This is a genomic window from Microcoleus sp. BR0-C5, assembly GCF_036705045.1.
GTDB lineage: Bacteria > Cyanobacteriota > Cyanobacteriia > Cyanobacteriales > Microcoleaceae > Microcoleus.
Window position 1 is genome coordinate 1 of the sequence record NZ_JAUBTR010000012.1, and the last position, 57,671, is coordinate 57,671.

Annotated in this window: 56 protein-coding genes and 2 pseudogenes; 26 read left to right on the plus strand and 32 right to left on the minus strand. The window is 44.0% G+C overall.

The features are described 5' to 3' along the window. Positions 1-251: 251 nt before the first annotated feature. Entirely contained in the window at positions 252-4,136 is a 3,885-nt protein-coding gene (locus QUB08_RS08025) for a hypothetical protein (RefSeq protein ID WP_333224246.1), read from the minus strand. A 145-nt stretch (positions 4,137-4,281) separates the two neighbouring features. Between QUB08_RS08025 and QUB08_RS08030 the strand changes: the two genes are divergently transcribed. The 4 genes from QUB08_RS08030 to QUB08_RS08045 all read left to right on the plus strand — a co-directional run bounded on the left by QUB08_RS08030 (position 4,282) and on the right by QUB08_RS08045 (position 8,530). Next, the gene (locus QUB08_RS08030; RefSeq protein WP_015211745.1) at positions 4,282-4,512 is read left to right on the plus strand and encodes a hypothetical protein; all 231 of its coding nucleotides are present in this window, start codon (positions 4,282-4,284) and stop codon (positions 4,510-4,512) included. A gap of 438 nt (positions 4,513-4,950) precedes the next feature. Then, positions 4,951-5,331 carry a Pepco domain-containing protein gene (locus tag QUB08_RS08035; RefSeq protein ID WP_015211747.1) on the plus strand — a complete coding sequence of 127 codons (381 nt, stop codon included), beginning with the start codon at positions 4,951-4,953 and terminating at the stop codon, positions 5,329-5,331. A 1-nt stretch (position 5,332) separates the two neighbouring features. Then, on the plus strand, positions 5,333-7,111 hold the full coding sequence (locus QUB08_RS08040) for an SAVED domain-containing protein (protein WP_015211748.1): 1,779 nt from the start codon (positions 5,333-5,335) through the stop codon (positions 7,109-7,111). A gap of 12 nt (positions 7,112-7,123) precedes the next feature. Continuing rightward, positions 7,124-8,530 (plus strand): nucleotide-binding domain-containing protein, encoded by a 1,407-nt coding sequence (locus QUB08_RS08045; RefSeq protein ID WP_015211749.1) that lies wholly within the window; start codon positions 7,124-7,126, stop codon positions 8,528-8,530. Between the two features lie 102 nt (positions 8,531-8,632). Here QUB08_RS08045 and QUB08_RS08050 read toward each other — a convergent pair whose 3' ends face one another. The 11 genes from QUB08_RS08050 to QUB08_RS08100 all read right to left on the minus strand — a co-directional run bounded on the left by QUB08_RS08050 (position 8,633) and on the right by QUB08_RS08100 (position 14,806). Continuing rightward, on the minus strand, positions 8,633-9,463 hold the full coding sequence (locus QUB08_RS08050) for a ThiF family adenylyltransferase (protein WP_333224247.1): 831 nt from the start codon (positions 9,461-9,463) through the stop codon (positions 8,633-8,635). A 22-nt stretch (positions 9,464-9,485) separates the two neighbouring features. Then, positions 9,486-10,217, minus strand: coding sequence for a hypothetical protein (locus tag QUB08_RS08055; protein ID WP_333224248.1), 732 nt, complete (start codon positions 10,215-10,217; stop codon positions 9,486-9,488). Then, on the minus strand, positions 10,210-10,917 hold the full coding sequence (locus QUB08_RS08060) for a hypothetical protein (RefSeq protein ID WP_333224249.1): 708 nt from the start codon (positions 10,915-10,917) through the stop codon (positions 10,210-10,212). The genes QUB08_RS08055 and QUB08_RS08060 overlap by 8 nt, the downstream gene beginning before the upstream one ends. Beyond that, complete coding sequence (locus tag QUB08_RS08065; RefSeq protein ID WP_333224250.1) at positions 10,890-11,702, minus strand: hypothetical protein; 813 nt, start codon at positions 11,700-11,702, stop codon at positions 10,890-10,892. The genes QUB08_RS08060 and QUB08_RS08065 overlap by 28 nt, the downstream gene beginning before the upstream one ends. Position 11,703: 1 nt before the next feature. Then, a complete protein-coding gene (locus tag QUB08_RS08070; protein WP_015211754.1) occupies positions 11,704-11,952 on the minus strand; it encodes a hypothetical protein in 249 nt (82 codons plus the stop codon). A gap of 2 nt (positions 11,953-11,954) precedes the next feature. Further along, entirely contained in the window at positions 11,955-12,152 is a 198-nt protein-coding gene (locus QUB08_RS08075) for a hypothetical protein (protein ID WP_015211755.1), read from the minus strand. A gap of 28 nt (positions 12,153-12,180) precedes the next feature. Beyond that, positions 12,181-12,882 carry a hypothetical protein gene (locus tag QUB08_RS08080; protein WP_333224251.1) on the minus strand — a complete coding sequence of 234 codons (702 nt, stop codon included), beginning with the start codon at positions 12,880-12,882 and terminating at the stop codon, positions 12,181-12,183. 61 nt (positions 12,883-12,943) lie between these two features. Further along, the gene (locus tag QUB08_RS08085; RefSeq protein WP_333224252.1) at positions 12,944-13,210 is read right to left on the minus strand and encodes a hypothetical protein; all 267 of its coding nucleotides are present in this window, start codon (positions 13,208-13,210) and stop codon (positions 12,944-12,946) included. 108 nt (positions 13,211-13,318) lie between these two features. Beyond that, entirely contained in the window at positions 13,319-14,014 is a 696-nt protein-coding gene (locus QUB08_RS08090) for a siphovirus Gp157 family protein (RefSeq protein WP_333224253.1), read from the minus strand. A 3-nt stretch (positions 14,015-14,017) separates the two neighbouring features. Further along, entirely contained in the window at positions 14,018-14,269 is a 252-nt protein-coding gene (locus QUB08_RS08095) for a hypothetical protein (RefSeq protein ID WP_333176502.1), read from the minus strand. Positions 14,270-14,311: 42 nt separating this feature from the next. After that, on the minus strand, positions 14,312-14,806 hold the full coding sequence (locus QUB08_RS08100) for a hypothetical protein (RefSeq protein ID WP_333176504.1): 495 nt from the start codon (positions 14,804-14,806) through the stop codon (positions 14,312-14,314). A gap of 196 nt (positions 14,807-15,002) precedes the next feature. On the opposite strand from QUB08_RS08100, the gene QUB08_RS08105 reads away from it, so the two are divergent. Further along, the gene (locus QUB08_RS08105; RefSeq protein WP_333176506.1) at positions 15,003-16,007 is read left to right on the plus strand and encodes a hypothetical protein; all 1,005 of its coding nucleotides are present in this window, start codon (positions 15,003-15,005) and stop codon (positions 16,005-16,007) included. 31 nt (positions 16,008-16,038) lie between these two features. Here QUB08_RS08105 and QUB08_RS08110 read toward each other — a convergent pair whose 3' ends face one another. The 5 genes from QUB08_RS08110 to QUB08_RS08130 all read right to left on the minus strand — a co-directional run bounded on the left by QUB08_RS08110 (position 16,039) and on the right by QUB08_RS08130 (position 22,098). Then, on the minus strand, positions 16,039-16,530 hold the full coding sequence (locus QUB08_RS08110; RefSeq protein WP_223300929.1) for a hypothetical protein: 492 nt from the start codon (positions 16,528-16,530) through the stop codon (positions 16,039-16,041). A 415-nt stretch (positions 16,531-16,945) separates the two neighbouring features. After that, positions 16,946-19,030, minus strand: a complete 2,085-nt coding sequence (gene recG, locus QUB08_RS08115) for an ATP-dependent DNA helicase RecG (RefSeq protein WP_333224254.1) — start codon at positions 19,028-19,030, stop codon at positions 16,946-16,948. A gap of 472 nt (positions 19,031-19,502) precedes the next feature. Continuing rightward, positions 19,503-21,104, minus strand: coding sequence for a relaxase/mobilization nuclease domain-containing protein (locus tag QUB08_RS08120; RefSeq protein ID WP_445300902.1), 1,602 nt, complete (start codon positions 21,102-21,104; stop codon positions 19,503-19,505). 147 nt (positions 21,105-21,251) lie between these two features. After that, positions 21,252-21,629 (minus strand): hypothetical protein, encoded by a 378-nt coding sequence (locus QUB08_RS08125; protein ID WP_333224256.1) that lies wholly within the window; start codon positions 21,627-21,629, stop codon positions 21,252-21,254. 190 nt (positions 21,630-21,819) lie between these two features. Beyond that, complete coding sequence (locus QUB08_RS08130; RefSeq protein WP_150111731.1) at positions 21,820-22,098, minus strand: hypothetical protein; 279 nt, start codon at positions 22,096-22,098, stop codon at positions 21,820-21,822. A 350-nt stretch (positions 22,099-22,448) separates the two neighbouring features. Here QUB08_RS08130 and QUB08_RS08135 point away from each other — a divergent pair, with 350 nt between their 5' ends. The 5 genes and pseudogenes from QUB08_RS08135 to QUB08_RS08155 all read left to right on the plus strand — a co-directional run bounded on the left by QUB08_RS08135 (position 22,449) and on the right by QUB08_RS08155 (position 26,787). Continuing rightward, positions 22,449-23,630 (plus strand): ParM/StbA family protein, encoded by a 1,182-nt coding sequence (locus tag QUB08_RS08135; protein WP_333224257.1) that lies wholly within the window; start codon positions 22,449-22,451, stop codon positions 23,628-23,630. Further along, a complete protein-coding gene (locus QUB08_RS08140; RefSeq protein WP_333224258.1) occupies positions 23,623-24,102 on the plus strand; it encodes a hypothetical protein in 480 nt (159 codons plus the stop codon). The genes QUB08_RS08135 and QUB08_RS08140 overlap by 8 nt, the downstream gene beginning before the upstream one ends. A 162-nt stretch (positions 24,103-24,264) precedes the next feature. Next, the gene (locus QUB08_RS08145) at positions 24,265-25,146 is read left to right on the plus strand and encodes a mobilization protein (RefSeq protein ID WP_333224259.1); all 882 of its coding nucleotides are present in this window, start codon (positions 24,265-24,267) and stop codon (positions 25,144-25,146) included. Beyond that, positions 25,143-25,826 carry a DUF6753 family protein gene (locus QUB08_RS08150; protein WP_333224260.1) on the plus strand — a complete coding sequence of 228 codons (684 nt, stop codon included), beginning with the start codon at positions 25,143-25,145 and terminating at the stop codon, positions 25,824-25,826. Before QUB08_RS08145 ends, QUB08_RS08150 begins: the two co-directional genes overlap by 4 nt. A 234-nt stretch (positions 25,827-26,060) precedes the next feature. Continuing rightward, a pseudogene (locus QUB08_RS08155) lies at positions 26,061-26,787 on the plus strand (IS1 family transposase). 144 nt (positions 26,788-26,931) lie between these two features. On the opposite strand, the gene QUB08_RS08160 reads toward QUB08_RS08155, so the two are convergent. The 12 genes from QUB08_RS08160 to QUB08_RS08210 form a co-directional block, all read right to left on the minus strand. After that, positions 26,932-27,906: a hypothetical protein gene (locus QUB08_RS08160; protein ID WP_333224261.1), complete on the minus strand. Its 975-nt coding sequence runs from the start codon at positions 27,904-27,906 to the stop codon at positions 26,932-26,934. 198 nt (positions 27,907-28,104) lie between these two features. Then, positions 28,105-28,299, minus strand: coding sequence for a heavy-metal-associated domain-containing protein (locus QUB08_RS08165; protein WP_015211780.1), 195 nt, complete (start codon positions 28,297-28,299; stop codon positions 28,105-28,107). 549 nt (positions 28,300-28,848) lie between these two features. Then, on the minus strand, positions 28,849-29,262 hold the full coding sequence (locus QUB08_RS08170) for a heavy metal-responsive transcriptional regulator (RefSeq protein ID WP_333176524.1): 414 nt from the start codon (positions 29,260-29,262) through the stop codon (positions 28,849-28,851). A gap of 178 nt (positions 29,263-29,440) precedes the next feature. Continuing rightward, positions 29,441-30,418 carry a cupredoxin domain-containing protein gene (locus QUB08_RS08175; protein ID WP_333224262.1) on the minus strand — a complete coding sequence of 326 codons (978 nt, stop codon included), beginning with the start codon at positions 30,416-30,418 and terminating at the stop codon, positions 29,441-29,443. Between the two features lie 259 nt (positions 30,419-30,677). Continuing rightward, complete coding sequence (locus tag QUB08_RS08180) at positions 30,678-32,936, minus strand: heavy metal translocating P-type ATPase (protein WP_333224263.1); 2,259 nt, start codon at positions 32,934-32,936, stop codon at positions 30,678-30,680. Between the two features lie 45 nt (positions 32,937-32,981). Then, the gene (locus QUB08_RS08185) at positions 32,982-33,182 is read right to left on the minus strand and encodes a heavy-metal-associated domain-containing protein (protein WP_333176530.1); all 201 of its coding nucleotides are present in this window, start codon (positions 33,180-33,182) and stop codon (positions 32,982-32,984) included. A 649-nt stretch (positions 33,183-33,831) separates the two neighbouring features. Next, complete coding sequence (locus tag QUB08_RS08190; protein WP_333176533.1) at positions 33,832-34,752, minus strand: vitamin K epoxide reductase family protein; 921 nt, start codon at positions 34,750-34,752, stop codon at positions 33,832-33,834. Positions 34,753-34,822: 70 nt separating this feature from the next. After that, on the minus strand, positions 34,823-36,805 hold the full coding sequence (locus tag QUB08_RS08195; RefSeq protein ID WP_333176535.1) for a heavy metal translocating P-type ATPase: 1,983 nt from the start codon (positions 36,803-36,805) through the stop codon (positions 34,823-34,825). A gap of 360 nt (positions 36,806-37,165) precedes the next feature. After that, entirely contained in the window at positions 37,166-37,267 is a 102-nt protein-coding gene (locus tag QUB08_RS32130) for a transposase (RefSeq protein ID WP_445242792.1), read from the minus strand. Between the two features lie 213 nt (positions 37,268-37,480). Further along, positions 37,481-38,071, minus strand: a complete 591-nt coding sequence (locus QUB08_RS08200) for a cation transporter (protein WP_333224264.1) — start codon at positions 38,069-38,071, stop codon at positions 37,481-37,483. A gap of 44 nt (positions 38,072-38,115) precedes the next feature. Further along, complete coding sequence (locus QUB08_RS08205; protein WP_333176542.1) at positions 38,116-38,460, minus strand: metalloregulator ArsR/SmtB family transcription factor; 345 nt, start codon at positions 38,458-38,460, stop codon at positions 38,116-38,118. 265 nt (positions 38,461-38,725) lie between these two features. Next, positions 38,726-38,848 (minus strand): hypothetical protein, encoded by a 123-nt coding sequence (locus QUB08_RS08210; RefSeq protein ID WP_333176545.1) that lies wholly within the window; start codon positions 38,846-38,848, stop codon positions 38,726-38,728. A gap of 345 nt (positions 38,849-39,193) precedes the next feature. Here QUB08_RS08210 and QUB08_RS08215 point away from each other — a divergent pair, with 345 nt between their 5' ends. The 8 genes and pseudogenes from QUB08_RS08215 to QUB08_RS08250 all read left to right on the plus strand — a co-directional run. Beyond that, positions 39,194-39,910, plus strand: coding sequence for a DUF305 domain-containing protein (locus QUB08_RS08215; RefSeq protein WP_333224265.1), 717 nt, complete (start codon positions 39,194-39,196; stop codon positions 39,908-39,910). Positions 39,911-40,052: 142 nt separating this feature from the next. After that, positions 40,053-41,933, plus strand: coding sequence for an efflux RND transporter periplasmic adaptor subunit (locus QUB08_RS08220; protein WP_333224266.1), 1,881 nt, complete (start codon positions 40,053-40,055; stop codon positions 41,931-41,933). A 65-nt stretch (positions 41,934-41,998) separates the two neighbouring features. Beyond that, entirely contained in the window at positions 41,999-45,124 is a 3,126-nt protein-coding gene (locus QUB08_RS08225; protein ID WP_333176553.1) for an efflux RND transporter permease subunit, read from the plus strand. Between the two features lie 55 nt (positions 45,125-45,179). Next, complete coding sequence (locus tag QUB08_RS08230; protein ID WP_333176556.1) at positions 45,180-45,656, plus strand: DUF2808 domain-containing protein; 477 nt, start codon at positions 45,180-45,182, stop codon at positions 45,654-45,656. A gap of 101 nt (positions 45,657-45,757) precedes the next feature. Continuing rightward, entirely contained in the window at positions 45,758-46,252 is a 495-nt protein-coding gene (locus QUB08_RS08235) for a hypothetical protein (RefSeq protein ID WP_333176559.1), read from the plus strand. A gap of 50 nt (positions 46,253-46,302) precedes the next feature. Continuing rightward, positions 46,303-47,229, plus strand: a complete 927-nt coding sequence (locus tag QUB08_RS08240; protein ID WP_333176562.1) for a cation diffusion facilitator family transporter — start codon at positions 46,303-46,305, stop codon at positions 47,227-47,229. Between the two features lie 246 nt (positions 47,230-47,475). Continuing rightward, the gene (locus QUB08_RS08245; RefSeq protein ID WP_333176565.1) at positions 47,476-47,940 is read left to right on the plus strand and encodes a hypothetical protein; all 465 of its coding nucleotides are present in this window, start codon (positions 47,476-47,478) and stop codon (positions 47,938-47,940) included. Continuing rightward, positions 47,941-48,126 (plus strand): annotated as a pseudogene (locus QUB08_RS08250) (efflux RND transporter permease subunit); the annotation flags it as partial. On the opposite strand, the gene QUB08_RS08255 reads toward QUB08_RS08250, so the two are convergent. Further along, positions 48,127-48,573 carry a heavy metal-responsive transcriptional regulator gene (locus tag QUB08_RS08255; protein WP_333176567.1) on the minus strand — a complete coding sequence of 149 codons (447 nt, stop codon included), beginning with the start codon at positions 48,571-48,573 and terminating at the stop codon, positions 48,127-48,129. A 559-nt stretch (positions 48,574-49,132) separates the two neighbouring features. Between QUB08_RS08255 and QUB08_RS08260 the strand changes: the two genes are divergently transcribed. Then, positions 49,133-50,209, plus strand: coding sequence for a cysteine synthase family protein (locus tag QUB08_RS08260; RefSeq protein ID WP_333176569.1), 1,077 nt, complete (start codon positions 49,133-49,135; stop codon positions 50,207-50,209). 3 nt (positions 50,210-50,212) lie between these two features. Further along, positions 50,213-51,520, plus strand: a complete 1,308-nt coding sequence (locus tag QUB08_RS08265) for a hypothetical protein (RefSeq protein ID WP_333176572.1) — start codon at positions 50,213-50,215, stop codon at positions 51,518-51,520. A 599-nt stretch (positions 51,521-52,119) separates the two neighbouring features. Here the strand turns inward: QUB08_RS08265 and QUB08_RS08270 are convergent. Next, entirely contained in the window at positions 52,120-52,266 is a 147-nt protein-coding gene (locus tag QUB08_RS08270) for a hypothetical protein (protein WP_015211800.1), read from the minus strand. A gap of 225 nt (positions 52,267-52,491) precedes the next feature. On the opposite strand from QUB08_RS08270, the gene QUB08_RS08275 reads away from it, so the two are divergent. Next, positions 52,492-52,995, plus strand: a complete 504-nt coding sequence (locus QUB08_RS08275) for a hypothetical protein (protein WP_333176574.1) — start codon at positions 52,492-52,494, stop codon at positions 52,993-52,995. Between the two features lie 223 nt (positions 52,996-53,218). Then, the gene (locus QUB08_RS08280) at positions 53,219-53,686 is read left to right on the plus strand and encodes a hypothetical protein (protein ID WP_333176575.1); all 468 of its coding nucleotides are present in this window, start codon (positions 53,219-53,221) and stop codon (positions 53,684-53,686) included. Here the strand turns inward: QUB08_RS08280 and QUB08_RS08285 are convergent. After that, entirely contained in the window at positions 53,676-53,897 is a 222-nt protein-coding gene (locus QUB08_RS08285) for a hypothetical protein (RefSeq protein ID WP_333176577.1), read from the minus strand. The genes QUB08_RS08280 and QUB08_RS08285 overlap by 11 nt on opposite strands. 310 nt (positions 53,898-54,207) lie before the next feature. Here QUB08_RS08285 and QUB08_RS08290 point away from each other — a divergent pair, with 310 nt between their 5' ends. The 4 genes from QUB08_RS08290 (at position 54,208) to QUB08_RS08305 (ending at position 57,595) form a co-directional block, all read left to right on the plus strand. After that, positions 54,208-55,263: an acyltransferase gene (locus QUB08_RS08290; protein ID WP_333176580.1), complete on the plus strand. Its 1,056-nt coding sequence runs from the start codon at positions 54,208-54,210 to the stop codon at positions 55,261-55,263. 89 nt (positions 55,264-55,352) lie between these two features. Next, entirely contained in the window at positions 55,353-56,387 is a 1,035-nt protein-coding gene (locus QUB08_RS08295) for a C39 family peptidase (protein ID WP_333224267.1), read from the plus strand. Between the two features lie 165 nt (positions 56,388-56,552). After that, complete coding sequence (locus tag QUB08_RS08300; RefSeq protein ID WP_333224268.1) at positions 56,553-57,029, plus strand: DUF2808 domain-containing protein; 477 nt, start codon at positions 56,553-56,555, stop codon at positions 57,027-57,029. A gap of 92 nt (positions 57,030-57,121) precedes the next feature. Further along, on the plus strand, positions 57,122-57,595 hold the full coding sequence (locus QUB08_RS08305; protein ID WP_333224269.1) for a hypothetical protein: 474 nt from the start codon (positions 57,122-57,124) through the stop codon (positions 57,593-57,595). Positions 57,596-57,671 lie beyond the last annotated feature (76 nt).

Here is a 57,671-nt window from a genome sequence, read left to right on the forward strand (position 1 = left end):
CGGATGATGCGACAAGTGTCAAGTCCGGTTCTTAGGGGAGGGAGATACGGCGACGTATGCTCTCTTACCCAACAGTCGCAAGCACGGTTTTGTAGGAGAGATGGTAGGGGACACTCTGCCATCGACTCTCTAACTACACCGGAATGATGATCCGTGGTCCGTGGTCGGTGGGGGAATGTGGAATTATTGACCTTGACTTTATCATTCCCATCCAACCGGAAACGATATAAAACCCAGCCACCCCCACTCGACTAAACCATTTCCAACTCCCTCGGTTTCGATTCAGTCGCAGGCATGAGAGTAGTTCGGGACTGGGCCAAATCTTTTTCCCGTTCTACAATCATCTCTTGAAAACGAGCCGCTGCTTGCTCTGTCAGGGGAATTTGAACCTCCCCGGTGTGAACGTTGGCTTTAAACACGGTGCGCTTGGACTCGTTTCTGACAAAGCAATCCCCGTTCGGCTGCACGTAAGCCGTCCATTGGTTGTCGCCAAACTTGAAGTGTTGGGTACTATCGGAAGGAAGGTGCAACTGCGATCGCCGTTGCTTGTATGTTTCCGACACGACGCTAAAGAGCGTGTCTTGCAGAGAAAGCCGCCAGTTTTCAGCTTTAGCGTTAGTGGTGTCGCCCTTTCCGTTATTAACTGCCGTTTCTGGTTTTGAAGCAGGTTCTTGTTGGAATTTTGGCGGTTGGTACGTGCTACTGTTTTGAGCGATTCCGTTTGGGCGGATCGCTGAGCGAATCGCGTTTCCCGCAGGCTTCGCCAAATCAGAAGTCTGAGATACTTCAGGTGAATCGATCGATGGCAATTGAATTTCAGGCAACCGAATCGATTCGCGATCGACTTTCAGCATAACTGACCTGCCGCTTTTGTCGGGGGAAAGCGTCGCCTCAAAAGTGGTTCCAGGGGGAAATTTAGGACTTTCAGGGGAAAATGTACCCAAGTTTTTCGCGTCTAACTGGATAATGGGAGTGCCTTGAAATCGGTAATATTTCTCGTGAGTGGGAGGTAAGTTTATCGTTCCCACTTGCAGAGTTACTTTCCGATCCTTCCATTTTGACTTGGAGAAATCTTCCTCTGAGTAATCGTTATCGGGATGTTTGACATTGACTACTTCTATTTGATTTACCCGATAATTTGACAAAGCATCGGAGATTTCATCCATGAATAATTTGTAGACAAGTGCGCCTCTACCTGCTTTATCTTGAGACTCAATCCACCGACAATCGACGGGAGGGACGATGAGGAGTCTGGTTTCATTACCGGAGTAGTTTGTTACCTTCAAAGAGTCGGTGTCGATATGGTCGTTGGAATTATCTCCATATTTGCCATCTAGTTTCGCCACCATGCTCTGGGGTAAGTTTTTGAAGGCGAATTCAACTAACGGCAATTCGGGATGAGCAGTAGCTTCATATTCAATCCCTTTGCTATCGAGTGCGTCTTTCCATTGGTTAGGAAGGTCAATGGTTCTGCCGTCTTTAGTTTTCACTTTCTGGAAAGGAACTTGCAGGACGTAGACATCTCGCGGTAAGGCTTCGTGGACCAATTCGTAGTCTTCTTGTAGGGAAAAGGTAATTTCCAAATCCTCTGCTACCTTCTGGCAAATTGTCCGGTGTTTGCTCAGGTTATCGGAAGTGTGGGTAGCTTGGAATAAGGCATGAGCAGCCCTGGTTTTTCTTTCAGGAGTATCCCAAATTTCGTCAATCTCCGCTCGATAACTGTCATAAAGTTTGCCCATTTCCTCTTTTCGAGCTTTGATATCGCTGCCAGTGCGATCGTAGATAATGCTTTTGTCCTCTTGAAAGCGCTGCACCAGGTCTTTCGCCCATTGTAATTCGTTTTCTTCCCAATGCAGGTCATTTTCTTTGCTGTGTCGGTACTGGATTCCTCTCTCTACTAAGGCATTTTTGTACTCATAGGAAACGTGCAATTCCTTCCCTTCTTTTTCATACTCAATGCCTGCTGCATCCAGTTGCTGGCGATTGTCTTTCGGCACGATTAAATGAGCCGGAATAGGGGGAAGAATGTGCTGAAATTCATCTCGGTTGCGGTGGATGAGCCGCGTCTGTTCCCAATAAGGGTTAACGGCTTCTTTGGCTAGGATGTAAATAGGATTGGGAAAGTCGGCGGGCATGGGAAATTGTTTGTACAGTCGATCGTCTCCTTTGTACTGGAAAAAGTAAGTGCAGCTTTTGTGTTTCTCGCACCATTCATCTACTTTTTCTAGTAAAGTGTCGGGATTTAGATTTGTTTTCTCTTTCACTTCTTTGGCATCTTTACCCCGCAGCGAGTTTTTCTGGTAGTCAACTTCGTACTGTTCCATGATGCTGAGAGCAGCGATAAATCGCTTTTGCTGCTTGAGAAATAGCTTTTCATCTTCGCCGGGGTTGGGGAGTGCTGCTGCTACTTTGCCAATGGCTAAGGCGACGATTCCGACTTCATTTTGAGAGCTGGCAACTCCAATTTGTTCTAGGGTGGTAAATTTGCGTTGACCTGCTTTAACTTTACCTTCTCTGACTTCGGGGTCGTCTTCTCGATACCGAGCTTTAGTATAGGGAACTTTCTCCGCTTGTACCACTTCTCCGAAGTCAAATAATCCGTCTTGTGCTGGTAAGATTTGTTTGGCAATTTGAGGGATTTTTTGAGATTCGATGCCAAACGGTTCGTCACCGTCAAAGTCTCCTTGATGGAACTTTTCTAAGTCTTTGGGATTGAACCAAATTACCCCTTTGATTTTCGACATGACAGCACGGGTTTCCTCTGGAATATTTTCCAGGTTTTTTGCGTGTACATTTTGATATATCCTCAGACCATCTTTGTTGAGAATTGGGAATCGACCTTGAACGCATTCTCCTTCTTCTAAATGGTTAGCGCAAACCGTGCCTTTGGGTAAATCTTCGCAGGGTAGAGCCATTGCAGAAGTCATTGATAAAGCTCCCCTGGTTGCCAGATTTCGCCATTTGGATGCCAGCCACCTTTCTGCCATATTGGTGAATTCGGGACTGCCTATCATCAGTCCGAATTTGTCGGCTTTGAGCATCTGGATGTCCTGTCTTTCCCGCTTTTTATCCTCGGTATTTTCCTCGCTGTCACCGTTAATTTCGTCGTTACTTGTAGTTGATAGTTTTTCCTGCTGTTCTTTAAGTTTTCTTTCGTTCAAACGCGCTAAAAATGCTTCGCGCTTGTCATGATCTTCAATCATCGCTTGGCGCAATTTCATGGGGTCGCGTTGCAGTGCTGCCAGTCTTTGGGCTTCGGCTTTAGTTGTTGGTACTAAGTCTTGCCTTTGGGCTTCTTCGTCGAACCAAACTCCAGTAGACTGCCAGCTTGTTTGGGTGATGCCGATTTGACTGTTTTTGCGGTTTCCAAGGATGGCTTTTGGTAATTCGTAATCGCCACAAGGAATGAGTTCTTTGAGTTGTTTTTTATTGATGCCTTTGATGCTGGAACGGTCTAAAATAAGTTGAGGTTTGTTACCTTCAGAGTCGGCTACTGAGCCGAGTAAATTGTCATCGGGACGGAGGGTTCCTTTAGCCAAAAAGCTGACTTGGGGTGAGGATTCTGTATTTTCTGAATTCCAACTGCGTAGCCAAGCGAAACGGAATTGGCTGGCTCGATTTTTCTCGCCGCCGATGCTTTTGAGTAATTCGGAACTGATTGCACCGTGACAGTCTCCGGTTCGATATTTAGCATATTGCGGGTCGGTGAAATCAACAATTTTTACTCGCAGGTTGTCGCATTCTGATACGCCGGACATACAAGTGCTGACTAGGAGGGAACCGTAGCGACAGGCGGTGTCTTTTTCGGTTACGAATAAGTCTCCTATCTTTTTGGCTAGGGTTTCGTCGCCAAAATAATAGCTGTTTCCAGATTGAAATATCATGCGTCGCTTGATGCCGTCTTCTGGGTCGTGGATGCTGGCGCGTAATTGGCTAGGATCTGGATTGGATTTGTCAAGTTTGACAATCATTAATGTCTTCAGTTCGTCTGGTTGAAACATTGCTTGCAGAATCGAGTGGCGCAGGATTTCTGGGTTGTTGAATAATTTGCCTGCATTTCGACCTTTGGCATCAGTGTAAGCGGCATCAAAAACGGGTATTTTGAGTCCTTGTTCGGTACAAACTGTGGCGACCATGAGTTGATTTCTCCCTAGAATCGAGGTGTTATAATAGGAATTGTTGAAACAGTTGGTAAGGCAGGTAAGAAAAGTCTATCTAAGCCTTAACAGGTTGAAACTCGGTCAAGTGTTGACCGTTGGAAGTGTTTTTGAGGTGATTGAAATGGAACTAAAGGTTGATACAATTGTTAATCCGGCTCTGTTTGAAGATGAAGATACTGAGCTGGTGGAATTGACGATCGCTCCTGAAGATGAGGATAAATACCCATTCGTGCGTCCCAGCAGTGCTCCTGCGGATTTGATGGACAGACCGGGGAGGGTTATTGAAGAATGGGAGAATATGGACTTCGACGAGCGAATTCAGGCTGACCCTACATATATCGATAGGGTCTAGGCGTAGGGGGACACATAGCAGAGGCATGGGGTGTTTGGTCCGATGGGGCGGCGGTAGCCGCCCTGATATGGCCTCTTGGTTTGGCTATGCCCAATGGAAAATTTTCCATTGGGCGAGCGGTTGGGGTGGGAATGTTGACGACTGTTACCCGTCCTTGCACCCTCCTAGCGATCCACCAGATTTGATGGATAGGCCGGGGAAGGTTATTGTAGAATGGGAGAATATGAACTTTGATGAGCGAATTCAGGCTGACCCTAGTTACATAGAAAGGGTTTATTTATGGGTTTGATTTAAGCAATCTGTCTTCAATTGCTCAATTGTTTGCTACTGGTGTATTAGTGCCAATCACATAAGGCCTTACTTTTATTTCTTAGTTTAAAGTACAGTGTCTTAATTTCAGCGAAGATAGAATAGAAGAAAAATTTTGGAATTAAAAGCATGTCAGACGATTCATCTCAAATTTGGATTGTGACTGAAGTAGAGACCACTGAAAGTGTTGAAATTCTCCAAGGACAGCGGAGTAGCGATGATACTGGGGGTGGTTTTGGTCAGCGAGTGAAAGAACAAATAAAGACGACCGTCCAGCAGCGAGTTCCATTGGATGCAGCGGCTCTAAAAGTTCAAATGAATGGACTGCTGAAGGTCTTAGGTGATATTTCAACTGAGGCTAACCAACAAAATGGACTACAACTAGATGAAGTCGAACTATCCGTTGAAATCAATGGTGAAGGGCAGGTAAGCATCCTAGGCAATAGCGGAAAATTGGGGAACAAAGGGGCAATTAAGCTTAAGTTCAAGCGAACTACTACAAACAGTTGAAATGGGACAAAACTGGGCAATTACGATCGGTATCAATGGTTATCGCAACTTGCAATCACTCAACTACGCCAAATTTGATGCCGAGGCAATGCAAGTATTTTTCCGGCAAGAACTCAATATCCAGACTGTTTATCACTTTGCTGATGATTCCTTGCCTATAAAGCAAGACTACGGTTCCGATCTGGACTCTCATCCTACTTACACAACTTTAAATCGTTTCTTTCGAGTGCGGTTTGAAGAGTCATTTTTGAAGTCAGGCGATAACTTGTGGTTCTTCTTTGCAGGGCATGGAAAACGTCATAAAGATCGGGACTATCTGATGCCGATAGATGTTGATCCTGGTGATGTTGAGAGTAGTGGCATTTCATTGCAGTACGTTAGTGAACGCCTGCGACGCAGTGGTGCCGATAACGTTGTTATGCTAATTGATGCTTGTCGAAGCGGAAACGGGCAAAGAGATGGTGTGGGCTTTGGGCAAGAAAAGCAGCAAGGTGTCATTAGCTTGTTCTCCTGTAGCCCAGGGGAATCTTCCTATGAGATTAATGAACTACAACATGGATCATTCACCTATGCCCTGTTGGAGGGACTAAAAATTGAAGGAGAAAGCAACTGTGCGACCGTTGAACGGCTCTATCAACGTCTAAGGCAAAGGGTTCCTAGCCTGACCCAACAATACAGAAAGGTTCAGCAAACTCCTTATGGTGTAGTCGAACCACCAACTAAGTACCACCTCATTTTGTTGCCTCGCAAAGCTAATCTTACTGACATCGTGACACTGGAAAACGATGCTCTTCTGGCTGAAGTTCAGCAAAACTTCCAACTTGCAAAACAACTATGGATTCGCGTACTAGCTGTTTCACCAACTAATTCAAAAGCAATTGAAGGGATTGAACGCTTAGCCCGTGTTGTACCTGCCGGATATGGCTCTGGTAAGACTGATGTTCAGCATCCAGTAGGAACTTTCTTTGCAATCCGTCATCAGTCATTTGAACTATTAACAGTTCGTATTTCGGAGGAGTCCTTACCTGCTCATTTTCGGCATTACAAAATTCAACATATCGAGTTTTACCTATCATCTTTCTTCACAAACGGCGTTTGCGACCCCATTAGTGCTGTACAACAGAATAACAATCTCATAAACGATTTTTTAGTGGTATTTCAAGCCAATCCAGAAGCAGTAATTGGTTACTATGGCATTGTTCACATTCCACTTCAGTTCTGTGCTGGTTATGCTGTCTCAACCTGGCCTAGGATTGCGTTATTTGAATTGGATCGCGATGTAAATTGTTGGTATGAGTTGGCTGGTGATGATAGTCCAAAACTTGACCTAAGCGTTAGCAATATCTCACGTCCAGCAAATGCTGTTGCCGTTGCCATTAGAATCGCCATTTCGTTTGACATTACCAAAAATGATGTGGACGATGTAGTGCCTCAGCCCTATGAAGATATACAGATTAAGATAGGTAAGCGACGTATTGACGCGATCACCCATTACAGTCAGGTAAAGGAAGTCTGTAACGCTTTCCGGCAAGTCCTTGATGATTTGCATACCCGCGTTGACAAGTCACTTATTGTGCATATCTTTTATTCTGGACCAGTTAGCCTTGGCTTCAGTCTCGGACGCCGAATCAGCCGAACGATCCATCACCAGGTTATCGTCTACAACTACACATCTCATACAAGTCCACGGTATGCCTGGGGTGTTAAGATTAATAGTGCTGATTCACCTGAATCTAGGGTCATTTCGACTAAGTTGCTCATCCATGATACCTCAGAGTAATTTCACATATTCATGTACGACATCTCTGACGACTTACAAATTTTTTATGACACCCATGTTCGTCTTGGAACAATACGACGACAGCAACTTGCAACTTATCGAGACTTAAATATCACCCGACTAAAAAATGGTTTAAACGATCTTGCTAAAGAAACTGGTCGTCCGCACTCACATCCTTATGACTGGAAGAACCAAGGTGGGTATGCAATGCATACTCTCAACCAAGATCCGAAGGGTGACAATGACTACGATATTGACGTTTCACTAATTTTCCATAAAGATGAGATACCTGAAGACCCGCTTAAAGCACGGCAGCGTGTACGTGATGCGTTATGCAAACGCTGCACTAATTTCACAAAGGAACCAGAATCACGTACTAATGCAGTTACGATTTGGTATGCAGAAGGCTACCATATCGACTTTGCAATCTACCGCACCTATATAGACAACCTCGGTATAAAGCGTATTGAGCATGCCAGCACCGAGTGGAAACGGCGAGATCCAATGGAGGTTAACGACTGGTTTAGTAAATGTGTTGCGACACTAAGCCCGAAGGCCAGTCAAACTCTCGGTTACTATCCTAAAGTTGAAGATGGGCAAATGCGCCGCATTGTGCGATTTCTAAAACGGTTCTGTCGCTCACGAACTTCTTGGAGTCTACCCGGTGGCATGATCGTGTCAGCACTAGTAGCCGAGTCTGGTATTTACACAGCGAACAGCGAGCGCGATGACCTTGCCTTGTACAACACTATGGTGGCATTACGTAATCGACTAAAAGCCTCTTGCCACGTATACAATCCAGTCGATACTTCACAGGAACTGACAGGCAAAACTGAAGTATTAAACCAAGTCACTCGACTTCGGGATCGACTCGATACTGCAATCAGTAAACTTAGCGTGTTATTTGACGAGTCAAAGTGTACGAGAGAGAAGGCGCGTTTTGCTTGGGACTGGATTTTTAATCATGAATTCTGGGCGAAAAAAGAAAGCACTAAAGGTACAATCAAGGCTGAGTTAAGTGCTGTAACAGGATACAGTGTTACAGTTCGCTGCGATCTTGCCAAGCGTGAGAATGGCCCAATTTATGAACAGTACTTGAGTGGAAGCTCTGTTTTACCTAAAGGCGTTGCACTCAAATTTTCAGTCATATCAACAAATGTCCCACCCCTCCCCCTCTACAGCGTGCAATGGATTGTTGATAACGAAGGAGACGAGGCAGGTGAGGCGAAGCAGCTTTACTGGGAAAGCAGTGATAGCGGAACCACAATTTGGACAAGCACTGCCTTTAAAGGTACTCACCGCATGACCTGTCAAATTAAGAAGGAGGGTCGAGTTATGGCGCAGGCGGTACACATTGTAAAGATCACAGCAAGCGGTAATTCTAGGATTTCGGGTAGTTCCAATCGTGGATTTGGCTAAAAAGTTCCTACTAACCTCAAACGAGGTAAGATGTCGCACCCCCTAATCGAAAATTTTCCATTGGATCATTGGTTGGGGTGAGGTCGATGACGGATGCTGAACTCAAGCATTAGATTTTAGTGCCACACAGACCGAATGCTGGGTAATGTAAAGCGATCGCGCCGTCCCACTCTCCAAATCAAAATAGGTCGCAAACCGCTTGAGATTGCCCGCAGCCATCCGGTACAAATAATCCGCCGCCTCAGCCGCCACTCGAACATTCACGCTCTCGCTCTGCACATTCAGCACTGCCATCTCAGCACAAGATAGGTTATTTGTCAACTCTTCAGGTTTCGGTTTCAAAAGGTCAGGAGCCAGGAGCACCGGAGATGGCAGCCTAGCACATCCCAGTACCCCAAAATTATAGAAGTCCGGGTCAGTTTCCAAAGAACTGCCCAGCAAAATTTGTCCCGCTGCTGCATGATTTCCGCAATCGAGATACCACACGCGGGGAATTTCAGAACGGCTGTAAAATTGGTTTAACTCCAGAGCCTGATTAATTGCCGCTCTCCCGGCTGCTGTATCCACGCACCCCACCAGGATGGTCAGTTTGTCGTAGGCGTAGCGGATTAGCTTGGGGTCAAATTCCTGCACGAAAGCCGTCGTGTCAACTCCCCAAGCGATAGAGTATCTCAACGCTAGAGCCTGCGCCTTGGGCAGTCCGATTTCCTTATCGCAGAAAGCTTGCCTGCTGATGTTGGCGAATTCAACTCGATCGGGATCTGCGATCGCAAATTGCACCTTTTTCCCCGACTTACCCAAACTCCGTGCCAGTCGCGCAATGTGATACGACAGCCAGGAACCAGTTCCTCCCGCCCCAATAAGCCAAAAATCTATCGAATCAGCTTGTCTGACAATCAGAGGCGAAGCTTCCAAATAATCATAATTAAACATGGGGTAAATCTCCAAATCTTGTTTACAATTCGATTGGGTCATCTAACAAAGATGGCGCAACAGAACAGGAGTAGAATTTCTCAATCAAATCGTCTTTTTTTCCACCAACTGTGACATCTACAATGAAACTCGGTAATTCAAATATCCAGTCAGCCGGAACGTGCCAGAACTGTCGATAAACTCCCACGCGGCAAATAATTTCAGCGCTCGATTCAGTCACTTTCCCTAAAACTACGAAAATGCGGAAACCCCCTTCATCTGCATCATCTGCACCTGAGAAGAAAGCTGCCATCCGATTGTGCGAATGTACCTCTACAGTGGCGTTAATGTACGAAGAATCTAAACCGTATTCAATTGCTCTACATTTAGCAGAACTTTGCGTTTGCTCTGGAATTACGAGTCGCCATTGTCCTTGTTCCTGATGAATGTGGAAAGTGATTTCTAACGGTGGTTCTGCAAGCGCGGCGATACAACTTTCTTTCCACATTTGGATGAGTATCTGCTGAGGGATTCGTCCGGGAGTTAATCGGACTAAAGGCTCAATCGGTTCTAATCCTCTGATTGACGCGGTAAAAATTTCCACCGGAATTATCACTTCTAACCCCTGTCTAACCGCTCTAACAAAGATGCCATTGCTGCCAATTAAATACTCGAACATACTGCTAGAGTGAAACGGCAGATTGTCTCCGAGTTTGACAATCTTATAATCGACAAATTCTAAGTTGTAGTGATTCTGTTTACGTGGTTCAATCATCAGTTATTGCTGAAACTAATTTGGCAATCGTTTGGTTCGTGCTGACTAAATCTTTAACTGGGTAAGATGAACGTTTACCTGCTTTTTCGAGCTGCAAGCGCACGTCACTGGGTTGCGCCCTAGATTTGCCGTCACTCAAATGTCCGTTGAAGGGACTAGAGATGAACAATTCCCAAGCTTTTTTAATAGTATTGGGCGAAGCTACAGGCGGTTTATTATCTCCCCAGCAGATGCGTCCACAGGGTTGATAGGAATGCAAATAGACGTTGGGCAGCGGAACGTGAAAAGCATCTGCTTCCGGGTCAAATTTAGAGCCTTTAATTGCCCAAACCCAGTAATCAGATTTCAACCCCAAGAACACCAATGCTGGTAAAGAAACCAAGTGCTTTGATTCCAACAAATTTATTTCGTGTTTCTGAGGTAGCACGAATTTGATTGTCCATTCCCCGGCGCTGCCAGTTCCCCAACGTACTATCCCCGATTCAGGGTTTATCCAACCCGAATCAATTGGTGTATTGGCAAAAGCTGCTCGCAGAGTTGCTGGAGACAGGCATTTGTACTTGGAACTGTCCCCCGATTGATAGTGAAAAATGTAAGTACCGCCCTCAATAAAGAGAAGTTCGGCTTGAATAGTGGACAATTTTCGGGGGGCTACCTCCAGTACCTCTCGAATTATTTCAGATGCAATGTCAGATTCCATAATGCTAAGAGGTGTGAGAAATTGGTGTTAGGCTCAGATTCAATCCAGTCAATCAATTCGCAGGCTTTATCTAGTAGCTGACTAGCTTTTTTCCATTCACTTGCTAGGAATTTAATGTCTTCAATTGTCCAGGGTCTTGATTCAAAATTATGATTCCAGTAACTTTCACAGCAAACACTTTGGTCTAGCCAAATATTGCCAGTTTTTAAGTCAAGAAGTGCTAAGGCTGTAGGCAAATCGCTGATGGGAGATGCAACGCGACGGGCTAATGTTTTAAGAAGTTTAAAGTTAGTTTGTTCGGGATGTGAAATGTCTTTCAACCTGTATCCAAACGTGCATTCGTACCACGATTCTCCTTCATCGCCTGCTACCGATTCCAACCACCACCGACCTGATTGCGAAAGCGGCAGTAATATCTGCCATCCACTTCGCAATGCGTCAATTCCTTCTTCATGGTCTTGCCAATCTATTCCTTTAGGCGAGACAGGAATTTGATAGAGGCGCTCTTCATAAGCGCCCTCTAAAATTATGTCGTCAATCGGAAATAAATGTTCGTTAACTAGCGAAATAAACTCCAATTCCTTCGGACTGTGATTTTCATCTTCCGAGTAGAGCTCCGATTGGCTTTTTTCCCATTCCAAAGGAAACAATTGTTGATAAAGACTAAGTAGCTGATAGGTGTTCAGTTTAGCTAACAAATAATCGGTTGCTGATTTAAAGTCGATGATTGGTTGGCACTGCTGTAATATTTGCAGAGCGGATTTAGCATTCCAAATTGCAGCCATATTAAAACCCCATTGGAACTGCACCAGCTACAGAGCGACTATTTAACAGTCGTTCCTTGGTTTGCTCAACTGCTCTCACGTCGTCTGTCCCTTTTGAAATAGCTAACTCAATAGCTTTTACCATTTCTTTCATAGTCGCGCTATCGAGTTCGCCAGAAAGCTCTAACCGTTGTAGTTTCCGGCACATAGATAGTGCTGGATTGACTTCCTCTGGTGCATTGATGAGGAATTCTAAAGGAGTCATTTTCATGGTTATTTTACTCCTTTAGAGCCGTTGCGTTTAGCTACTGTAATCAATTCTCCAGGTTTTCTAATGATGTCGGCGTTAGCGCAATCTGGGTAATAAGTTGTGAGCAATTTGCGGAGCTCGTTATCATCATTTGCTATTTCCTCATCAACAGGATGTTGTTGTCCCTCGAAGGAAATTAGCACTTTCTTTTTTGAAGTCATTTTTTTATCCCAAAAGTAGGTATGTTGTTCAAATTCCAAATAAGGTCAGTTGCGTTCCAGTAGTTTTAGACTCTGTAGAAGTTGTAGACGTAGTGGTGCTACTTGCTTCGCTTCCAGGTTTATTTGGGTTAGCGCTTCTTTTCTTTTGGTTGCGAGCATTAGCAATCTGTCGCCGCACTTGGCAATTAGGAAAATCTGCTACAAGTTCCTTCAGCAGTTCTTTGAGAGGTGGCGGTAATTCTCCCAATGATGACTCTCTTATCTTTTCGCTAACTGGAAAGTCCCTGTGACTACTTGCGGAAATAATTACAATTCGTCCGTCTGGATGGCCGTCATCTGGTTTAAATGTCAGGTGTAGTTCGACAGTACATTTCTCTAAGATATAAGGTTCTTCTTGATGTTCGGATTGTAAATTGTGGGATTCTTCAGTTTCAGAGACAGTATTTTCTTCATCTTCCTCTGCCCAATTTTCATCATCTATTGATTCTGAATCGCTTGCAGAGGTTGATGATTCAGTAGCGACTTTTTTTTTAACTTTAGCTGGCGAGAGGAGACCTAGATAATGTTTTTTGGCTTGCCAGCGACCGCGGTCAAATAGCAGTCCAATTTTTTGGAATTTTTCCTCTATTGTTTCTTCATTTTCGGCTTGAATTGTATACTCAATTAACTCTTCGCTCGTTACCGATAAATTAGCAGCCGCGACTGCCTCTTCTGGTGTCAACCATTTCATTTTTGCTATGCTATTTAATAGCTTGTCATACTACTTATGGGCGTTAGCCCCCTTATTGGTATTAATTAAACTTATTCAAAGATCCACTTAATAATAGTAGCGGCTCATCTCCGTAGGCTTCTACTTCCAAGTAATCGGTCATTGCTTCAGCTACAGCGGCTCTTATAGAACCAAGGAGGACGAATAATCGCCCATCTTTTATAGGAAACGATATATCGAGGCGATTGTTTCCATCCTCAATTAAGATGGCAAGTTTTCCTCGATGAATCCGGTAGATAATTGTGTCAAATGTTGAAATGTCAAAGGAATGGTTGTTTTGTTTTTTCATGGATTAAGTTCTCCTAAATTAGTTCAAAAAAAAGGTTTAGCAGATAGCGATATAACAACTATCTGCTGTTAGTTAAACCTCCCAGGCTTGTTTGTCTGAAGATTTACCCTAGCCGACTCGTGCTTTCATTTTCTTGTTAGAACCATCAACGCTTTTAGCGATCGCCTTTTCTTTTCGCCTACTATTTTGTGTTATAGTTGAATGATTTTCCTGAGTATTTGGTGCAGCAGCACGATTAGAAATTACCTCAGTTGCAGAGGTCAGATTTGATGGTACTATTCCGTATTGAACTCTAAGTTTACGCTCAATTCGAGTGCCATCAACGGGAATGCCTTGTTTCCAATCCGCTACGATTTTGCGTTTGTTGGGTGTAACAACTAGCTTTTCCGTGCGGTACTCTGTTGGCAATTCACAAGGATTGATTAATACTTCGCAACTCGGCGGATTTTCCTTGAGTCGGATGTGACGCGAGCGCCCCACAATCTCTGTAGGAATTACTCCCATTGAGTGAAATTGTAGCAGGGTTTTATCTAGACTGTTGCGCCACCGTTCCAGTCGTTCAATTGCCTTATTATGCAGTTCTACTAAGTGTTTTAAGCGTGCTTTTACGGCACAAATTTCAGCATCTAGTTGGTCTGCTAGTTCGGCTTGAGTGTCAACAACAATTTCCTGGTCTGTCTGAATTTCCCAGAGTTGTTTGAGGATAGTTTCCTCTTCTTCGGGAGTTTCAGCAGTTTCCAATTGATTCCAGAGTTCGACTGCTTGTATCGAATATCTGGCTAACGAATCTTTGGCTAAATACATTAGTTACCACCTTCCGCAACAATGAAAATACTCATCAAAAGTTTCAATGCTAGCGAGTATGGCTAGCGTTCCGGGCGTGAGTTCGTCTTCCAAACTATGAGAGTCAATGCTTTCATCGCCTACTTCCAAAATTTCCGTCTCTGGGATAAGTTCTAGGGAGTCGGATTTGAAATCCACTCTTCCCAGCAAAGAAGTATTAGTGTAGGAAATGAGTGTATTTGTTGTGTCGTCAACTTCACATTGTTGTAGGGACACGGTTGTGTAAAACCTCGTCTAGAATTTCAAATTCAACAATGCTTAATAGTGCTTTCCATTTCGCGTAGAAGCCCTTAAGCTTTCAACTTTTTTCAAAGCAGGAACCCGCTGCTTGCGAGAAGGAAGTTTTTCTTCAGATACATCTGATAATTCTTCTGAAAAGTTATCTTCGTCGCCTTCAAGATCGTCGTTAGTGAAATCAGCATCGTTATCCTCATCCGCGTCATCCACTTCGCTTTCATCTGTCTGAACTTCTGGTTCTGGCGATGCAGCAGCAGGTGAGGCAGTTGAGGTAGCGATGATGTCATAGCCGAGTTCTAGGATTAGCGATCGCACGACGCTTTCCATCTGCTGTTCCGATAACCCAGGAGTCGTTCTTTTGAGTTCCTGCCGTTTCATTAGCATCCACACTTCCAGAGTTTCTTCTGGTGTTGCAGTCTTCAATGCCAATTTGATTTTTCTAGTCAGTTTTTCCCGCGTGGATTTGAGACGGTCTGTGGCAATTTTTTGTGTATTATTGGGCTGATTTGTAGGCATAAGTAGTGGCGTAGCAAATTATTATTTTCACCCAAAAAGGTGGGCGTTAGCCCATTTATAAGTCGATGACATCGGAAATTAGGTAGAGGTGTGTATAATTCCTTGGACTGATGGGATACGACGCGCATATTTAGTAAGTTAAAGGCTGAAAATATACATAATTTTAGCTTGTACATCGCCTACAAAAAGCATAATTATGAGCCAAATAAGAGGCTTTTATCCAGTTATTCTTATCCCTGATTCAATTCGTCAGTTCTGCGCGGATAACCCGATACCTATTTTGGAAGAAAGTGCTTCTTCTACAAAAAAAATGCCTTTTCCGCCGCGACCGCCAGTTTCCAATAATTCTCGTTATTCTCTGGTAATTCAACTTTGGATAGCTAGTGTTGCGGTAGTAATGTTGGTTAACTGGCTGTTTGGCATGAGTGTTATGGCTTTCTGGTCATCGCTGACGTGTTCGTCAGTGAGTGTAGTGGCGACTTTTTCCTATCTGCGGTTTGTTGATTTTCAAGTGCGCGATCGCTACAAGCAACGACTGGCTGACTACCAACAACAATTATCCAAATACGAAAGTTATCAATTGTGTCGCTTGCAGCTAAATCACAAGGAAACTGAGCAATATAATTCTCTGTTGCAGGAACGATCTAAGCTGTTTAATATTTCTTTAAGAGAAATTATTCAGCAGCCAGCAAGTCAGAGTAAGGGAGGAGTACAGCAAGGGGTAAGTGAAAAGCAATTTTTTATTTACTTATGTCGTTATTTCTCTGGTTTTTATGACTTCTGTATGGGTGGTGAGTTTCCTATACCCGGTACATCTTTTCGTTACACCGCTGACTTTATTTTGGTTCATAAACCGACTGGTTTAGCTATAGATATCGAGATTGATGAACCTTATGATGGGAGAACGGGAAAGCCTCATCATTGTGTGGATAGGAATAAAGATAATCAGCGCAATCAGTTTTTCTTAGAAAGAAATTGGGTGGTGATTCGGTTTTCTGAGTTGCAAGTTGTTAAATATCCTGATGGTTGTTGTAAGGCGATCGCTAGAGTTGTTTCTCAAATTACAGGTGATTATAGAGGATTAGTTCAGTTACAAAATGTTAAAGAGTTACTGCCCCAAAAACAATGGAAAGTTAAGGAAGCTGTTTATATGGCTAAGGCTAAATTTCGTAACTCTTACATAAGAAATAATTTTTGTTAATTAAGGAATTATACTAAAATTTTCAATAAATTTATAGGCTTGCTAAATGCGGGTTGTTTTCACGAATTTTTTGTAACTTAGCTCCCTCAAGTTTAATAGCTGCGGTTCGATCCAACCAAGAGTAAAGATTAGCTGCCAAAGAAGCATTAAGGCTAAACGGTTTAGAATTAAAGCCCGCTCTCATACCTCGACGAATTTCAGGTAGGGTCAGTCCTTGTTCGAGCAGAAAAGGAAGAATATCAATTAATTCTTGAAAAGCGTTCTGTGGCTGAAAGCTGTTATCTGGATCAGCTTTAAGGGTGAATCTGCGACGACGCTTAAAAGGATGTTGCCAAGCCCAACGATAGTGATCCAGATATGCTTCATCAGTATCAATAGTAGCATCGGTACGATCTATAGTATTAGCATTTTTCCAGTAAGTTTTTTCCTTTATAATAAATACCAAATCACAATAAAGGTTATTAAAATTTGGAAAAGTATCGCCACTGACCCAAAAATTGATATTATTTACTATGGAAGACATTTGTGTAATGTGACAATAGGAATGCAGGAATTTACAATTCCAAATGTATGGATCTTGATTGCCAACAATAGAATCGTGATAAACTACGATGCTATCGAATACTGATTTAGTACGAGATGGATGGTAGATAAGATAACCGTTCAAAATACGACCTCAATAGTAATTATAAAATACAATTATATAATTAAAAGTATATCCTATGAATAAAAAATATGTTAATAGATTGTTTGAGGTTAAGTAAAAAAATATTCTCATAAAAAGCTAAGAGGATATTTCAAAAGCTAAAGAAAGCTATATTTAACTGCTGATGAAAGGAGGGAAGCAAAACCCTGCGATGTGAGCCAATATATTGACATACTCGATCGGGCTGGCACTCTGTTCACCATAATTTTTTAATATCCTCTAAGCAAACCTATTAATTAAGAGTGCAATCCCAACTTGTCAGCCCTCGTCTTTTGAGTTCTGCAACCATCAAAGGATGTCCCTCTAAATTCGGGTTACTTTTGACGATCGCTACTGCCATCTCACGAGCTAAATTCAGCAAACCCTCATCATCCAGTATATTTGCCAGAGCAAATTCGGAAATTCCCGACTGGCGATAGCCCAGCACAACACCTGGCCCACGCAGTCGCAAATCCATTTCGGAAATAAAGAACCCGTTGCTAGATTTTTCCAATACCTCAAGACGTGCCTTAGCTTCTGTTGCTTTACTGGTATTTAACAGAAGACAATAGGAACGGTGGGAACCCCGACCGACGCGACCTCTTAACTGGTGCAGTTGAGCCAAGCCAAAGCGATCGGCATGGTCGATTAAAATAACTGTAGCATTTGGAACATCCACGCCCACTTCAACCACAGTGGTGGAAACGAGTATCTGGGTTTTGTTGTCGCGGAATGATTTGAGCGCTTCATCTTTCTCGGCTGATGTCATCCGACCGTGCAGCAATCCTACGCTAAATTCGGGGAAGATTTCTGTTGAGAGTCGATCGTATTCTGCTACCGCTGCTCTCAAATCTAGCTTTTCCGATTCTTCCACCAGGGGAAGGATGATGTATGCCTGACGACCTTGAAGTACCTCGCGGCGGATTAATTCGTATGCTGAAGCGCTTTTATTAAGCACTTTCGTGTGAATCTTCTGACGACCGGGCGGTAACTCGTCAATCTGACTGACATCCAAATCCCCGTGCAAGGTCAGTGCTAAAGTACGCGGAATAGGAGTTGCAGTCATCGTCAGTACATGAGGTCTATTTCCCTTGTTCAGTAAATCCTGCCGCTGTTGCACACCGAATCTATGCTGTTCGTCGATGACTACCAGACCGAGTTTGTTGAAGTTGACCTTCTCTTGCAGAAGCGCGTGAGTTCCTACCAATAGTGAAAGTTCACCCGTCTCTAATTGGGCGTGGATTTCTCTGCGCTTGGCGGTTTTGGTAGAACCCGTCAGCAATTGAACAGAAACGCCAAGGCGTTCAAACCACGTCGCAATCTTCCTGTGATGCTGTTGGGCTAGCACTTCTGTAGGTGCCATAAGTGCCGCTTGGTAGCCAGACTGGATGGCAGCGAGGATAGCAACGACAGCAACAACTGTTTTACCAGAACCGACATCCCCCTGTACCAGTCGGTTCATCGGCGTTTTGGAAGTCATGTCGTTGAGAATGTTGTTAATGACCCTACGTTGAGCTGAGGTAAGCGAGAAGGGAAGTTGAGAGTAAAAGTGTTGGATTAGAGGGCCAGCAGGAGTTATTTTTGTAAGAGCCGATCGCGCCAAAAGTCGGTGGCGACGCACGAGAAACGATAGCTGGAGATAGAAAAACTCATCAAATACCAGGCGACGGCGGGCAGCTTCTAGTTTGGTTTCGTCTGGGGGCTGGTGGATGTTTGCGATCGCCTTCTGTAATTCCATCAAACCGTGTTGTCGTCTGAACTCCTGCGGCAGGGGGTCATTTAGCAGCTTGGCAGATTCCAAAACTGAGGTTACTGCATTTTGGACAATTTCGTTGCTAACTCCCTTTGTCAAAGGATAAATTGGGATAATTGAATTTTTCGTATCCTTGGCTTCGTCTAGACCGATTAATCGGATTTCAGGGGAAGTTAATGTCATTCCGCAATAGCGATCGGCTTTGACTATCCCAGATATAGCAACAATGCCTCCAGCAACATAGGTGGCGGCTTGCTCGTCCCTCCACTTTTTTGATTGGTAGTACGGATGGTTGAAGAAACGCTTGCAGGCTATTTTACCGGTTTTGTCCTTGACAATAATAGTCTGAATTGTTAGCCTATAATTTTTAGGCGGACTCACTACTTCCTGATGTTGAATCTTACCTACAACCGTGACTGAATCGCCTACTTTCAACTGATAAATTTTTACTCGCCGATACTTGATGTAATCACGGGGAAAGTAGAGCAGTAAGTCTCGTACAGTTGCAAGGCCCAGCCTTTCTAGCATTTTGTAATTGCTTGGGTTTAACCCTGGCAGATCGCAAATGGGTGAATGCAGTTTCATGATAATAGTTGGGAATTTCTCAAATTCAATTTTTTGTTAGCAAGCCATTCATAATGCTGCGCTAGCAGCCACTTCACCAATGGCAAATCGCTGAATTTAATTGGGAGATACACTGCTTTTAGTCCTTCCATTACTCCTAACAAAGCAGAGTTCCATTCTCGCTGGTTGCACGAAGATTTAGGGCGCAGTCGAGAGAAGTAAGTGACGTAGATTCATAATTTTAAGGTGGCGCTTCCACTCTTTCACAATACTGATAATAGAGTCTGAGTCACGGCTTGGACAAGCCGGTTTGGAAAAAGCTCTTTTCCAAATAGCATATTGTTTGGTTTTGAGGTGGGTTGCAGCGACGGTTTTACTGCTTAAACAAGTCGAAAAGGGCGTCGTAAAAATAAGCAATTTGTTTATCGCCCCACTTTAGTCATCGTTTCCTGGCCCCATGAAAGCTGCGTAAAATACTAATAGTGAGCTTTGATTAATCCAAAATTACGCCAAAATTGCGATCGATTGCTTCATCACGATCGTTAAAACCATTTTCTGTTTCTTGCTCTTGAGATGCTAAGATTGCGTTCCAGCCGGCAAAGCCTGGATTGATTCGCTTTGATTGAGGGAATGTTTCAATAATTTCTTTTGACAGTCGATCGCCATCTCGATCTCCTTTGAAGCCGGCTACTATAGTTTCTACTTCCTTAAGAAAGTCGGTTGGCAGCGAAGAAACCGCATCAATGCTTAAGTATAAAGTCGGCCTCTTATTGAAATCTGGATCTAAGGCAATTACAGACAGGAGTTCTACCGGGTTGCTGGCAATAATGGCTCTTTCAATATTGTTTTGAACCGCTATCCAGAAAACTCCCTTTTCACTGTTGTCGCCTCCTTGATATGAGCCTTCCCCATGACTGTCAATGGAAAATTTTCCATTGGCGTCTAAGGTGCAGGTTCCTCTGTACTCTCCTGCAAGAGTGCGGAGTTGGAATACAGGGCGGTTCAGGCTGTCTGCGTCTATCCATCCCCTGTCGTGTAGCAGGTCGATTAATTCGACTGGCAGACAAGCATTTTCTATTAAATTGCTTCGTACAGACTCCCAGTTAAGTGAGTCGAACCCCGATGTTTCGCGATCGTTGGGCGAGTCGGGTTTGCCTACATCTTCTGACTCAGCGATTAGAGAATCTTTGTCGGTTTCTGAGGAAGTCCCTGTGCTGCTTCCTTCTCGATCTGGCCTGTCAATATTAGAGTAGGTCTGCCAGTATATTGGTGAAGAATTGCTCTCGATGCTGCTGTTCCTCATTTCGCCGCAGTCATCAGCATCACTATCAGTGTTCGCGTCGCTATTTGGTTTAGAGTTTTCTGTTTCCAAAATTTCGTTCAATTCTCGCTCTTGCAATGGGGGAATGGCTTCCACATTTATGTCAGTATTAGCAGAGTAAGTGACTCCTCTGTATTTTTGCAGCCCCTTGAAGGTGTAAGCTTTGCCTAAATGAGTGCCGCTAAAAGCAATATTGCCTAATTTGTAGCTAATCCCTAATTCGCCTGCGGGGGTAGGTTCTATTTTTACACTAATGCCTTGTTCAACGAGTCGGTCAATCAAAAGAGCGAGCGCGGGACTGTCAGTGGTTGCTCTATCTAGTGCTGTTTGCAGTTGTTCCCGCGTGCTGATTTCCCCCGTTCTTGCTAACCGTCGGTGTTCGCCAGTCGTGGGAGAACGGCGTTCTTTATCAAAACTGCGGGAAGCTGGTGTCAAGTCATACTTTTCTTCCAATTCTTGAATCAATTTTTCGCTGCGTAGATAGTTCCAGCTATCTGATACGCAAGTTCCTTGCTCATCCAATTTGATACGGCTGGCTGCAATGTGAATGTGGTCGTGGTCGCGGTCGGTATGGCGGATGATAGCAAACAGATTTTTATCCAGTCCCATTCCTTCTAGGTAATCTAGAGCGATCGCCCGCCATTTGGCATCAGGGATATACTCGCCATCCGGCACGCTTAAGGTCGCATGGTAAACTGGTTTTTCAACTCTAGGGTTGAGTTGTTTGGAGAACAGAAACTCAGCAGCTAATTCCTGGACATTTTCTCCTACCATATTTCCTCCAATCAGTGAAGCTCCTTCTTTGGAGAAGAGGTAATTGAGCAATGGGGTAAAAGTTTTACCGATTTTCTGCTTGCCAATCATTATTTACTAAACTTAAAACTTGTGTAGTAAAAAAGTGATGATTTGTGGATGTTTTTATTAAAAGTTTTCGCTAGGAGCTTCTAAATTTTCCTCAATATCGCTTAAATTCATTAGAAGTGGTACGTTCATTTGCTGTTGCTGTACTTGCTTGAGCAGTGCCAAAGTTTGCTCAATCAGATCCTCAAAGTTGGCTGGCTGTGTAATTTTTTCCCCCATCCATAATGCTTGTTCTGTAGCAAGGGCAATCGGTTTGAGGCGGAGGTTAAGTTCGGCTAATTTTTGGCACAAAGCTGGTTGATGTTGTTGTTTAAAAGTGTGGTATCGGAACAGATTGCTGATGCTCACCTGGAGATTTTTAGCCATTGTCTCAGCAAGTTGAAGTTCTTCTGGCGTTAGGTATACGGTTATTCTTTTGATTCGTTTGGATCTCGACATGGCTAGTTTGCTCGCTATTTGGTGTTGGGTAACAAACTTTATCCTTCGGCTGCGATCGGGTAGCGTGCGCGGAGGGCAATCGCGCCTCAGCCACTTGCCACTCGCTTGTTGCCTGGAGGGGCTTTAAGGCATGGCAACTCGATGTCAGTCTTTCCAATGGAAAATTTTCCCTTGCCACTAGGGCTTAGACTCAGGTTTGGCTGAATTCAACAGGCGTGGGAATTTCCAATGGAAAATTTTCCATTGTCACTGTGGCCCAGAGCCAGATTTGGCTGAACTTAACAGGCGTGGGAATTTCCAATAGACATCTGGGAAAATCAATGATGCGTGCTCTTCCACTTTTGCTTGCATACGCGATCGCCCTTGTCTCTACATCTTTTTTCGAGATGTCTGTGTGAAGTACCCGATGCTGATTGCAAGCAATACAGCGCGGGGCTTCCCGTCTAATAGCTAATGGAAAATTTTCCATTGAACAGCGACAGGCTGGCAGCAGCGCTCTCCTCATAGGGGTGCTATCCCGTTAGAGAAAGCAGTTTGCACGCACCTCTGACACAGCTTGCTACCAAAAGCTCTGTCCCAGCCTAAGCCGTGAGTCCGATTTTTGTAGATGCTGGGATTCAGACAACTGGCTGAGGGAGGGGAGGTTTTAGGAGGGGTTAATAAGTAGTAAGTGCGTTTTAATCCTTGAATAGCTGTTATTTTACAGCCTTCTTTTGAGGTGGCACGCTTGGCTTAGCGTAAGGGTTATTTCTGCACGTCCTTTCCGTACAGGGCTGTTTGTTTATCACTCTTGAAACTTCAATTAGGAAGACCTGCGATATGAGCGAAACTACTATCGACACCATCTGGCCTCAAGCGATCGCGGCCTGCGATTACGGGGGGTCAGCTACCAAAATTCTTTACGCAGGGCCAAAGAATCAAATTCGACTGCTGTGCATGGAACCGGAGGTCGTATCTGTACCGCACGAATCAATTTTGGCTTATGGCACAGACCAATTGGGGTCAGCCGAACCTGAGAATACGGCTTGGGTTGCCTTTAGGAACGATTACAGGGCAGTAGGGTATTTGGCGAAAGAGAGGTTTCACGCCAATGCTGGCCTTTCGGAGCTTAAGTACGAGAGGGCGCTGCACAAAACTCTGGCTGGGATGTGGGCGATTAAGGAAAAGCTGAATTTGCCGGAGAAATTTACGGCGGCGATCGCCGTGTTGTTGCCACCGGGGGAATATGAAGACCGAGGGAGGTTCGAGCGGGTGCTGCGGGAAGCTTTAGCAGATTACCAAACTCCTACAGGCTCAATGAGCGTGGAATTGTTGGCGTTTAACTGCAAGCCAGAGGGCGGTGGTATTTACCTGATGCACAACAAGAAAGTTGGTTCTGTTTTGAAAGAGCGGGTGTGCGCGATCGCCATGATTGGCTACCGCAATGCTAGCCTGCTGGTGGCTCAGCGGGGAGATGTTAGGCCGGGAAAAACAAGCGATTTGGGCTTCATCCGCATGGTGGAGAGGGTGGTAGCTAGGACTTCAGGGCAGACTGCGGAGCGATTGACTCCGGCGATCGCAGCAGCGGGATCTGAGCTCAAGGCAGCTCCTTTAATGCGGTTGGCTCGCAGCACGACTAAGCAAGGGCGGGCCCAAGAAGTGCAGCAGATGATAGCAGCAATCAAAGAGGCACGACCTGAATATGCGCGGAGTCTCACCAGTTGGTTGGATGAGAATTTGCCACCGGATTGCGATGAGTTGGTGTTCTGCGGTGGGACGGCTGATTATTTCCGCAAGGAGTTAAACGAACATTACGATCGCTTTCCGATTATTTGGAATGCCGAAATTGCTATGCCACCTATTTTGGAAAAGAAAGGGTTTGAAAATCGGCTCAATGATGTCTATGGGATGTTTTCGTATTTCAAGGCAAATTTGAAAAAGCAGTTCAATTCTCAGGTCACAGAATCCGCTGTTTGTGGGTCAAAAGGTTCCGTTTTACAGGAGATAGTTGGTCGTGGCTAAGGAAAAAGAAAGGGTTGATTTTTTGTGGCGCTATCAGCCTTTAAAATCTACTGATGATGGAGTTTTGATGTCCTATATTAAAGGCAATTTATTGCTGCCTTCGAGAGAAATGATTCTCCAATCTCTGCGACCTTACTGGCTGCCGCTAGCATATCTGGAAAAAGGGAATATCGATCCAGTTATTTTAGGGCGGTTATTTAGAAATGCCGTCTATGCTCTGGAAAAGCACGCTCTCTATTTGCGCGATCGAGGCGGGATTGAATATCCTCCTACTAATATAGGGGGAATGCCTATTTCCCAAATACCATCTTCGCGAGAAGTACCTGCTGGTATTGAGGAGGCAGACCGTTCTCTGCTTTACGGTGTGGAAAGCTTGACGCCTCTTAACCATTCCACTCGTAGCGGATTGACTGCGGATGACTTATTTGAATTAGAGGGTGGCGAGGATTTCGATGATTCAGGATTCGCATGAATGAGCTTCAATTATTGAGCGAAAATTTTCTCTAATTACCTCTGCAAATACAGGGATGCTAGTCATTGTATTGTATTTGCGAATTTAGTTAGATATTAGGCACATTTTCTTGCTGGTTGGGCAGTTATTAGCTATCCATCCACAGCAGAAATAACTGTATTTATGTTAGGAAATCAACCGGAAATAGGACAGTTCGACATGGCAAGTAGAAGTAGAAACTCGAAATATCAAGTGCAACTAACAGATTCTGTGGTTAAACAGGTAGATGAAGGAGGAGATTCAGGTATGGAGACAGCGATAGAAAACTCGAATGGTTTCAAAGAGTGCGGGTTAGAGAAGGTTGAAAAACCGGCTACTAAAATTCATCTGATTGATGGAGAGAAAGGCGGGGTTGGCAAAAGCTTATTTGCTAGGGTTTTAATTCAGTATTTCTTAGACAAGAATTTCCCATTTTTTGCCGTAGATACCGATCGCTCTAATCCTGATGTATCTCGAATCTATGAGAGCGTATGCCGTGAAGCTCTGTTTAGCGAGGACGAGAAGAAGTTTTACGAAGCGGATCGAATTTTTGAATTGGCGTTTGAGAAGAGCGTAATTGTCAATTTACCGGCTCAGGTTTATCCTTTGGTAACTAAGTGGATGGGAAGAAACAATTTAATTGAGTTGGGGAAGCAGTCTCGCATTAGTTTTTGCAAGTGGTTTATTTGCACGGGGGGCTACGATAGCGTGCAACTATTTTTGAAGTCAGTTAAGCATTTTGACAATAAGATTGCTCACGTTCTCGTCCGCAATTTTGGATTGGAGGATGATTGGAGTTCTGTGGAAGAGATGGAGGAGGTGCAGAATGCGATTAAAAAATATGAGGTCAAGGTGATTGATTTTCCTAAGTTTTATTCGCGGGAAAGGAATGCGATAGATGCTCGGGGGATAACTTTTGATTTGGCAAGGAATAGCCAGGAACTCGGGGTACTGGGCCGACAGCGGATTAAGTCGTTTATGTTGTCAGCTTATGAGGCGTTTGAAACTACGGGGATGTTGCCGTGAGTTATGGTGCTGTTGATACTAAATCTTTGCTTGATATTGCTTTAGAGGGGCAATCTGAGGAGTACAGGCGCAAAGTTTTGGAGTTGGCTTTTAAGGGGAAAATTGAGCCAACTGACCCGATTTTTCTGATTTTGTTGGCTGCTGGCCGATTGGAAGTGCTGATTCAAGAGAGTCCAAAACCAGAGGATTTTGAGTTAGCGTTCGATCGGTGGGTGGCGCGGATTAATAAAACTTTGGCGAGTTACGAACGGGTGGCGGTTGAGAAGCAAGAGGGGAAAATTGCTGAAGCAGTCAATTCTCTGGTGCGTCAGACGGAGTTGACTCGGTGGAGGACATCGGCTCTTGCTTTGATACCGGCTGCGGGTATCCTGTTGGTGGCGTTAGGTGCCGGTGCTGTGATGGGGTGGATGGGTTTACTTTGGTCGCAAGGAGGGTTTGCACCGGGGGAAGCAGTTTCTTTAACTCAGGAGCAGGCGGAGACTTTGCGGTGGGCAACGAGTGCTGAGGGGAAGTTTGCTCGGAATTTGATGAGGTGGAATTCGGATAGTCTTACTGATCTGGAATGTAAAAAGGATGTCAAGCGTCTGGGGGTGACTTTGGAAGTGGCGGGAAGGCCAGCTATTTCGGGATTCTGTACAATTTGGGTAGAATCGCCAGAGTATCGTAAATTTAAGGATTGAACACTGGTGTGACTTTACCCAGAAGTTAGCTAACTTTTCCAAGTTCTAATGATGATTATTTCGTTCATCTTGCTGCTGACGTGTATAGTATTTCTTCCTGTAATTACCATTTTACTGCTAGTTTGGTATGCTTCAAGTTTTAAAGCTCGTGAAAAAGAACGTTTGAAAATATCCGGGTAGTAATGCACAGTAATGGTTTAATATTAAATCAACATAAATTTCCGAGGTAAAAGTATGGAATGTCCTAATTGTCAAAGCGATTTTTTTATTAAAAATGGAAAGACTTATTACGGGAAACAGCGATTTAAATGTAAAAATTGTAGTCGTCAGTTTATTGAAAATTCTCAATATAAGCAGATTTCACTCCTATACTAAAGCCTTAATTGAGCGGCTGATTTTAGAAAAAATTTCTTGAGCCGGAATTGCTAGAGCTACGGGGGTATCGATTCGATGGCTTCAGAATTATGTAAATAAAAAGTATGCCGAAATTTCCCAAGAAAATTTGGTGATGAAAAAACCTTCATGTCAGTTGACTTTACAGCTAGATGAAATGCGGTCATTTGTCAAAAACAAGCGAAAAAAGCAATGGCTCTGGATAGCTTTAGATCAAAAGACCCGTGAAATTGTTGGACTTTATATTGGAGACCGCTCAAAAAAATCTGCGGAAGAGCTCTGGCAATCTTTACCTCCTGTCTATAGACAATGTGCTGTTTGTTATACTGATTTTTGGGAATCTTATTCAGAAGTGCTACCTTTTAAAAGACATCGACCTGTAGGTAAAGAATCGGGAAAAACCAGTCATATTGAAAGACTTAATAATACTTTCCGGCAGCGAATTTCTCGTTTAGTTCGTAAAACCTTGTCTTTCTCAAAAAAACTGCAAAACCATATTGGAGCAATTTTTAACTTTGTACATCACTATAATTTTTGCCTAAGAAAACGATATCATTACTCTGCATGACTACCCCATAGTTTACTCATGATTTATTGGCAAGGAGTTTTGCTATCAGCCACCAGTAGTTAGCTGATAGCAAAATGTTGAGAAATCAAGCATTTGAAACAAAAATCTGTTTCTCTGCTTCAGAAACAAAAAATGCGAGTATAACTATTCCACGTTTACCCAAAAATCAGCCGTGACAATTTGACCATTACGATTGAACTGCCCCCAAAGCTTATATTTTCCTGGGTGGGGGAAACTGGTCATAAAGTGAACCTCTCCTGCTGGAGTATCTTTCAAGGCATGAGCATGAATATAGTCGGCTTTTGTCAACGGTGATGACTGCTTGAGGATAACTAAGTGTCCTCTTTCCCCTAAATAGGGCTGTAAATCCTTCAGCGGTTGGTTGCTACTAGCATCTTGCAAATTGAAAATTAAGTTAACTCCTTGTCCTGCTTTTATTTGACGTTGAGAAAACGTGAGGTTAGCCTTAGTATTTCCCAAAGTTTTGGTGGTAGCCATGTCAACTTTCGATCGAGCTAAAGCTTGACCAGGAACTTGCATTTTTAAGACAGAAACTTGTTCTGCATTTTTTGCTGGTTTGTAATCACTGAACAGCGTGTAACTACCTGAGCCGGGAAAATCAGTTTGAACTTCAAAGCGTCCATTTCCTTTATAGGTGGGGTGAATATGATTGAAATATTGGAGATTATCGCTAACGACAATCAGGTGCATTAATTGTTCTTGGAATTTATCAAAATCAGCAATAGACTTTCCCTCTTTGTTTTGGACTTCAATTACCAAAGGTACGGGAGTTTTGGGCGCGATATTGGAGGGAACTGTCAGCTTAGCGATAGCATTCGCAGGTTCGGCATCTGAATATCCCGAATGACCACCATCATGATGTTGTTCTCCCGCGTCATGGGTTTTGGAATCTTCCATATTATGACCCTCATGAGGATTTTTATTAGCTCCTGATGTCTGGACATTATCCATTACATGACCCTCGTGAGAACTTGTATTTGCCACTTGTGAGGCAGAAGAAGTTGATGTTTCGCCAGATTTCGTGCTTGAGGGTGAGAAGCAACCTTGAGCTAGGATGAGAGTTGAAGTGATAGCAATTGCAGTTAAAAATGGCTTCATTGTTTTCTCCAGTTAGTAAACTTGAGGTTGTCGATTTATCAGGGGTTCAGACTTTGCTGTTCTCGTTTGGAGTTTTTAGTTAAGGGCATTCTTGTAAATGAATCCTCTAAACTACTGACAAACTCCACCGTTAAGATGAATATTTAGGATTGGCGGCTAGCCAAAAGCTAACCGCTGGCAGGAAAAAAACTAAAAGGTTTACACGGATGGATAGCCAGCCGCAGCTATTGCTTCTTTGATTGCTGTTTCGGAGGCTTGAGTTTCTATGCTGACAAGTTTGGTTTTTGGATTGGCTTGAACCGAGGCAGTAGAATCAAGTGTTTGAATAACTTTGGTGATAGCATTCACGCAAGCAGAACAAGCCAGTTTAGGAACAGTTAGTTGCAGTACCATAGCCTTGAATTTCTAATCGATGGTGATTGATGGGTGAACTTTGTTGAGTAAATCAATCGTGAACTTACTCAACCTAATAACAGCTTAAATTCTCTATTCGACTGGAGAGTCAAGGGGGTAGCGAAAAAATATTGACAAATTTTTCCAGAATAAATCGACATATAAGTAGGTAGGCGGGAAAAATTATCTTTATGTAACGAAAAGCTTAGTGTGGTGATTGGATTTAAATTTAACACGTTGGGTACGGTAGTTTTTTCTTTCTCCTCTATCTAACTTCTACTCCCTGAATTACGGCGTAGGCAAGCTCTAGCTCATTGTCAAATATTTGCCCTGCTAATTCATCTTTTTTAATGTGTTGCAACTCTAATATTTAGGCAGGCAGAAAATATATAAACCCTGATTTTTTCTTGACCATAACTGTTGGACTTGCCTTAATCAGTGTATGGGGCCGTTGTCTTGAGGGATATTATTTTTTGATAAAAAACCAGTGTGTCAACTTCTATAACCTCCGTTGACACACCGATCGAAACAATTAAGTTATAGAAGAATTTACTTTTTTTGAATCAGAGGACAAATGATGGAATCAACTTTTTCTAGTAAGGTGGGCGAACCTGAAAGTAATCCTTCCAACTCTAGTTTGAGGATAAATAGTTGCTGAATTTGTAGATCGATAGCGAGCAGTTTATCTTGCAACTGGACTTTGATGTGTTCACAAGGCAACTCTCCCCCATCGTGAACCGTCAATAATTCTTGAATCTCGGCTAAAGTTAATCCCAAAGTTTGGGCGCGTTTAATAAAGCTTAGCCGAGTCAAAATATCAGAATTAAATAATCTATATTTCCCCTCGGTTCTGCCTGATGCCTTGATTAAACCGAGTTCTTCATAGTAGCGAATGGTTTTGATCGGTACGCCACTTTCCTTCGCAACTAAACCAATGAGTTTTTGCTTTTCTTGAACTAACATACTCATTTCCTCTACTGAATCCAACTCTAAGCTTATGATAAACTATCCAGTGGGATGGAGAGTCAAGAGGGGCTAGACATTTTTTTGAATGACTGAGTGGCGATCGCCTGAATGTCCCAACTTTGGGTAGCAGTAGGCGTTTGGACAAACCATTCGAGCGATCGCACTTGGTTGATGGTCAGTTATTTAAGGCTTGAGCAGCCATTTCATCCGGGTCAGAGACGTTAGCGGCTTGCACTTCTATGGTACCGCGAAACATATTCATGCCACAACTAAAAGTGTGGTTTCCTACATCTTCGGGAGTGAATTCAATGGTTGTTACTTGATTCAAAGACAAATCGGTAGCAATGCCAAAATCGGGAATCAGCACTTTCGCTAAACAACCACTAGAAGTTTCACGTAAAAAGTGGAGTTGAACGGGTTTACCTGCTTTAACTACCAGATGATTGGGCGTGTAGCCTTTGTTAACAATGATAGTCACTTTCTGGATGCCCTGGTCAACAGTTGGATTGATTTCCATAGCTTCAGCGTCAATTATTGTTTTAGGCTGATGTGTTGACATGGATGAATTGAACGGGGATTCTGTTAGTGTTTGAGGATCCTCGAACCCCGTTGATTCAAGTTTTTGGTTTTCGGCGGCGATAATTTCGCCTCGAAACATATTCATGCCACAGCTAAAGACATAACTGCCAGCTTTTTTTGGTGTGAATTCAACAGAGGTTACTTGATTCAGATGCAAATCTGCTGCAATATGAAAATCTGGAATTAAGACTTGTTCCAAACAACTGCTAGGATCTTGGCGGTGAAAGTTAAGACGCACGGGTTGTCCAGCTTGCACAACAATGCGGCTGGGTTCATAGCCACCATCAACGGTGACGGTTACTTCTTGAATTCCTCCACTGGCTGTAACTGCTTTCTGAGATTTGGGTTTGCTAAGGAGAAACCACCAAAGTTCTAAACTAATTAATCCGATTCCAGCCAAAGTAACTAAAATCTTGTTACTTAAGGGTTGTTCAATGCGATGAAACTGACTTTTTTGCTGTGTTTGAGTTGGGTGTGTTTCATGGGTATTTTGCGCTATTCCTTCACCAGATAACATTCCTAGTACAACCACGAGACTAGCAATAGTACCGATAATTGTTGTTTTGCCGAGCATTGGAAAACCTCCTAAAAAATACACAAGATTATGGGAGTAAGAGCGGCTTTTGAACAAAGGTATTTAGTGAATTTCCTTCGTGATTGACTAAACCCGCGCTATCGTTCGATGTTTCATTCATCAGAGTGCAAAAATAGGCTACGTTAACACTCCAAAAATTGAACCGGAAATTACCCCAAGCAGAAATCCAAATCTTGCTAATGTTCCTAGAAATATAAGTTGCTTGTTCATGATTATTCCTTCTTAAGCAAGAATCAAATTAGCCAACCTTTTTGGGTCGAAAGTTACGGAGCCGCAACGCATTTGTTACTACAGAAACGGAACTAAATGCCATTGCTGCCCCGGCAATAATTGGATTGAGGAGCCATCCAAAAATCGGGAAAAGAATTCCGGCGGCGATGGGAATGCCTGCCATATTGTAGACAAAGGCAAAAAACAGATTTTGTTTGATGTTTTGGATCGTAGCGCGCGACAGTTGGATGGCAGTAACAATGCCTTGTAAGTCACCAGAAATTAGAGTGATATCGCTAGCTGCGATCGCGACATCTGTTCCTGTGCCAATTGCCATGCCTACGTCAGCTTGAGCAAGTGCAGGTGCATCATTGATTCCATCCCCCACCATTGCGACAATTTTTCCCTCTGCCTGAAGATTTTCGATTTGAGCGACTTTTTGATCGGGACGAACTTCTGCAATAACTCGTTTGATGCCGACTTCCCGCGCTATGACTTCCGCCGTGCGACGGTTATCACCTGTTAGCATTACCACTTCTAATCCCATCTTTTGTAAAGTGCGAATTGCGACAACAGAAGATGGTTTCACTGCATCGGCAATGCCCATAATTCCTTCTACTTTGCCATTTACGGCAATCCAGATAACCGTCTTACCGAGATATTCCAATCGATCCCACGGTGGCTGCAAACTACTGGTATCAATTCCCAATTCGTTCATCCAACGATGAGTTCCAATTTGCACCCATTGATTGGATACATACCCTTGCACACCACTGCCTGCGTGAGCCTCAAACTCCCGTGAATCCTTCAACTCCACTCCTTGAAATTGGGCATATTGCACCACCGCTTCTGCCAGAGGATGTTCTGAATTCCGTTCGACGGATGCAGCGAGGCGCAGAAGTTTTAGCTCGTTACCATTGGCGGTACCATTAACCGTTATAAAGTCCGTTACAGTGGGTTTACCTTGCGTAATCGTACCTGTTTTGTCTAAAACAACAGTTTGCAGTTTGTGCGCCAGTTCTAAACTATCTGCACCTTTAATCAAAATTCCGTTTTCTGCCCCTTTACCTGTACCCACCATGATCGAGGTTGGTGTGGCTAAGCCAAGCGCACAGGGACAAGCAATAATCAGCACGCCCACGGTGGTAATCAATGCCATTGTGACGTTGCCCATGATGTTGTACCAGATGATGAAGGTAGCGATCGCAATGGCAATCACAACAGGGACAAACCATCCCGTAACGCGATCGGCTAATCGCTGAATCGGTGCCTTGGAGCCTTGCGCTTGCTGCACCAGTTTAACGATTTGCGCCAAAAACGTATCTTTACCCACTCGTGTGGCTCGGAATTTGAAGCTTCCAGTCTTGTTAATAGTCGCTCCAATCACTTCATCACCAGGCTGCTTTTTCACGGGTACACTTTCACCCGTTACCATTGCCTCATCAATCGTTGAGGAGCCATCAATAATCTCGCCATCCACGGGAATCTTTTCACCCGGACGAACTAGAATGACATCTTCCAACACTACCTCAGCGATGGGAATGTCCACCTCTCGTCCATTACGAATTACCCGCGCCGTTTTTGCCTGCAAACCCATAAGAGAACGAATTGCTTCTGAGGTTTGTCCCTTAGCGCGGTTTTCCAACAGTCGTCCTAGCAAGAGCAATGCAATAATTACAGATGCTGCTTCAAAGTACACATCTGGTTGAAGACCCTGACTGATAAACCACTGGGGAGAGAAGGTGGGAAATAGAGAATAGAGGTAAGCTGCCCCTGTCCCGATCGCTACTAGCGTATCCATTGTCGCCGTATGGCGCTTCAAGGCTTTCCAGGCATTGATGTAGAAAGACCTACCCGCCCAAAACAATACTGGAGTAGTGAGTACAAGTTGTAGCCAGGGATGGTGCAGCCACATGGGAATCAAGGGAATAGGCAATCCCGTCATCGCAGGCAGCGAGCCAATCACGATAACGGCGCTGATAATACCGCTAACCCACACCTTGCGGGTCAAGTCCTGATTTTCACTTTGCCGCGCCTGCCGTTCTGCATCATCTTCAGGGGCAAGTACATCATCTTGCATCGGCAGAGCAGAATATCCAGCCGCATCCACGGCATCCTGAATCGCTGCTACATCAGTTTGGCTGGGATTATATGTAACGCTGGCTTGTTCAGCTCCAAAGTTAACATTGCACGTCTCAACTCCTGGAACTGAGCGGATTGCCTCTTCGATGTTACTTGCACAAGAGGCACAACTCATGCCTCGCAGTTTCATAGTGGCGTTTTCCATACAAAACCTCCTTATTTTCATCCTTAATATGGGTCTGAGAAATCTTTAGTGACAGGTAACGGGATAACCGGCCGCTGTAATTGCCTCTGTAATGGCGGCTTCAGATGCTTGAGTTTGGATATTGACCAGTTTGGTTTTGGGATCTGCCTGAACATTTGCGGCGGCATCTACTGTCTTGATGGCTTTGGTAATGGTTTTGCCACAAGCTGAACACGCCATGTTAGGGACTTTTAGCTGTAGTGTCATGGTTGTATTTTTCCTTTCCTTTGAGGGGTTAATCCTATCTTGCAGTATCCAGTCCACTGGAGTGTCAAGGGGGAATGAAAAGAAATTTTTGAGAACCTCTAAAAAGGAGAAACCAACACCCTGGACACCACGCTCCGCTGTCTCTTGAATCCCTAGGGCGTGTTTTCAAAGTCGGTGTATCCTAGATTGGGGCGACGATGTTTAGTTTTAAAACTTGTTGTTTAAGTCCCGCTAGCATGAAAAAGCGATCGCCACTCTCGGATTACAGCGATCGCACAATATCAAGAGAATCCTTAGCCCTATACCTCTTCTTTTAACCCATCCTCCAACAGCATCCGCACTCTGGTTCACTTTCTTGCGCCCCGTCTTTTGTGCCAACATCGACAGTTTGCGACGATAGAAGCCCCAAAGTTGCTGCCAATCTCCAACGAATGCCCGAAAATCGTATTCGTCTCATCCGACTTTAGTTTCTCTCAGGAACAGAAACAATCAACACTTTCTGTTCCTGAGAAAGTAACAAACTATAATCGATCGCCCATTAGCTACAACCGCACGATTACCATAAATATAAAATTGTGTATTTTTCATACCTTAAACCGAGATGCGTGCGATCGACTATGATTAGGTCGATCGCCAAAAATCACTCTTGTCAACGTTCCTGATTTGAGAGATTTTTAAATTCGCGAGTTCCTTGATAGCCAGATAAATCAGCTAACTCCTGCAACGATTTTTGCCCTTGGTAAAACTTACCGTTAATTTCCCAAGTGGGAGTCGCTTGAATCTTCGCAGCTTCGCAAAGATCGCGCCGAGCATTTTTTCCTTGAGGATTGCACTCGATATAATTGATAATGCCAGCCGCTTCTTTGCCAAAACTTTCTTTCTGCGCTTGACAATGATCGCAGGTAAAAGAGCCGTACATTTTAGCTCCCACTATTTTTAAATGTTGCGCTAAAGCAATTTCGGAAGTACCGGAAGATGTTATAGTCTTCATGCTAGTCTCCTTAGCTGTACCGAGATTATTGACATCGGCATAAAGAGCCAGAGAGGAAATCAGCACTAACATAGACACCAGAATTCCTATAAAAAATAGTTGCCCAATATCATCCCATTCGCGACCGATTAATGCTAAGACAAACAAGCTAGTTGCAAACAAAGCAGAGGCAATACAGTAAATACAAGCTGCTTTGATATCAACAGCCAGTACATACATCAGATAGCCGCTGAAAATCGTCATAGCTGTGCTACCAGCAAACAGAAATAGTCCCGTCCAAGACTCTAACTTAGAGCGGAGACTCTTCTGTTCTACGGGATTAACAAGTAGGGGAGCTACGGCAAAAACTATCATGCTCAAATAGCCCAAAAAACCGAACAAAGAAAGAGGCAAACCAAAGACATAGGCATAGGGACTCGAAAGCACGATATCGCAGCCTTCGACCGGACAAACTGCCGTGCCGTTGGATAACTTGACCACTGTTAGATAAGCAGTGATCGCAGCCCCTATCGAGGCAATTCCTGCCGTGATGGGACGAGAATAGCGGTGAATCCAGGGCTGAGAACGTTGACGACGCATAGTATTTTTGACCTCAAAATGTATGTTTCAATTGTGGCGTAAGGTGGGCAATGCCCACCCTGCGAACACTCTATTTCAAAACTCTAGTCGCATTGAAAATAGCTGCTAAAGCCACCCCAACATCCGCAAAAACTGCCTCCCACATTGTAGCTAACCCAAAAGCACCGAAAGCAATAAATATGCCTTTGACTAACATGGCAAAAATGATATTTTGCCAAACAATATTGTGAGTCTTTCGGGCAATCTGAATAGCTTCAGCCACTTTGGACGGTGCATCTGCCATAATCACAACATCGGCAGTTTCGATCGCCGCATCCGAACCCAAACCCCCCATCGCTATGCCCACATCAGCTCTCGCAAGAACGGGTGCATCATTAATTCCGTCCCCCACAAAGACAATTTTATCGCCTTTTTTAGATTGATCGATCAGTTTTTCGATCGCCTCGACTTTTCCTTCGGGTAATAACTCGGCTAAATAGGAATCTAAACCGAGCTTTCTCGCAACACTATCGGCTACAGCTTGATTATCTCCTGTGAGCATCACGATTCGCTCAACACCTAATTTTTTGAGGTCGCGAATAGCCTGTACTGCGTCTTCCTTAAGCTCGTCAGCAATCAAAATATAGCCAGCGTAGCGGTTGTCTACCGCTAAATGCACGACAGTACCTTCAGCATTGCAGAGATCGTGAGGGATATTTTCTCGGTGCAGCAAACGGTCATTTCCCGCCAGCACAATTTGATTATTTAATTTGGCTCGAATGCCGTGTCCCGCTATTTCTTCGTAATCTTTCACATCCGATGAATCTATATTTCCGCCGTAAGCTTCCATAATAGATTTCGCGACTGGGTGATTTGATTGAGATTCTACTTTAGCCGCTATTGTCATCAACTCTGTTTGGGCAAAACCATTTCTAGGCACAATTTGTGCTACTTTAAAAACTCCTTTTGTCAAAGTTCCTGTTTTGTCCAAAACAACTGTCTTGACTGCTGTCAGGGTATCTAAAAAAGTCGAGCCTTTAACCAAAATACCGCGCTTGGCTGCACCGCCAATTCCCCCAAAGTATCCCAGAGGAATGCTAATCACCAATCCGCAAGGACAGGAAATAACTAACAAGACTAGGGCGCGGTAAACCCATAAAAATCTGTCTGCATTAGTTGCTCCTGAAATGAACAAAGGCGGAATTAAAGCTACTGCTAGCGATGCAAATACTACAAACGGCGTGTAGTAACTGGCAAATTTGGTGATGAATTTCTCAGTTTCAGCTTTTTTGCTTCTGGCATTTTCTACTAATTCCAGAATTCGGGAGATTGAAGATTCACCAAAGAGTTTGGTCACTTTGACGGTGAGAACTCCTGTCTGGTTAATTGTTCCTGCTAAAACTGTTTCTCCAGCTTTCACGGTTCGAGGTACTGATTCTCCAGTTAGTGCAGATGTGTCAATTTGAGAATTGCCGTCTATAATTTCACCGTCTAAGGGGATTTTTTCTCCGGGTTTGACGAGGATGATATCGCCGACGGCTACGGTTTCGGGCGAAACTTTTTTGATGTCGCCATTTTCCTTGAGGTTGGCGCTGTCTGGGCGAATTTCTAAAAGCGATCGGATCGATTGACGCGATCGCCCAACGGCAAATTCTTGAAAAAGTTCTCCGATTTTGAAAAACAACATCACCCCGACTGCTTCAGGGAGTTTGTGAATAGCTACAGCCCCGAGTGTTGCTATAGTCATTAAGAAGTTTTCATCAAAAAATCGACCTCGTAGAATGTTGTGACCCGCACTGGTTAAAACATTCCATCCGCTTAAAAGATAGGCTGGGATGAAAACCAGATATTCACCTACAGAATAGGGCGTGTTGTGCAGTTTTTCTTCAAAAATTAAACCGCCAACAAATAGGACAACAACCGATATCACAGGAATCAATTCTTGCTTCAGGTTGAAGTCTCCTTGACCGCGGTTGTGGCTGTGGTCATGGTTATGATTCTCATGACTGAGATCGGGGCGATCGTCGTGACTGCAACTACAGCAGCCGGAATCCGATGCTTTTGGCTTGTTCATGATGTCTCCTAGGTTGAAAGAAATAATTAACTTATGAACACATATTCATACTATATCTCCAAAGCTCAAAATTTGGGAAATTATTGAGTTAAAAGTTGGGCTGCTAGTTAGTTCTAGTTAGCGGTCACAAGTTGCGATCGAGAGTAAGAATTATTATCGTTTTGCTCAGGTTAAGTAAAAATTATTGACTCATATTATTTGCTTGCCTGCGTCACATCCCATTGCTTGGTTTACCATTGCTGCGTTTTTGATGCTTTGACTATCCACGATGGCTTCAGACCGACTCACCACTCGGTTGTGGCTAACTCTAACCTAGGCTCTAAGTCGGTCATTTAGCCTCAGCAAAATTCCGTCTTTACGCTAGGTGCAGAAGTAGCGATGCACGCTCTGCCAAGGTGGGGAATTTCCAAATAAGTCACGCCAAGTACAGCCTTGGGTTAACAGGTAAAATATCGCATTCAGGACATTTCACACCTCAACCTTAGGATGACGATCCCTAGATGTTACAGGTGAAATAAAAGGTTCAATCAACTCCCATTGTTCCAGGGTTAAGTTGCTGGAGTACATTTTACTCATAGCTATCTTCGGTACTGTTTCTATGTCTCGGCGATGAAAAAACTAAAACGAAGCGAGAAACGTTCAAATCGTTGCTGCAAAACCTGTTAAGCGATATTACTACAGCCGTTGTTGCTTCATTCTGTCGCGTTGTGCATCTCGAATAATACTGATTCCACCCCAAACGACTAGGCTTGCGATTCCAAATCCAACAATTAAATCGGGAAACCGAGAATTAAATAGAGTGACTAGGAAACCTGCGACGATCACACTAAAATTTGCAATTACATCATTCTGCGTAAATATCCAACTTGCCCGCATATGTACCTCACCCTTACGATGCTTTGAGAGAAGGTACAAACCATAACTGTTAGCAATCAGCGCCAAAAAAGCCATTGCCATCATCCAACCTGATTCCGGTGAACTTCCCCAAACAAACCGTCGAATCACATCGACGACAACCATCACGGCTAACGTGATCTGAAAAATACCACTTAGAGTCGCTGCACGATTCTTGTGATGCGCCGATTTGCCAACTGCATACAGCGACATCGTGTAAACTGAAGCATCTGCAAACATATCTAATGAGTCTGCAACTAAGGCAGTTGAATCCGCTAAAACTCCTGCCACAATTCCGACGACAAACATTGTGCCATTGATAAGTAACAGAATTCGCAACGTTTTACGCTCGGCTGCGTTCTTGGCTTCCATGTGACATCCACAGTCTGACATCGTGCCTCCTGTTTAGCTTGTTGTTATTCGTTCTCTGAGCAGTTGTAGCGGGTACATTCATAAACTCCTTTTGCTACATCAGCCAGTAACTCTTCGACCATTTCCAAAATCTCAGCAACTCGTGCATCGGCGAGTTGATAGCTCGTGTACCGTCCTTGCTGTACGGTGTTTACCAGACCGCAATCACGGAGACAGCCCAAGTGGTTTGAGGTGTTAGATTGCGATAGCCCGGTTGCTTCAACAATTTCACTCACGGTCATTGGACGCGATCGCAGCACGTCCAAAATCGCCAATCGTGATGGATCAGAAAACCCACGAAAGAGTTTTGCTTTCAAGCGAGTGGACTGGGATTGAGCAGAGACAATCATATGCTTAGTTCCAATACAAAGCTCTTTTGTATCATCATATCAGCAAATAATGATATGTCAACACCTGAAAGCTTATTTATACCCTTACATGAGCAGCGTCGCAGTTCCCACATCCGCTATTGCCCAAGCCGGAGCCTCGTTAATCCCATCTCCCAGCATCGCTACAATTTTCCCTGGTGCTTGCAGTGTTTAGATTTGAGCTGCTTTTGGGTCTAGTCCAACTTCAGCAAAAACGCGCTGGATACCAGCAGAAGGGGCCATCGACTCAACTCATGCCTTGGAGTTTGACTGTGAGGTGATCCATATATGCACTCTGAAATTGGGAATGGGTAATATTCTGCCTTCTGTCTTCAACTGCCAACAGATGCGATCGCTTCCCTAACTTCATTTTCCGGTTTCACAGTTTGAATTGTCACCAATTTCGTCTTGAGATCGGCTTAAACAACGGCGGCTGAGTCAACTGCTGGGACTTCTCTAGTCCACTGGAGAGTTAATGGGGGATTGCGAAATTAATCAGGAATTATGGAAAAAGTGGTTTGACACCCTACCCATAGGGGTAAGGGGCGCACTGTGCACCCTACATAATTAGGTTATGAGTCCTGTAAATCTTAACTTTGAGTGGGATCGACGGCACAGCAATAATTTTTTACAATTTCCAGTCGAAAATTTCATCCTAATTTCATTTATATGTGGAAAGCTGAAGATAAATAGTCGTTTTAAGCATATAAAATGTATGAAACCAATTTCATTAAAAACCGGCTTTGCAGGGCTGACATTGATCGCCACAGCCGCCTTAACCAGCGGAGTGCTTGCAGCTTGTTCAAAAGCTCCTACAAGCGAAACTCAAGCCCCAAATGTTACGGCTGCAACCGAAGTGAACAACAAGCCAGACGCGGCACAAGGTGGCATGGGTGGCATGAATCATGGCATGGATCACAATATGTCAATGGATTTAGGCCCGGCTGATGCCGAGTACGATTTGCGATTTATTGATGGCATGACACTGCACCATCAAGGTGCAGTAAACATGGCAAAAGAGGTACTAAATAAATCCAAACGCCCGGAAATGAAAAAAATAGCAAATGAGATGATTGCCGCTCAGAACCGCGAAATCAATCAAATGAAAGAGTGGCGAAAAGCTTGGTATGCCAAAGCCAGCAGTACGCCAATGGCTTATCACGCTCCAATGAGTCACACGATGGCAATGACTCCCGAACAAATGCAAAGCATGATGATGAGCATGGATTTAGGGGCCGCTGACGACCAATTTGACTTGCGATTTATCAATGCGATGATTCCCCACCACGAAGGAGCTTTAGTGATGGCCCAAGATGCTTTGAAGAAGTCGAAGCGGCCGGAAATAAACAAATTGTCCCAAGAGATTGTGACTTCGCAAAAGCAAGAAATCGAGCAAATGAAAGAGTGGCGGCAAGCTTGGTACAAACAGTAACACCATATTTCACCCGGATTTCATTTTTATCTGCAAAACTGATCTTTGAATTCAGATTCTCCCCTACTCAATCATGCAATACTACCGCCGTGTCCGCTCCCTAGCACCGATTGTTCACTTTTCGGGAATACTCCTGACTCTTTTGTTATTCATCGAGTCCACCCCCGCTTTTGCCCACGCTGGCCACGGAGATGAATTTAAGCATAGCGACGAAGCAACTGAAACTCCTACTGCTATTTCTGTCGATGCCGAAACAGCAAAACGATTAGGAATTAAAGTCTCCCCTGCCGCTCGCCAGCGACTAGATATTGGCATCAAAACCACAGGACAAATTGAAACTTTACCCAACGAAAAAGTAGAAGTGACGGCTCCTGTTGCTGGGAAAGTAGTAGAGTTGCTAGTTAAGCCTGGGGACAAAGTATCAAAAGGTCAACCGGTTGCGGTTTTATCGAGTTCAGAATTAGGACAATTGCGGGTTGAATCTCTCTCGAAACGTGCTGAAGCTGAGGCAGATTTGCAGCAAGCACAAGGAGATCTAAAACTAGCACGAGAAAATTACGATCGCCAACTTCAAATATCCGCAGCAGAAATCGCCCAAGCCAAAACCCAATTGACGGCGGTAACTAAGCAGTACCAGCAAGAACAAGAATTAGTAAACAAGCGTTCAGTTGTGCAAGCCGCTAAAGAAAACTATCAGCGCCAAGTTGAAATAGCGCAAGCCGAAATAGCGCGGGCAGAAACTGAACTGACTGTGGCAAAAGAACAGTTCGAGCGCGACAAAGAATTAGTGGCATCAGGAGCGATCGCGCGGCGCACAATGCTGGAATCGCAAGCGCACTTCGCCGAAGCACAAGCCACTGTTGCTAAGGCAAAAAGCCGTCCTGAAGTTATCCAAGCCCAAACCGAAATTAAACAAGCCGAAGTAGACCTCCCAATGCGGGAATTGCGGGAATCTCAAGGCATGGTTGCAGAAGCAAAAGCTCAACTTACCAGAGCTCAGAGCCGCCGGGAAGTCCTAGAAGCCGAGAACCAACTCAAACGCGGCAAAACTGCCGTCCAAGTTGCTCAGTCGCGCATTCGTTTGGCTGACGCACCCTATCAAGCGCGGCTCCAACAATTAGGAACGGTTGCCAACGATCGAGGACTCGTTACCGTAGTTGCTCCGATTTCGGGGACGGTAGCCGATCGCGAAATCACTCCAGGAGAGTCAGTAAACGCTGAAAAACCGTTGATGAGTCTGTTAAATGACAGCCGCGTTTTTGCCACAGCCAATATTTACGAAAAAGACCTGAATAAAGTAAAACAGGGTCAGGAAGTCAGGGTAAAAGTCGCTAATTTACCTGATCGCATTTTCAATGGAAAAATCGCCTTCATTGGGTCATCCGTCGAAGGAGAAACGCGGGTTGTGCCGGTGAAAGCAGAAGTTGATAATATTAACGGCGAATTAAAGCCCGGACTGTTTGCAGAATTGGAGATTTTAACAGACAAAACTGCAACAAATATTTTAGCAATTCCGAGTGCAGCAATAGTGGAGGTTAGCGGGAAAAAAACCGTTTACGTCCAAAATGGCAATGCTTATCAAGCTGTTGAAATTGAACCCGGTCAAACTGCTGGAGATTTAGTTGAAGTTAAAACCGGTTTATTCGAGGGAGATTTGATAGTAACGCAGCGAGCACCTCAACTTTACGCCCAATCTTTACGGGGCGGCAGCGATAAACACTCAGAAGACGAGGAAAAGAAAGAGGCAACTCCAAAGGTAACAGAGGTTAATTTTAATAATTTACCCGTGTCTTTATGGTGGGCGGGAATAGGGGGAGGAATTGCGATCGCATCCCTAACTTTCACAGCAGGCGTGTTGTTGGGAAATCGGCGCAAATTGCCAGCATTAGCAGCGGATTCAGGAAACCATGCCGCAAATAATGGTTTTTCCGCCTCTGCATCGGCGTTAGACACTGAACTGGTGTTACACAATGACAACCATCACGTTAAAACTCAAGAGGAAGAAGTCAAGAGTTTGAAGTAAACAATTGCGTGGATATAGCAATTTAATGGCCAGAAGTATGTATCTATTAACTCAAAGCTAATAAAATGTTCAGCACTATTCTTAGATGGGTAATAAACCGCCGGTGGCTAGTCGTTGTCGCCACCATTATTGTTAGTCTTTGGACATTTTCTATCATCCCCCAAATGTCGCTCGATGTCTTCCCGCCTTTCGCACCGCCACAGGTAGAAATTCAGACGGAAGCACCGGGGCTCGCGCCGGAAGAAATCGAGTCTTTGGTAACACTGCCGATCGAAAGTGCGATTAACGGAACTCCTGGGGTAACAGCAGTGCGATCGGCTTCTGCTGTGGGCCTTTCTGCCGTTAAGGTAATTTTTGATTGGCAAACTGACATTTATCAAGCGCGCCAGTTGATAACAGAAAGGTTGCAGCTAGCGCAAAGCAAACTCCCGGCTGGGGTAGAAACACCGCAAATCTCTCCGACAACTTCACCTGTCGGTCTGGTGATTACCTATGCTTTTACCTCGGAAACTACTCCTTTGATGGAAGTGCGCCGTCTGGTTGACTGGCAAGTCACAAACCGCCTTTTAGGCGTGACTGGCGTTGCCCAAGTCGTGGCTTATGGCGGCGATCAGAAGCAATATCAAGTATTAGTAGAACCTGCCAAGTTAAAAGCTTTTAATGTGTCGTTGCAGCAAGTTGCCGAAGCGACAGCGGCTGCGAATGTTAACGCGCCAGGGGGGTATTTAATTACGCCGGATCGAGAAACTTTAATCCGGGGGGTGGGGCGGATTGAGTCTGTGGAAGATTTGCAGCAATCTGCGATCGCATCTCGGCAAGGAACAGTCGTCAGAATTGGTGATGTCGCTGATGTCAAGGTTGGTGCTGCTATCAAGCGGGGCGACGGCAGCTTTAACGGCAAAAAAGCTGTGATTGTGATGGTAAACAGACAGCCCGTTGCTGATACTCCAGCGGTAACGAAAGCGGTTGAGGCAGCAATGGCTGAGGTACAGGAAGCTCTACCAAAAGATATTAAAGTTACTGTGACTTTCCGACAGGAAGAATATATTAATTCTTCGGTGGAGAATGTGCGATCGGCTTTAGTTGAAGGCAGCATCATCGTCACCCTTATTCTTATCCCGTTTTTGATGAATTGGCGCACTCTGGCGGTGGTTTTGCTGGATTTCTTTCTGACTTGGCTGTTGGCGCTGCTGGCGATGTATTGGCTGGGGCTGGGATTAAATACGATGACTTTGGGGGGTTTGTCGGTGGCGATCGGCACTGCGATCGACGATGCGATCGTCTATGCGGAAAATACCTACCGCAATTTGAGAGAAAATAAGGCTTCTCTTCATCCTCGCCCGGTAATGGATGTGATTTTTGATGGCAGTCAGGAGGTGCGCGATTCGTTAATTGGAGCGACTGTTATTGGGATTGTGGTGTTTTCGCCAATTTTTACTTTACCCGGTATAGAAGGTCGAGTTTTTACGCCTATGGGGATTACTTATCTGATAGTTGTGGTGATTTCTAGTCTGGAATCGCTGTTAATATCTCCGGCCCTCTGCGCTATCTTGTTGCCTACTAAACGCATGAGATCCGAGGAACCTTGGCTGCCGAGATTTTGCAAGCGCACCTATCTTTTTTTTGTAGAATTGTCAATGCGCTATTCGTGGATTATTTTAGCTTTTGCTGCTGCTAGCATGGTGGCTGCATTAATTATTTTGCCTTCGTTTGGACGGGTGTTTTTGCCTGAGTTTCAGGAGCAAACTTTGGTGAATACTATTCAGCTTTATCCGGGGGTGTCTTTGGAGACAACAGATAGCGCAGCTTTTGCTATTGAAGATGCACTTAAGAATGATAGCAGGTTTGAATACGTGCAAGTGCGATCGGGCAGAGCTCCGGGAGATGCGGATGCTGCGGGAGTCAATTTAGCTCACATTGATATCGGTTTGAGCGAGGAGGGCATGAAAAATAGACCGAAAACTTTGGAGGCGCTGCGGCAGGAATTTGCTAAATTGCCGGGAGTTGCACCAAATATCGGCGGTTTTATTTCTCACCGGATGGATGAGGTTTTATCTGGTGTCAGAAGTCAGATTGCTGTCAAAATCTTTGGCCCGGATTTGGATCAGCTTCGCAGCCTCGGGGCAAAAGTTGAAGAGCAAATGAAAACAGTTGAGGGAATTGTGGATTTGCAACTCGAACCGCAGGTGCCCGTGCAACAAATTCAAATTAAGTTTAACCGCCAAGCAGCGGGTAGATACGGTTTGAAAATCGGAGAGCTTTCTGAAATAATTGAGACAGCTTTAAACGGCAAAGTTGTTTCTCAAGTTTTAGAAGTTCAGCAAACTTTTGATTTAGTTGTTTGGTTGCAGCCTGAAGCCCGAAATAACTTAGAAACTATTCAGAATTTGTTGGTTGATACTCCAAGCGGTAATAAAATTCCCCTCGCCCAAGTTGCTACTGTCAAATACGGTACTGGCCCCAATACGATTAACCGCGAGAATGTTTCTCGCTTGATTGTGGCGGCCGCTAATGCTAAAGGTAGGGATTTGCGATCGGTTGTGAATGAAATTCAAGCTAAAGTCAAACAAGAGGTGGAGTTGCCTTTTGGCTATTTTATCCAGTACGGCGGTCAATTTGAAGCCGAGCAAAGAGCTTCGCAAAATATTATGATATTTAGTGCGATCTCTTTTCTTGTAATTACAGTATTGATGTACTTGTCCGTCAAGTCAATTCCTTCAACTGCGATGATTATGATTAATTTACCCCTCGGATTAGTGGGAGGAGTAATCGCGGTAGCTTTAACTGGTGGCATCATCTCTGTAGCTTCCCTGGTTGGCTTTGTTACATTATTTGGCGTTGCCACCCGCAACGGCTTGCTTTTAGTAGACAACTACAACACTAAATTTGCCGAGGGAATGCCTTTTAAGGAAGCAATTATTAAAGGATCGATGGAACGGCTCAATGCTATTTTGATGACCGCTTCAACTTCAGCTTTAGGTTTAGCACCTTTAGCATTAGAAGGCGGCGCGGGAAAAGAAATCCTGCAACCGTTGTCAGTAGTAGTTTTAGGCGGATTGTTTACTTCTACAGCATTAACGCTTCTGGTGTTACCCGCGTTGTACGCCAAGTTTGGTAGATTCTTAGTGCCTAAACAAACACCGCCAGTTTCTGACAACGGAAAGGTAGTTCAAGCTGTTTTTGAAAAGTGATTTTCGCGGTATATTGCTCCGATTTTCTTATTCGTTTAGGTTCCAAAAAAATAATGTGAAGAAAATACTAATTAATGCGGTTGCATTGACTCTGGTTAGTACAGTTTTAATGGCTCCTAGCTATGCAAGTTTCGAGACAGATGAGAGTAGGCTTTCCAATGTAGACGGAGACGTGTACTCTTCCCCTACTCGCTGGCGGCTTGTCAAACAAACTTTCGTATTACACTTTCCTGAAAACAGCAACCCTGTTACCCAGATAATTATTGCCATTCCACCCACTGTCGGTGTGAGTAATGATATTGAGGTGCTGGAACACAAGGGTGGGAAAATTAGCATCAATGTTTCTGTCAATGGCAGAAACATTATATTAGACTTCGTGGAACCCGTCGCTCCTGGCAGCAGGATTGATATTAATTTCAACAAAGTTAAACAACCCATTCTCGATTCTACTTCTGTGTACCGATTTTCAGCTAAAGTCATTGGTAGTGATACAGAGATTCCCATAGGTGTAGCTGAGTTTCGCACAGATTAATTAATCTAAAGATTGCCATTAATTCTTAGGGGAGTATGCAAGATAAAGATGATGTAAAATTTGTTAGAATTACTAATCATTGAATGCAACGAGTAAAGCACATGAATTTATTCAAATCAGGCTTGATTGTTCTAGGAAGTGTGGGTCTGTTTTTCTTGGGAGCTTGTGGGAACAGCAACCAAGCCGCCAATTCCGATGCTAGTTCTACTGGTGCACAGCCTGCCGAGTCCGCGTCGTCCGATGGAGCAGCAAAAAAAGAACCCTCTACCCATGCCGGCGCGTCTCACAAAGGCGCTCAAGTTGTCGAGTCAGATCCCTATCACTTAGAGTTTGTCTCTGAGAAAGAAGATAATGGAACTCGTTTAGATTTCCATCTTCTAAAAGAAGACAATAACGAAGAAATCTCTAATGCTAAAGTAACGGCTCAAATTCAGCTACCTGATGGTAGTCAAAAGACACTTCCCATGACCTATGGAGCTCAAGAAAAAAGCTACACGGCTTTGCTTCCTGGAAAGGCAGCGGGTCAGTATCAGGTGAAAATTACTTCGGATATTGGCGGGAAAAAAGTAGACGGTCGCTTTAGTTTTAATCAGTAAATTTTCCCTGTTGGGTAGGGCAAGAGAAACAAGCTTCAAGGGTAGCGATCGTGTCTCACAATCACAGTCACGGAGGACACGGACACGACCACGGAGGTGGTAATTACAACCGTGCCTTTGCCATCAGCATCGCACTCAACACGGGGTTTGTCATCATTGAGCCAGTTTATGGCATTCTTGCCAATTCCCTTGCCCTACTTGCCGATGCAGGTCACAATTTGAGTGATGTTTTAGGTCTGCTACTGGCTTGGGGAGCAACCATCCTGGCCCGTCGGCGACCTACAGCACGCCGCACCTATGGGCTGCGTCGTTCTTCCATTTTGGCGGCTCTGTTGAACGCTATTTTTCTGCTGGTAGCTTCAGGGGCGATCGCTTGGGAAGCTATTCAACGCTTTTCAGAACCCAGCTCAGTATCAGGCGGTACAATTATTGGCGTTGCAGCCGTAGGCAGCGCTATTAATACGGGAAGTGCCTTAATGTTTATGGCCGATCGTCATAATGACTTGAACATCAGAGGCGCGTTCCTCCACCTGATTGCTGATGCAGCAGTATCTTTGGGTGCGGTGCTGGCTGGCATCGCTATTGTGGCAACTGGCTGGCTTTGGTTTGACCCTATTATGAGCTTGATTATTGTTGTTGTTATTGTGTTAGGGACTTGGCAATTGTTCCAAGAATCCCTCAACTTAATAACAGATGCCGTACCAGCAAGCATTGAACCCCTTGCAGTCCGCACTTATTTAGCTGGACTCCCTGGCGTAACTGGTGTTCACGACCTTCATATTTGGGCAATGAGTACAACTGAGACAGCCCTCACAGCTCACTTGGTAATGCCTACAGCTTATACTGGTGATGCTTTTTTAGTGCAGATAAATCGAGAGCTGCACGACCTTTTTGGTATTGAGCATACTACGCTCCAAGTAGAAACAGGCGATCCGAGTTATCCTTGCCCTCTCGCTCAAGAAAATGTTGTGTTGTGAGTATAAAAAATATCTTGATACACACTATTCTTGATCCTATCCCATCGCACCCTCGGCAGTAGCAACTTACCACCACAGGAATGAATATTTTCTTTTGAAAATCTGATTTCTGGATAAATGTGCTTGAACGGTCAAAAATTTCATCCTGATTTCATCTCAATATGTCAATTTAGATAATAACAGAGTCGTTTACTAAGGATTCTGAGGCTTGATTAACGAGATCGGTTGTCATACAGGAGTAAAATAATGAAAAGGCTAATCTGTTCGGCTGTAGCTTTAGCTCTCACAGTTCCGATTGCTGCTGACTATGCCGGTGCCAGCATAGGATCTAGTCCTCATATTGATGGAGCTGTACAATTTCCTCAAACTCGGTCGAGGATTGTTCGGCATACGATTAGGTTGCACATTCCTCAAGGCCGTAGCCCTCTTTCTCATCTGATTATTGATGTTCCAAAGGGGTTAATAGTCAGCAACAATATTACTTTAACAGACGATGTGAAAGGAAAAATTAATGCTGATTTTTCTATTTTAGACAACCAAATTGTAGTGAAAATCTCTCAACCAGTTGCGTCAGAAGCGAAGCTTAAACTTGTTTTAAACGATGTAAGAATAAGAGGTGTTTCTAACGTTTGGCTATACCGAATTTCTACTAAATTTGTTGGCGTTAATAGAGAAATTCCTATTGGTGTAGCTCAATTTCGTGTCTATTGAGGCGCGGGAAAGGAAATTTTGCAACCTTTGTCAGTAGTAGTTTTAGGAGGATTGTTTACTTCTACTGCCTTGACTCTGTTAGTTTTGCCAGCTTTGTATGCTAAATTTGGGAAAATTTTACGACCTCAACAACCTCAGCCAGTTATTGAAGACGGGAAGGTAGTTAAAGCTGAAATAGCGAACTGATCAACCCTCCTTCATTCCCTCAATCAAAGTGCAAAGTTCCTCGCTATCGGGATTGTCTGAAGCTCGATTTGTCCAAAGTTTTTTATAAGCTTCCAACTCAGCTTTGAACGCACTCATGCGCTGAATTTCCTCCTCAAAGAAATCTATTTTGCGACTTAATAAGTCTTGCACTAGCGGACAAGCTGTTATTCCTTGACGGCGAGAAGCCAAAATTTGCTGAATTTCTTGAAGAGAAAAGTTGAGTCTTTGGGCTTTCTTAATAAATTGCACTTGTCTGGCAGCATCGGCTGTGTAGTAACGATAACCGCTACTGTTGCGTAAGGCAGGTTCCAGTAACCCTAGGCTTTCATAGTATCGCAGGGTGCCTACAGTAACACCAGTTTGCTTGGCTAGTTCTCCTATTTTTAGTAGCTGCTGTTCTAGGGATTCTGTTGCAAATTTTGTCATAGCAGTTCTAGGTAAATTGGCACCCTATCATTATAGCGGTAGCCACTTTTACTTCCACTTTTTTGTGCTGGTTATACTCACCCAATTTGGGATGAGAAAATAAAATATTTTCTCCATAATTCTAGTGACTCAAAAAGCAGCAGTAACTCAAAACTGAGTTACTGCTGCTTTTTGGTATTTTCTTGCTTATCTCCTGCCCCTGCCAATATAAAAACCACTTATATTATGCGCTTTTTCCTATATTTTTTTAAATCAATAAACCTGACTTATTTCACCCAAATTTCATTTTGGCGTGATGATAATAACTCGGCTTTAGTGTTGTTTGTTGAGAACGGTTTTTCCACCTGTAGCGCTTTTGTATTTACTCAGAAGCTATATATGAAAATTTAGAAATTAGATGCGTTTACCCTGATTCTGAAGTTGCAAGCTTGTAATTAGGCAAAGAGGGCTTCTGGCTAATTGATAAGCATGATCTCGCGCTCGGATACTAAAATTTCCCGCAGGCAAGCAAGATAGATGACCAGGACTAACTACCGTGTATTTTGAAGGATCTAAATCAATGATTCAACTCTTACAAACAGCGCTGAAATCATCCCTAGCTCGCGATATCACCCAGGCAATTGGACAGGTTCCCATTGTTCGTCTCAATCGCTTGAGCGAACTCTGTCAGCATCACGAATTTTATCTCAAATTAGAATCCTGTAATCCCGGTGGCAGCATTAAAGAGAAAAATGCTGTATGTCTGGTTCAACACGCAGAACGTACCAGGTTACTCGCCCCCGGTGGCACAATTGTTGAATCTAGTTCTGGTAATTTCGGCATTGGTTTAGCAATGATTGGTGCAGCGCGAGGCTATCGCGTGATGATTGTCATTGATGGTAAAACACCGCCCCCGATTCGGCGAATGCTGGCTGCCTATGGAGCAGAATTGGTAGATGTCCCCCTGAGTGCGGCAGATGCCAATGGATCGATGCAAGTTGCGAGGATGAAAAAAGCCAAAGAACTCGCCGAAACCATTCCTGGTGCCTGGTATCCTTGCCAGCACCGCAATCCCGAAAACCCAACTGCCCACGAGCAATTTACTGCTCGTGAAATCGAACAGGCTTTTCCCGTAGCACCAGATGTTATCGTTATTGGCGTTAGTACGGCGGGACAATTGGCGGGAATTAGCCGATATTTTAAACAGCGTCATCCCCAAACTCGAATTGTCGGCGTAGATGTGGCAGGTTCGGCTATTTTTGGCACGCCGTCTCACCCCTATAAAATGACAGGATTGGGGTTATCTTTTGTACCGCCAAATTTTGATCCAATGGCACTGGATGCAGCGTATTCTGTGAACGATCGCATTGCCTTTTCTGTTTGTCATGCCCTGGCACGTCGAGAAGGCTTGTTGTTAGGAGCATCCACAGGGGCTATCGTTGCCGCTGCCCTGGCTTACAGCCAGCAGCATCCCCATTCTCAACGCATGGTACTGTTGAACCCGGATCGAGGCGATCGCTATCTCGAAACAGTCTACAATCCAGAATGGCTGTCCGAGCAAGGGATTGAAATCTTAGAACAAAAAGCCCTCACCGCTACAATTAACGCCCTTCAAAGCGTCCCTCTTACCCTCGTGCAACAGCAACAACCTTCATAAACAATGACCTTAAAGGCTTCTCAAAGTCCGTCTAAAATCGGTCTGCTAGATTTATGGCGGCAATTTATTCCCCTCTCCCTCAGCGATGTGGCAATGGCTTTTGGCGATCCGATGATGACGGCTGCCCTAGCTCATTTACCCGATGCACGGGTGAATTTGGCAGCCGTAGGCATTGCCAAAGCCCTTGCGGTCTTTTTTGAAAGTCCGATTATTATGATTCTGCACGCCTCGAATGCGCTTGCACCGAATGGGCGATCGCGTCGCGCCTTGTGGCGATTTACGCTTTTAGCAGGCGGCGGACTGAGTGCGTTACTGTTGCTGCTGACGCTGCCGTTTATTTTCGCCACGCTGGGAGGGACGCTGTTAGGAATTCCACCCCAATTGCGGCAGACAGTGCAGAGTGTGTTGACGTTAATGTTTCTGTGGCCTTTGGCGATCGCGTGGCGGCGTTATTTTCAAGGATTGCTCATCCACACAGGTCATTCTCAGGCGGTTGCCAAAGCTAGCATGGTTCGTTTGTTAATTGTAGCCCTAACGTTATGGGGCGGATTTATGTTGAAAATGTCAGGCGCACTGCTGGCGGGGACTGCTTTAATCGCGGGGGTTCTCTCAGAGGCGCTGGTTGTAACCATTGCGGCGCACCGGCTAGGAGCCACTCGTCTGCCTCGACCAATTGATTCTGAGTTAAAGCTACCCACCAATCTCAAAAGTGTGTGGAATTTCTACTGGCCTTTAGGCTCTTCAATGCTAGTAGTCTGGGGCGGACGTGCTGTCCTGGTGGGAATTATTGCCCGCGCCCAAGACGCTAATATTGCATTGGCGGCTTGGCCTGCGGCTTGGGGATTGGTTTTGGTGATTGCCAATGCGACTCGCATGGTGCAGCAGGTGATTATCAAAAATCGAGATCAAGTGAGCGATCGCCAATTAATTGCATTTGCCCTCAGTGTGGGTGGATTTTGTTCGCTACTGTTGTTTTTAGGTAGTACAACGCCATTTGGGTTGCAGGTTGTGCAAAGTTTTATCGGCAACGATGAAGCCCTGGTTGAGAGTATCCGTCCCGTATTGCTGTTGTGCGCGTTTGTACCCCTTCTGGTGGCGGTGCAAAATGCTACTCAAGGTTTTTTGGTCGGGGCAGGTCAAACCAAAGGTCTGAATTATGCAACTTGGATTGGCACGACTATATTGCTTTTAGTTGCGTTCGGTGCAGTTCAGCTTGGGGCATCGGGTGCAATTGCGGCTGCGAGCGCGATGATTATTTCTTTAACAATAGAAGTATCCTGTCTCGCGTTCAATTTACGCAAACAATTATAGCAACCGCCAAGGCTGTGCCGGACGCAAGGCGTAAGACATCCTCGATCGCATGGAGTAAACCATCAAAATTTTGAGAGATCGCTAATCAGTATTTACTTCTTGGCATCATCATTATTTTCCCCATCGCCATCGCTTTAGTTGTCGATTACAGTTGGCGGGGTTGTCACCCCGCCAGGGTGTTATACTATCTCAGCACTTACTTGTGTGCACACTATATGTAGTGTGCACACAAGCAAGATCGCACTATTCGAGAAGCAGGGTAAAAGAGCAATTAGAAAACTAGCTACCAGATTTGATGTGAGTAAGTATAATTGTTGAACGACTTTTTAGTAGCTGCTGTTCTAAGGATTCTGTTCCAAATTTTTTCATAGCAGTTTTAGGCAAGTTTGAACCCAATCATTATAGTGATAGCCACTTTCAGTTTTGTGTAGTGGTTATAGTCATCCAATTTTTCGATAATATACTCTATATTGTCAAGAATAATATTGGAGAAAAAAGCAGCAGTCACTCAAAATTGAGATCGTGCTGCTGTCGGATATTTTCTTGCTTATCCGGCGAAAAATTGGCGATGGAATCTACACGCAGTGGAAAAATAAGGATTATTTATCGCAATTAGCTTGAGGGCAGTCAGGAGTAGGAGTAGTACAGGGGCCGGCGGCAAAGACAACCGCGGCTGTACCTGCTGTCAGGAGAACTGCCGTCAAAGCTGCAAGAGTGAAGCGTTTAGTCTGAGTTGCTTTAATCATGAATTTTTACCTGGGAATCTAGGATCGAAAAGTTTCTTTGGGAAACTATATATAGCATAAACCCTCAAGTAGGCTATAGAGTCAAGGGGGGGGAAGATTAAAAATGATAAAAATATTGAATTTCCGATGTCACAATCCGAATACCTGTATGAAAGTCTGAAGATTTCATCCTGATTTCATTTTTGGGTGTCATATTCTAATCATTGTACCCAAAAAGTAAATCGAATGAAAGCGCTCAAGTCAAGCTTAGTTATTCTAGGCAGTGTCGGATTGCTGTTTTTGGGAGCTTGCAGCAAAAGCGACCAAGGAACCGGCCCAAACAGCAGCCCAACATCCGCTCCTGTTGCCTCTCAACCTAATACTTCCAGTCCGGCCGCTTCTCCTGCAGCATCCGCTAAAACAGGACCTCTCAAACCATCTAAAGGAGGTCAAGTTGTCGAGTCTGGACCTTACCACCTAGAACTTTTAACTCTGAAAGAGGATACCGGAACTCACTTAGATCTTTATTTGCAAAAAGGTGATACCCACGAACCGATTCCTAATGCAAAAGTGACGGCACAAGTGCAGTCTCCCAATGGAGAGCAGCAAACGCTGGACTTCAAATACGATGCTGATGGCAAACATTACGCCGTTGTATTTCCAGGCAAAGATGCAGGAAATTATCCAGTGAAGGTGACTGCGGATATTAACGGAGAAAAAGTTGACGGTCGTTTTACCTTCAGTCAATAGAATGCAAGTTTTATTACAATTGATCGGAAATCCCCTAAAATGATTTAAACAGAGGAGAAGCACCATAGCTTTCTCGCAAAATGAATAGTCTAAATTACCAAGATTATCCGGTTGAGCGACGAATAGAAGGAATAATCATTTGGTTGGATGTCCTAGCATTAATGAAAGTCAATGCTCGGAAATTTATAAGAGTACAAAATCCCTAATCTAAGGAAGAAAGACCATGAAAACAGTAAAGTCAGGTTTAATTGTTCTGGGTACTGTGGGGCTAATATTTTGGGGAGTTGGAAGTAACAACAGCCAAGCTGCTACTTCAGCCAACAGTTCTGCCGTCTCGTCTTCAAAACCCATTGCAAGAACAGAGATAGCCGCCGCTCAAAACAAAGGCGGTCAAGTCGTTGAATCAGGGCCCTATCATCTAGAGTTAGTTGTCGGGAAAGAAGCCACTCAAACTCACCTGGATTTCTATTTGCAAAAAGGCGACAACCACCAGGCAATACCTAATGCGAAGATAACCGGTCAAATTCAGATGCCCGATCGCACTCAAAAGACTGTTACCTTCACTTATGACCAGAAAGACCAGCACTATACAGCTTTGCTGCCTGGAAAAGTTGTCGGTCAGTATCAGATGAAGATTAGTGCTGATATTAACGGTCAAAAGGTAGACGGTCGATTCACCTTCACTCGGTAGACTTTTTAGTAGGTTGAAGCTGCTGCTGACTGGTTGACGGGTTACTGGCGGGCTGTTTGTTGTCGTGACCAACTAATGCCCGCCAACTTCCGTTTAAAAAGAAGAAAGCAGCCATAGGCACAAGGCAACACGCCAGCATTGCTATCCCCATACCCATCCATAGGAGAATTGGGTTTTTTAATTTTTGCTGGCTCATTTTTATAAGTTTCATTCTGTCATTTTCACAGTAGGGTAATTCTGCCATTTTATGATAGCATACCGGATTGCTGTTAGAGAATGAGCTATTTACCTGGACTATAAGTCGCATCAATATTAAAAATTTCATCCTGATTTCATTTAGGAATGTAAACCTTAAGTTGATCGCGGTTAAACGCTGTCTAATCAGAATGTAACGTTTCTGGTGTTGCACCCGCCAAGCAGTAGGGATACGTCACTGCCCGCAGGTGTCAACTTAAGACTGAAACCCTTGACAGATATCGTTTGCAGCCGAGTGTGGCTACCATCACTACCCTGTTTTTACAATGCAAAAAGCATCTACTAGGTTTGCTGAATTCGATTTAATCAGAGCTTTGGCGATCGTCAGTGTTGTGATTATTCATGCTGGTTTTTTGTCATTACCCGATCGCAGAATTCTATTTATTTCGATCGATACACTCCAGCTTTTCTGCGTACCTGCATTTTTACTGATCAGCGGTTTTTTTCTTACCAACAAGCTTGACAATCAAAATAATCCGACGCTGATATTAAAGAAAAGGCTGTCAAGAATTATACCGCCCTATCTTTTTTGGTCGGTAGCCTTCTACATTTTAAATAATTTGGGCAACCTCAAACGATTTGATTTACTTGGATTAGTTAGAGATGTGCTGACAGGTTCTGTGATGCCCCCCTATTACTTTATAGTTGTGATTGTTCAATGCTATTTGTGGTGGTGGATTCTAGTTAAATTAAGATTCTTAGAGCCTCGAAAAGTTTTGGCTTTGGGTTTCACCATTCAAATAGTTTTTACCATAGTCTTTTACTTAGCTGCTTTCAAATACTTACCTTCCCTACCTATACCGCTGATAGAGCGCTGGATTTTTAGTTGGATTTTGCCGTTTTCCACTGGTTTAGTTCTTGGCAGTTGTTATGACAACATTCAAAGATACCTTCAGCGCCAAAAAATGCTTATTTTAGCAGCAACTATCTTGTTCTATCTAGCAAGTATTTGGGAATTTTACCTACTCAGTGAAGTGAATTCGGATGCCTGGTTTGCCCGATCGTTTTTTAAACTATCTACTCAAGGATACGCAATTTTGTTCGTACTGTCGATATTGGCATTTTCTAAAAGCATCAGACTTCCCAGTAACCTATCGAAATTAGTCAAAATATTGGCGGCTTACTCCTTTCCTATATACCTGCTAGATGTGATGGTAGTAAACTATGTTAATTTAGCGTCTTATAAATTTATGTATTCTCCCGATCCCCTGCTCAAGCTCGGAGTTTTAGTGACGGTAGATTTGCTAGTTTGTTTTGGGATTATTTACCTGTTGCAAAAACTTTTACCCAAGAATTACAGTCAGTACATTCTGGGAATTTAATCTGGATTTACGCAACATCCGTGGGGGCGAGGCGATCGAAAATGGGGAAATGGGTTTAACATTTAGTTCCAATATTCAATAAATTAATTATGAAACTCCAAAACATTGTAGGAACCAATAAGAAAGTGGATGTAAAGGCGATCGCTGCCGATAAAGAGCTAACTCGCCAAATCCAAATTCGTCTCATCGACTTAGGTTTGCTAGACCCTCCAGCCAACGGCATCTTTAGTCCAGTCTCTACTGCGGCTCTCAATCGATTTCACAAGCTGATTCAGTGCACTGATGAACCAGGATTTATCGGAGAAAAAACAGCCGAGAAACTTATTGAAGCCAAGCCATCGGATCTCAAATTTCCACCTCCTGTCCTCAAGATAGTTAATGAGACAGTTCTCAAGGCTAGACCTATCTATGCGTTAAATTTATCAGATGCAGAGAAACAAAAAATTGAAACGGGGAAAGTATTGGAGCTTGTCTCTTATGAAATGGTTCGCGATCACATCCGAGTAGCTTTGCGAAAAGATTCCTTTAAAAATTCTCAAATCTGGTATGTCTATAGGTCGCACGTCCAAATTTTACAAGAAGGAAAGGTAATTTATCCAAAAACTAAGCCTAAGAGCTTTCAACTTGCTAATTTTCCTTACAAGTACCAACTGGATAATTACTATAATCCGACTGGTGCTTGCAATGTCACATCAATGGCAATGTGCTTGCAGTTCCTCAACAAACCGCGCCGGGACAAGATCGGTCAATTTGAGGACGAACTCTACCAATATGCACTCAACAAAGGTTACAGTCGCTGGAACCCCTACGACTTAGCAAAAATTGTCAGAGAGTATGGTGCTCAAGATACCTTTAAAGAGAATGCGACATTTGAGGAAGTTAAAGATTGGTTAGTAGATGGAAACCCAACGGTCATACATGGCTATTTTACTCCTTTCGGTCATATTCTGCCCGTAGTTGGATATGACGAAACTGGCTTGATTGTTCACGATCCTTATGGAGAATGGTTTGCTAGCGGGTATGACAACAACGCCACTGGAGCCTATCTTCATTATTCCTATGACTTAATTCGTCGCGTTTGTATGGCAGATGGAAATTTCTGGGTTCATTTCATTTCCAAGTAAGAGAGTAAAGCGCTTGTTTGCGATTAAAATTCACCTCTCACTGGTTCATATTTCATCTTGATTTCATTATTAGCTGTCAATCTAGTTAATAAGAAGCTGACTCTTCAAATATGAATGTTGAAGTAGGTTGGCATACTGTACTTAAATCCCTGGAGAGTCAAGACTATGAGAACACTCATTTACGGTGGCGTATTTGCTCTGTCAGCCGCAGTTTTAGTTCCTGCTGTCCATGCGAGTACCAGAACAGGTGCCGAGAATTTTCCTCACATTGATAGTTCAGTACAATTTCCAGAAACTAAGGCAAGAATTGTCAGGCATACTTTCCGGCTGCACATTCCTCAAGGAAGTAGGGCTATTTCTCAATTAAAAATTAGCGTTCCTGCCGGGTTAACTGTCAGGGATGATATCAGTATATCTGACGATTCAGGTCAAAAAATTGACACTAAGGTTTCTGTCAACAGCAATCAAGTTATACTAACCTTCTCCCAACCTGTATCTGCCGAAACCACAATCAAAATTGCCCTGAATAAAGTAATAACTTCAGGAGTTTCTAGCGCTTGGATGTACCAGGTTGCTGCTAAATCCGTTGGCGACGATGCAGACATACCCCTCGGTATGGCGCGGGTTCGCAGCTATCAATAAAAAAATCAGGTGTTACGGCCGATATTTCATCCTGGTTTCATTCATACCTATCAAACTAAGAAATAAGCAGTTAGTTTTCAAGGAGTGCAGTCATGAAAAAAATAATTAGTATTGGTGCAGTATTTGCCTTAATTCTTGCCTCTTCTATCTCCGCAGCAAAAGCAACAGGAATACCGGGAGATTCCCAATCTCCTCACATTGTCGGAGGCCGTTCCTATCCTGACTACCCAACTTGGAGAGCCTTCCACGATTTTGACGTTCACGTTGAGGGAGAAGCCATTTCAGAACTGTCAATTCAGTTGCCATCACTGCGAATCAAGGGTATTGAAGTAAGCAGTCAATCCGGTGAAAAGATTGATGCAACAACTTCTGTTAAAGGTGGAAAAGCAACGGTAGTTTTCTCCAAACCTGTAGTTGCCGGAACTGTGCTGACAATTTCTGTGCTTGAGGTTGAGGCTTCAATCTACCCGAGTAATTATATCTACCGCGTTTATGCCAAGAAAGTGGGTCAGAGTTCAGACATAAAAGTTGGTACGGCTAATATTCAAACTCTCCCGCGTTGGTAAATGCTTGTGAAGGTTGAGTCTTTAAACGACTGACATCTTACCTGGATTTATTTCAGGGCTTTTAAACCAATTAATG

What these genes read in the sequence shown, in the direction of transcription:
- QUB08_RS08275 (WP_333176574.1), top strand. Translation starts at nt 52,492, where the DNA reads ATGAAAGCGCTCAAGTCAAGCTTAGTTATTCTAGGCAGTGTCGGATTG.
- QUB08_RS08195 (WP_333176535.1), bottom strand. Translation starts at nt 36,805, where the DNA reads ATGAACAAGCCAAAAGCATCGGATTCCGGCTGCTGTAGTTGCAGTCAC.
- QUB08_RS08065 (WP_333224250.1), bottom strand. Translation starts at nt 11,702, where the DNA reads ATGGCTGCAATTTGGAATGCTAAATCCGCTCTGCAAATATTACAGCAG.
- QUB08_RS08145 (WP_333224259.1), top strand. Translation starts at nt 24,265, where the DNA reads ATGTTAGGAAATCAACCGGAAATAGGACAGTTCGACATGGCAAGTAGA.
- QUB08_RS08280 (WP_333176575.1), top strand. Translation starts at nt 53,219, where the DNA reads ATGAAAACAGTAAAGTCAGGTTTAATTGTTCTGGGTACTGTGGGGCTA.
- QUB08_RS08285 (WP_333176577.1), bottom strand. Translation starts at nt 53,897, where the DNA reads ATGAAACTTATAAAAATGAGCCAGCAAAAATTAAAAAACCCAATTCTC.
- QUB08_RS08300 (WP_333224268.1), top strand. Translation starts at nt 56,553, where the DNA reads ATGAGAACACTCATTTACGGTGGCGTATTTGCTCTGTCAGCCGCAGTT.
- QUB08_RS08260 (WP_333176569.1), top strand. Translation starts at nt 49,133, where the DNA reads ATGATTCAACTCTTACAAACAGCGCTGAAATCATCCCTAGCTCGCGAT.
- QUB08_RS08105 (WP_333176506.1), top strand. Translation starts at nt 15,003, where the DNA reads ATGAGCCAAATAAGAGGCTTTTATCCAGTTATTCTTATCCCTGATTCA.
- QUB08_RS08185 (WP_333176530.1), bottom strand. Translation starts at nt 33,182, where the DNA reads ATGACACTACAGCTAAAAGTCCCTAACATGGCGTGTTCAGCTTGTGGC.
- QUB08_RS08085 (WP_333224252.1), bottom strand. Translation starts at nt 13,210, where the DNA reads ATGAAAAAACAAAACAACCATTCCTTTGACATTTCAACATTTGACACA.
- QUB08_RS08135 (WP_333224257.1), top strand. Translation starts at nt 22,449, where the DNA reads ATGAGCGAAACTACTATCGACACCATCTGGCCTCAAGCGATCGCGGCC.
- QUB08_RS08290 (WP_333176580.1), top strand. Translation starts at nt 54,208, where the DNA reads ATGCAAAAAGCATCTACTAGGTTTGCTGAATTCGATTTAATCAGAGCT.
- QUB08_RS08130 (WP_150111731.1), bottom strand. Translation starts at nt 22,098, where the DNA reads ATGGAAAATTTTCCATTAGCTATTAGACGGGAAGCCCCGCGCTGTATT.
- QUB08_RS08235 (WP_333176559.1), top strand. Translation starts at nt 45,758, where the DNA reads ATGAATTTATTCAAATCAGGCTTGATTGTTCTAGGAAGTGTGGGTCTG.
- QUB08_RS08125 (WP_333224256.1), bottom strand. Translation starts at nt 21,629, where the DNA reads ATGTCGAGATCCAAACGAATCAAAAGAATAACCGTATACCTAACGCCA.
- QUB08_RS08160 (WP_333224261.1), bottom strand. Translation starts at nt 27,906, where the DNA reads ATGAAGCCATTTTTAACTGCAATTGCTATCACTTCAACTCTCATCCTA.
- QUB08_RS08270 (WP_015211800.1), bottom strand. Translation starts at nt 52,266, where the DNA reads ATGATTAAAGCAACTCAGACTAAACGCTTCACTCTTGCAGCTTTGACG.
- QUB08_RS08295 (WP_333224267.1), top strand. Translation starts at nt 55,353, where the DNA reads ATGAAACTCCAAAACATTGTAGGAACCAATAAGAAAGTGGATGTAAAG.
- QUB08_RS08090 (WP_333224253.1), bottom strand. Translation starts at nt 14,014, where the DNA reads ATGTATTTAGCCAAAGATTCGTTAGCCAGATATTCGATACAAGCAGTC.
- QUB08_RS08245 (WP_333176565.1), top strand. Translation starts at nt 47,476, where the DNA reads ATGAAAAGGCTAATCTGTTCGGCTGTAGCTTTAGCTCTCACAGTTCCG.
- QUB08_RS08055 (WP_333224248.1), bottom strand. Translation starts at nt 10,217, where the DNA reads ATGATTGAACCACGTAAACAGAATCACTACAACTTAGAATTTGTCGAT.
- recG (WP_333224254.1), bottom strand. Translation starts at nt 19,030, where the DNA reads ATGAAACTGCATTCACCCATTTGCGATCTGCCAGGGTTAAACCCAAGC.
- QUB08_RS08060 (WP_333224249.1), bottom strand. Translation starts at nt 10,917, where the DNA reads ATGGAATCTGACATTGCATCTGAAATAATTCGAGAGGTACTGGAGGTA.
- QUB08_RS08175 (WP_333224262.1), bottom strand. Translation starts at nt 30,418, where the DNA reads ATGCTCGGCAAAACAACAATTATCGGTACTATTGCTAGTCTCGTGGTT.
- QUB08_RS08075 (WP_015211755.1), bottom strand. Translation starts at nt 12,152, where the DNA reads ATGACTTCAAAAAAGAAAGTGCTAATTTCCTTCGAGGGACAACAACAT.
- QUB08_RS08040 (WP_015211748.1), top strand. Translation starts at nt 5,333, where the DNA reads ATGGGACAAAACTGGGCAATTACGATCGGTATCAATGGTTATCGCAAC.
- QUB08_RS08215 (WP_333224265.1), top strand. Translation starts at nt 39,194, where the DNA reads ATGAAACCAATTTCATTAAAAACCGGCTTTGCAGGGCTGACATTGATC.
- QUB08_RS08030 (WP_015211745.1), top strand. Translation starts at nt 4,282, where the DNA reads ATGGAACTAAAGGTTGATACAATTGTTAATCCGGCTCTGTTTGAAGAT.
- QUB08_RS08200 (WP_333224264.1), bottom strand. Translation starts at nt 38,071, where the DNA reads ATGGAAGCCAAGAACGCAGCCGAGCGTAAAACGTTGCGAATTCTGTTA.
- QUB08_RS08035 (WP_015211747.1), top strand. Translation starts at nt 4,951, where the DNA reads ATGTCAGACGATTCATCTCAAATTTGGATTGTGACTGAAGTAGAGACC.
- QUB08_RS08100 (WP_333176504.1), bottom strand. Translation starts at nt 14,806, where the DNA reads ATGCCTACAAATCAGCCCAATAATACACAAAAAATTGCCACAGACCGT.
- QUB08_RS08265 (WP_333176572.1), top strand. Translation starts at nt 50,213, where the DNA reads ATGACCTTAAAGGCTTCTCAAAGTCCGTCTAAAATCGGTCTGCTAGAT.
- QUB08_RS08170 (WP_333176524.1), bottom strand. Translation starts at nt 29,262, where the DNA reads ATGTTAGTTCAAGAAAAGCAAAAACTCATTGGTTTAGTTGCGAAGGAA.
- QUB08_RS08255 (WP_333176567.1), bottom strand. Translation starts at nt 48,573, where the DNA reads ATGACAAAATTTGCAACAGAATCCCTAGAACAGCAGCTACTAAAAATA.
- QUB08_RS08210 (WP_333176545.1), bottom strand. Translation starts at nt 38,848, where the DNA reads ATGAAGTTAGGGAAGCGATCGCATCTGTTGGCAGTTGAAGACAGAAGG.
- QUB08_RS08205 (WP_333176542.1), bottom strand. Translation starts at nt 38,460, where the DNA reads ATGATTGTCTCTGCTCAATCCCAGTCCACTCGCTTGAAAGCAAAACTC.
- QUB08_RS08050 (WP_333224247.1), bottom strand. Translation starts at nt 9,463, where the DNA reads ATGTTTAATTATGATTATTTGGAAGCTTCGCCTCTGATTGTCAGACAA.
- QUB08_RS08225 (WP_333176553.1), top strand. Translation starts at nt 41,999, where the DNA reads ATGTTCAGCACTATTCTTAGATGGGTAATAAACCGCCGGTGGCTAGTC.
- QUB08_RS08165 (WP_015211780.1), bottom strand. Translation starts at nt 28,299, where the DNA reads ATGGTACTGCAACTAACTGTTCCTAAACTGGCTTGTTCTGCTTGCGTG.
- QUB08_RS08080 (WP_333224251.1), bottom strand. Translation starts at nt 12,882, where the DNA reads ATGAAATGGTTGACACCAGAAGAGGCAGTCGCGGCTGCTAATTTATCG.
- QUB08_RS08070 (WP_015211754.1), bottom strand. Translation starts at nt 11,952, where the DNA reads ATGAAAATGACTCCTTTAGAATTCCTCATCAATGCACCAGAGGAAGTC.
- QUB08_RS08025 (WP_333224246.1), bottom strand. Translation starts at nt 4,136, where the DNA reads ATGGTCGCCACAGTTTGTACCGAACAAGGACTCAAAATACCCGTTTTT.
- QUB08_RS08120 (WP_445300902.1), bottom strand. Translation starts at nt 21,104, where the DNA reads ATGGTAGGAGAAAATGTCCAGGAATTAGCTGCTGAGTTTCTGTTCTCC.
- QUB08_RS08180 (WP_333224263.1), bottom strand. Translation starts at nt 32,936, where the DNA reads ATGGAAAACGCCACTATGAAACTGCGAGGCATGAGTTGTGCCTCTTGT.
- QUB08_RS08190 (WP_333176533.1), bottom strand. Translation starts at nt 34,752, where the DNA reads ATGCGTCGTCAACGTTCTCAGCCCTGGATTCACCGCTATTCTCGTCCC.
- QUB08_RS08110 (WP_223300929.1), bottom strand. Translation starts at nt 16,530, where the DNA reads ATGTCTTCCATAGTAAATAATATCAATTTTTGGGTCAGTGGCGATACT.
- QUB08_RS08305 (WP_333224269.1), top strand. Translation starts at nt 57,122, where the DNA reads ATGAAAAAAATAATTAGTATTGGTGCAGTATTTGCCTTAATTCTTGCC.
- QUB08_RS08045 (WP_015211749.1), top strand. Translation starts at nt 7,124, where the DNA reads ATGTACGACATCTCTGACGACTTACAAATTTTTTATGACACCCATGTT.